The 57,671-nt window shown below is 56.2% G+C and carries 48 protein-coding genes and 6 pseudogenes (1 of these 54 running past the window's edge); 38 read left to right on the top strand and 16 right to left on the bottom strand.

What is annotated here, in order from left to right:
- Window positions 1-75 precede the first annotated feature (75 nt).
- From VQ065_RS09955 to VQ065_RS09925, 7 genes are all read right to left on the bottom strand, one after another.
- On the bottom strand, window positions 76-966 hold the full coding sequence (locus VQ065_RS09955) for a LysR family transcriptional regulator (RefSeq protein ID WP_003086197.1): 891 nt from the start codon (window positions 964-966) through the stop codon (window positions 76-78).
- Between the two features lie 397 nt (window positions 967-1,363).
- The gene (locus VQ065_RS09950) at window positions 1,364-2,884 is read right to left on the bottom strand and encodes an MFS transporter (protein WP_003086195.1); all 1,521 of its coding nucleotides are present in this window, start codon (window positions 2,882-2,884) and stop codon (window positions 1,364-1,366) included.
- Window positions 2,885-2,899: 15 nt separating this feature from the next.
- Complete coding sequence (locus VQ065_RS09945) at window positions 2,900-4,108, bottom strand: HlyD family efflux transporter periplasmic adaptor subunit (RefSeq protein ID WP_023094862.1); 1,209 nt, start codon at window positions 4,106-4,108, stop codon at window positions 2,900-2,902.
- Window positions 4,098-5,555 (bottom strand): efflux transporter outer membrane subunit, encoded by a 1,458-nt coding sequence (locus tag VQ065_RS09940; RefSeq protein ID WP_223865676.1) that lies wholly within the window; start codon window positions 5,553-5,555, stop codon window positions 4,098-4,100. Before VQ065_RS09940 ends, VQ065_RS09945 begins: the two co-directional genes overlap by 11 nt.
- Window positions 5,556-5,769: 214 nt before the next feature.
- Window positions 5,770-6,354 (bottom strand): isochorismatase family protein, encoded by a 585-nt coding sequence (locus VQ065_RS09935; protein ID WP_031632454.1) that lies wholly within the window; start codon window positions 6,352-6,354, stop codon window positions 5,770-5,772.
- Between the two features lie 101 nt (window positions 6,355-6,455).
- Entirely contained in the window at window positions 6,456-7,190 is a 735-nt protein-coding gene (locus VQ065_RS09930) for a pirin family protein (protein ID WP_071535248.1), read from the bottom strand.
- A gap of 373 nt (window positions 7,191-7,563) precedes the next feature.
- Window positions 7,564-8,175 carry a glutathione S-transferase family protein gene (locus tag VQ065_RS09925; RefSeq protein WP_023094864.1) on the bottom strand — a complete coding sequence of 204 codons (612 nt, stop codon included), beginning with the start codon at window positions 8,173-8,175 and terminating at the stop codon, window positions 7,564-7,566.
- A 30-nt stretch (window positions 8,176-8,205) separates the two neighbouring features.
- On the opposite strand from VQ065_RS09925, the gene VQ065_RS09920 reads away from it, so the two are divergent.
- Window positions 8,206-9,063, top strand: coding sequence for an alpha/beta fold hydrolase (locus tag VQ065_RS09920; RefSeq protein ID WP_003086189.1), 858 nt, complete (start codon window positions 8,206-8,208; stop codon window positions 9,061-9,063).
- A gap of 382 nt (window positions 9,064-9,445) precedes the next feature.
- On the opposite strand, the gene katA is transcribed toward VQ065_RS09920, so the two are convergent.
- Entirely contained in the window at window positions 9,446-10,894 is a 1,449-nt protein-coding gene (gene katA / locus VQ065_RS09915; RefSeq protein ID WP_003134163.1) for a catalase KatA, read from the bottom strand.
- A 505-nt stretch (window positions 10,895-11,399) separates the two neighbouring features.
- Between katA and VQ065_RS09910 the strand changes: the two are divergent.
- From VQ065_RS09910 to VQ065_RS09860, 11 genes and pseudogenes are all read left to right on the top strand, one after another.
- Window positions 11,400-11,969, top strand: a pseudogene (locus VQ065_RS09910) (IS5 family transposase); the annotation flags it as partial.
- Window positions 11,970-11,984: 15 nt separating this feature from the next.
- Window positions 11,985-12,347 (top strand): annotated as a pseudogene (locus tag VQ065_RS09905) (integrase core domain-containing protein); the annotation flags it as partial.
- Between the two features lie 128 nt (window positions 12,348-12,475).
- Complete coding sequence (locus VQ065_RS09900) at window positions 12,476-13,156, top strand: hypothetical protein (protein WP_003086182.1); 681 nt, start codon at window positions 12,476-12,478, stop codon at window positions 13,154-13,156.
- 10 nt (window positions 13,157-13,166) lie between these two features.
- Window positions 13,167-13,922, top strand: a complete 756-nt coding sequence (locus tag VQ065_RS09895) for a TIGR03759 family integrating conjugative element protein (protein WP_003086180.1) — start codon at window positions 13,167-13,169, stop codon at window positions 13,920-13,922.
- Window positions 13,907-14,488 carry a hypothetical protein gene (locus VQ065_RS09890; RefSeq protein ID WP_003086178.1) on the top strand — a complete coding sequence of 194 codons (582 nt, stop codon included), beginning with the start codon at window positions 13,907-13,909 and terminating at the stop codon, window positions 14,486-14,488. The genes VQ065_RS09895 and VQ065_RS09890 overlap by 16 nt, the downstream gene beginning before the upstream one ends.
- Window positions 14,485-14,985 (top strand): integrating conjugative element protein, encoded by a 501-nt coding sequence (locus VQ065_RS09885; RefSeq protein WP_003086176.1) that lies wholly within the window; start codon window positions 14,485-14,487, stop codon window positions 14,983-14,985. Before VQ065_RS09890 ends, VQ065_RS09885 begins: the two co-directional genes overlap by 4 nt.
- A gap of 8 nt (window positions 14,986-14,993) precedes the next feature.
- Window positions 14,994-15,263 carry a hypothetical protein gene (locus VQ065_RS09880; protein ID WP_003086175.1) on the top strand — a complete coding sequence of 90 codons (270 nt, stop codon included), beginning with the start codon at window positions 14,994-14,996 and terminating at the stop codon, window positions 15,261-15,263.
- Window positions 15,264-15,266: 3 nt separating this feature from the next.
- Window positions 15,267-17,498, top strand: a complete 2,232-nt coding sequence (traD, locus tag VQ065_RS09875; RefSeq protein WP_003086174.1) for a type IV conjugative transfer system coupling protein TraD — start codon at window positions 15,267-15,269, stop codon at window positions 17,496-17,498.
- Entirely contained in the window at window positions 17,498-18,244 is a 747-nt protein-coding gene (locus VQ065_RS09870) for a TIGR03747 family integrating conjugative element membrane protein (protein WP_226302390.1), read from the top strand. The genes traD and VQ065_RS09870 overlap by 1 nt, the downstream gene beginning before the upstream one ends.
- A 10-nt stretch (window positions 18,245-18,254) precedes the next feature.
- A complete protein-coding gene (locus VQ065_RS09865) occupies window positions 18,255-19,736 on the top strand; it encodes a UvrD-helicase domain-containing protein (RefSeq protein WP_003086172.1) in 1,482 nt (493 codons plus the stop codon).
- 130 nt (window positions 19,737-19,866) lie between these two features.
- Window positions 19,867-20,976, top strand: a complete 1,110-nt coding sequence (locus tag VQ065_RS09860; protein ID WP_003086171.1) for a hypothetical protein — start codon at window positions 19,867-19,869, stop codon at window positions 20,974-20,976.
- Between the two features lie 43 nt (window positions 20,977-21,019).
- On the opposite strand, the gene VQ065_RS09855 is transcribed toward VQ065_RS09860, so the two are convergent.
- Window positions 21,020-21,286 carry a DUF2845 domain-containing protein gene (locus tag VQ065_RS09855; protein WP_223193886.1) on the bottom strand — a complete coding sequence of 89 codons (267 nt, stop codon included), beginning with the start codon at window positions 21,284-21,286 and terminating at the stop codon, window positions 21,020-21,022.
- A 217-nt stretch (window positions 21,287-21,503) separates the two neighbouring features.
- On the opposite strand from VQ065_RS09855, the gene VQ065_RS09850 reads away from it, so the two are divergent.
- From VQ065_RS09850 to VQ065_RS09795, 12 genes are all read left to right on the top strand, one after another.
- Window positions 21,504-21,803 carry a hypothetical protein gene (locus VQ065_RS09850; protein ID WP_003086170.1) on the top strand — a complete coding sequence of 100 codons (300 nt, stop codon included), beginning with the start codon at window positions 21,504-21,506 and terminating at the stop codon, window positions 21,801-21,803.
- A 93-nt stretch (window positions 21,804-21,896) separates the two neighbouring features.
- The gene (locus VQ065_RS09845; protein WP_023098791.1) at window positions 21,897-22,235 is read left to right on the top strand and encodes an integrative conjugative element protein, RAQPRD family; all 339 of its coding nucleotides are present in this window, start codon (window positions 21,897-21,899) and stop codon (window positions 22,233-22,235) included.
- Window positions 22,232-22,471, top strand: a complete 240-nt coding sequence (locus VQ065_RS09840; RefSeq protein WP_003125330.1) for a TIGR03758 family integrating conjugative element protein — start codon at window positions 22,232-22,234, stop codon at window positions 22,469-22,471. Before VQ065_RS09845 ends, VQ065_RS09840 begins: the two co-directional genes overlap by 4 nt.
- 17 nt (window positions 22,472-22,488) lie before the next feature.
- Window positions 22,489-22,845, top strand: coding sequence for a TIGR03745 family integrating conjugative element membrane protein (locus VQ065_RS09835; RefSeq protein WP_023098792.1), 357 nt, complete (start codon window positions 22,489-22,491; stop codon window positions 22,843-22,845).
- A 10-nt stretch (window positions 22,846-22,855) separates the two neighbouring features.
- Complete coding sequence (locus VQ065_RS09830; protein WP_003086165.1) at window positions 22,856-23,242, top strand: TIGR03750 family conjugal transfer protein; 387 nt, start codon at window positions 22,856-22,858, stop codon at window positions 23,240-23,242.
- Entirely contained in the window at window positions 23,239-23,898 is a 660-nt protein-coding gene (locus tag VQ065_RS09825) for a PFL_4703 family integrating conjugative element protein (RefSeq protein ID WP_003086164.1), read from the top strand. Before VQ065_RS09830 ends, VQ065_RS09825 begins: the two co-directional genes overlap by 4 nt.
- A complete protein-coding gene (locus tag VQ065_RS09820) occupies window positions 23,895-24,779 on the top strand; it encodes a TIGR03749 family integrating conjugative element protein (RefSeq protein WP_023098793.1) in 885 nt (294 codons plus the stop codon). The genes VQ065_RS09825 and VQ065_RS09820 overlap by 4 nt, the downstream gene beginning before the upstream one ends.
- Entirely contained in the window at window positions 24,763-26,268 is a 1,506-nt protein-coding gene (locus VQ065_RS09815) for a TIGR03752 family integrating conjugative element protein (RefSeq protein ID WP_003086162.1), read from the top strand. The genes VQ065_RS09820 and VQ065_RS09815 overlap by 17 nt, the downstream gene beginning before the upstream one ends.
- Window positions 26,246-26,689 (top strand): TIGR03751 family conjugal transfer lipoprotein, encoded by a 444-nt coding sequence (locus tag VQ065_RS09810; protein WP_003086161.1) that lies wholly within the window; start codon window positions 26,246-26,248, stop codon window positions 26,687-26,689. The genes VQ065_RS09815 and VQ065_RS09810 overlap by 23 nt, the downstream gene beginning before the upstream one ends.
- A complete protein-coding gene (locus VQ065_RS09805; protein ID WP_003086160.1) occupies window positions 26,689-29,631 on the top strand; it encodes a conjugative transfer ATPase in 2,943 nt (980 codons plus the stop codon). The genes VQ065_RS09810 and VQ065_RS09805 overlap by 1 nt, the downstream gene beginning before the upstream one ends.
- Window positions 29,628-29,912, top strand: coding sequence for a hypothetical protein (locus VQ065_RS09800; protein ID WP_003086159.1), 285 nt, complete (start codon window positions 29,628-29,630; stop codon window positions 29,910-29,912). Before VQ065_RS09805 ends, VQ065_RS09800 begins: the two co-directional genes overlap by 4 nt.
- Window positions 29,909-30,568: a DsbA family protein gene (locus VQ065_RS09795; protein WP_011666760.1), complete on the top strand. Its 660-nt coding sequence runs from the start codon at window positions 29,909-29,911 to the stop codon at window positions 30,566-30,568. The genes VQ065_RS09800 and VQ065_RS09795 overlap by 4 nt, the downstream gene beginning before the upstream one ends.
- Here the strand turns inward: VQ065_RS09795 and VQ065_RS09790 are convergent.
- A complete protein-coding gene (locus VQ065_RS09790; RefSeq protein WP_023098794.1) occupies window positions 30,565-30,783 on the bottom strand; it encodes a hypothetical protein in 219 nt (72 codons plus the stop codon). The two genes, VQ065_RS09795 and VQ065_RS09790, sit on opposite strands and share 4 nt — an antisense overlap.
- 399 nt (window positions 30,784-31,182) lie before the next feature.
- Between VQ065_RS09790 and VQ065_RS09785 the strand changes: the two are divergent.
- Window positions 31,183-31,741, top strand: a pseudogene (locus VQ065_RS09785) (recombinase family protein).
- A gap of 54 nt (window positions 31,742-31,795) precedes the next feature.
- Here the strand turns inward: VQ065_RS09785 and VQ065_RS09780 are convergent.
- The 3 genes from VQ065_RS09780 to VQ065_RS09770 form a co-directional block, all read right to left on the bottom strand.
- Window positions 31,796-32,470: a hypothetical protein gene (locus VQ065_RS09780; protein WP_044286351.1), complete on the bottom strand. Its 675-nt coding sequence runs from the start codon at window positions 32,468-32,470 to the stop codon at window positions 31,796-31,798.
- An 82-nt stretch (window positions 32,471-32,552) separates the two neighbouring features.
- Window positions 32,553-33,224 (bottom strand): DUF3218 family protein, encoded by a 672-nt coding sequence (locus tag VQ065_RS09775; protein ID WP_023094873.1) that lies wholly within the window; start codon window positions 33,222-33,224, stop codon window positions 32,553-32,555.
- Window positions 33,225-33,231: 7 nt separating this feature from the next.
- A complete protein-coding gene (locus tag VQ065_RS09770; protein WP_023094874.1) occupies window positions 33,232-34,230 on the bottom strand; it encodes a pesticin C-terminus-like muramidase in 999 nt (332 codons plus the stop codon).
- A 263-nt stretch (window positions 34,231-34,493) separates the two neighbouring features.
- Between VQ065_RS09770 and VQ065_RS09765 the strand changes: the two genes are divergently transcribed.
- From VQ065_RS09765 to VQ065_RS09730, 8 genes are all read left to right on the top strand, one after another.
- Window positions 34,494-37,457: a Tn3 family transposase gene (locus tag VQ065_RS09765; RefSeq protein ID WP_003086154.1), complete on the top strand. Its 2,964-nt coding sequence runs from the start codon at window positions 34,494-34,496 to the stop codon at window positions 37,455-37,457.
- A 1,908-nt stretch (window positions 37,458-39,365) separates the two neighbouring features.
- On the top strand, window positions 39,366-39,797 hold the full coding sequence (locus VQ065_RS09760; RefSeq protein ID WP_003134206.1) for a TIGR03757 family integrating conjugative element protein: 432 nt from the start codon (window positions 39,366-39,368) through the stop codon (window positions 39,795-39,797).
- Window positions 39,797-40,735 (top strand): TIGR03756 family integrating conjugative element protein, encoded by a 939-nt coding sequence (locus tag VQ065_RS09755; protein WP_003086152.1) that lies wholly within the window; start codon window positions 39,797-39,799, stop codon window positions 40,733-40,735. Before VQ065_RS09760 ends, VQ065_RS09755 begins: the two co-directional genes overlap by 1 nt.
- 17 nt (window positions 40,736-40,752) lie before the next feature.
- Window positions 40,753-42,135, top strand: coding sequence for an integrating conjugative element protein (locus tag VQ065_RS09750; protein WP_003086151.1), 1,383 nt, complete (start codon window positions 40,753-40,755; stop codon window positions 42,133-42,135).
- Entirely contained in the window at window positions 42,135-42,488 is a 354-nt protein-coding gene (locus VQ065_RS09745; RefSeq protein WP_023098796.1) for a hypothetical protein, read from the top strand. The genes VQ065_RS09750 and VQ065_RS09745 overlap by 1 nt, the downstream gene beginning before the upstream one ends.
- Window positions 42,485-43,999, top strand: a complete 1,515-nt coding sequence (locus VQ065_RS09740; RefSeq protein WP_003086149.1) for a conjugal transfer protein TraG N-terminal domain-containing protein — start codon at window positions 42,485-42,487, stop codon at window positions 43,997-43,999. Before VQ065_RS09745 ends, VQ065_RS09740 begins: the two co-directional genes overlap by 4 nt.
- 467 nt (window positions 44,000-44,466) lie before the next feature.
- Complete coding sequence (locus tag VQ065_RS09735) at window positions 44,467-44,739, top strand: type II toxin-antitoxin system ParD family antitoxin (protein WP_003086148.1); 273 nt, start codon at window positions 44,467-44,469, stop codon at window positions 44,737-44,739.
- A 3-nt stretch (window positions 44,740-44,742) separates the two neighbouring features.
- Window positions 44,743-45,117: a type II toxin-antitoxin system RelE/ParE family toxin gene (locus VQ065_RS09730; RefSeq protein ID WP_003086147.1), complete on the top strand. Its 375-nt coding sequence runs from the start codon at window positions 44,743-44,745 to the stop codon at window positions 45,115-45,117.
- 36 nt (window positions 45,118-45,153) lie between these two features.
- Here VQ065_RS09730 and VQ065_RS09725 read toward each other — a convergent pair whose 3' ends face one another.
- The 3 genes and pseudogenes from VQ065_RS09725 to VQ065_RS09715 form a co-directional block, all read right to left on the bottom strand.
- Entirely contained in the window at window positions 45,154-45,582 is a 429-nt protein-coding gene (locus VQ065_RS09725; RefSeq protein ID WP_123788623.1) for a hypothetical protein, read from the bottom strand.
- 55 nt (window positions 45,583-45,637) lie between these two features.
- Window positions 45,638-46,507, bottom strand: a complete 870-nt coding sequence (gene paeM / locus VQ065_RS09720) for a lipid II-degrading bacteriocin PaeM (RefSeq protein ID WP_023098797.1) — start codon at window positions 46,505-46,507, stop codon at window positions 45,638-45,640.
- Window positions 46,508-47,237: 730 nt separating this feature from the next.
- Window positions 47,238-48,375 (bottom strand): annotated as a pseudogene (locus tag VQ065_RS09715) (IS3 family transposase).
- A gap of 153 nt (window positions 48,376-48,528) precedes the next feature.
- Here VQ065_RS09715 and VQ065_RS09710 point away from each other — a divergent pair.
- The 5 genes and pseudogenes from VQ065_RS09710 to VQ065_RS09695 form a co-directional block, all read left to right on the top strand.
- Window positions 48,529-48,651 (top strand): annotated as a pseudogene (locus VQ065_RS09710) (transposase); the annotation flags it as partial.
- A 198-nt stretch (window positions 48,652-48,849) separates the two neighbouring features.
- The gene (locus tag VQ065_RS09705; RefSeq protein WP_003086141.1) at window positions 48,850-55,515 is read left to right on the top strand and encodes a DUF3320 domain-containing protein; all 6,666 of its coding nucleotides are present in this window, start codon (window positions 48,850-48,852) and stop codon (window positions 55,513-55,515) included.
- Between the two features lie 103 nt (window positions 55,516-55,618).
- A pseudogene (locus tag VQ065_RS31980) lies at window positions 55,619-55,765 on the top strand (DUF4236 domain-containing protein); the annotation flags it as partial.
- A 147-nt stretch (window positions 55,766-55,912) separates the two neighbouring features.
- Window positions 55,913-56,716, top strand: a complete 804-nt coding sequence (locus VQ065_RS09700; RefSeq protein ID WP_196714317.1) for a hypothetical protein — start codon at window positions 55,913-55,915, stop codon at window positions 56,714-56,716.
- 218 nt (window positions 56,717-56,934) lie between these two features.
- On the top strand, window positions 56,935-57,671 hold the 5' end (the start) of the coding sequence (locus VQ065_RS09695) for an ATP-dependent helicase (protein ID WP_169309823.1). The gene runs 1,516 nt beyond the window's last position; the window shows 737 of its 2,253 coding nt (coding positions 1-737); its start codon is at window positions 56,935-56,937; the stop codon falls past the right edge of the window.

Raw genomic sequence — 57,671 nt, 5'->3', positions numbered from 1 at the left:
TCTAAAAACAAACAAAAGCCAGAAGAGAATTACGACAAGATCAGTCAGACTAAAAATTCAGAGCAAAGTAAAGAATCAATCCTTCTCGTTTCTAAGACCATCATACAGAAAATCTATGAAACTTGATATTTTAACTGGACTCAATCTGTTTTCGGTTAATGCGTATACGGATAGTGGTTTACCACTCCATTCTGGCAAAACCCTAACCAGTTCACCATCGGATGCTTCTTTTCTGACCACTCCTGGAGCAATCATTGCAATTCCCTCCCCCATTATAGCTAAATTTTTTAACATGCCTATGCTATTCATAAGAAACCGTCCCTTTAGTTCAACTTCCGCTTCTTCATCTTTACCTAGTAAGCTCCAGTATTTTCTCTCCTGCGGCGTATTCATTATCAAACATTTATGAGAATGTAGTTCAGAAGGGGAGGATGGATAACCATTGACCTTCAAATATTCAGGAGATGCATATAAATAGCGAGGAATCGTAATCAAATGCCTAGCTATCAAACTAGAGCTTTGTTGCTCTCCTAGCCTTATCGCCACATCCAGAGGCTCTCTCGTCAAATCTACTTGACGAGGAGTGAGATCAAACTCAAAATCAATATCTGGATAAATTTCCGAGTACTTAATGACCAATGGCATTATATATGCTATGGAAAAATCTACCGGCATTGAAACTCGAAGCAGGCCAGACGGCGCCGAAGCCATATCACTCAAACTTTGATTTGCTACACGTGCCTCATCTACTATTGGTTTGCATCGTTGATAGTATGCGTTCCCAAGCTCTGTAACCTCTAAGGTTCTAGTAGTTCTCCGAATTAGTCGAACGCCTATCTCTTTCTCTAAAACTGACAATCTTCTTGACAATGTAGAAACTGGTATTTTTAGTTTTTCCGCCGCTTTTCGAAGACTATTCTGCCGAACAACCTCTACGAAAATTTCCATATCATCGAGTCTTAACATACAGTCCCTCAGCCTTGATTAAAAGGCATTAAGCACAAATAAAACTAGAAGAAAATCCTCAAAAACAAAATAAACCATCACTATTGCAGAAGGAAGATCATGAACCAATCAACTCGAACACCAACAGGCTGTTCTTTAATCCACGTGAAAGCAATAGAACACCTACTCCAATATCATACATACTAGGATATCACAACTACCAGCACACAACGGCGACAAGGCGACAGCTTTATAAGCTAAACATAGGCCCCCAATAGCTTTGGCCTAATTATAGAGAAGTACAGCAAAGGAAAATGAAAACTCAGAATATTAGACACAGGATATATATCTCCCAAAAACAACGGATCACAAACCATTAACCCCCACAAGTAGCTATTTCATAAGAACCATAAAGCTCTTACCTAAAAACTCGCTGAACCACTGAGACCAACAAAACAATCATGGAAACCCAAAAAATCAACCAGTAGTATTCAACTCCGGCCAAAAAAACAGCTTGTCGACTTAACTCTTGAGACTGTTGAAATATTGCCAGCGCGTCGGACTGCTTGCTGCCATACGTAAGGGAAATATACTTTGACATCTCCTCTATACTCCTGCTATACAAAGGATCACCGGTGACCATATTTATGTTCAAGTTCCCATACTGAACCGTCTGCCGCCACTGCATGAATATAGTTGCAGCAGCCGTCCCTATAGCCTGTACAATCTGCCCTAACATATTTTTCAACTGATAAGCATGCGCAAATAATTGTTCATTGCCACCAAATTCCCTAAAGGTTTGCATTGCCGTAGTCCCCATCCCCGCGCTAATAAAAAATCCACTCAACACTAGAGCCGGTACGATATGAGCCCACACATCAACCACTGGTGAAAAGGAACAAAAGATCCACGCATATACCGCAAGAGAGCCGAATGCAAACACCCAATACTTTACAGGGGAAGGATACTTGGGTAATAAAAAACGCATCACTGGCATCCAAATCACCAGTGTACATAACAAAGCTACAGCCTGAAACACACCTATAGACTCCCAGTAATATTTTAAGCCAGTCGACAGATACTGAGGTTGTACATAATTATTCATACCGATCAAGAGGTAACACACACAAAACAATCCAACACCAGCCACATAACGTTTAGTAAGAATATCCCTCAACCGAAATAGCGGCCTTTCACGCTGATGCTCAGTATAAAAAATAGATATCAAGCCCCCAAGGAACAAGAAAACAAAACATACCAATATCACTCCTTCATTATAAAAATCATAATAAGAGCGCTGCAGCAAATAGAGTATAAAGAATGAAAAAAGCCCTAACAAAAAAACAAAAGAAAAACTACTACTAGACCAGGTCTCTCTAGGAAGCTCCATTTTCGGAGCATAAATAATAGTCAACAAAGCAACGATACATGCCAATAGCAGCAGGGCCCAGAACATCGCTTGCCAATGGCCTTCACTAACAGTTAACGCAGCTAGCCAAGGCCCGCCCATGGTACCAAGCAGGACGCCTGTTGCAAAAAAACAAATTCCATTGAAACGTAAATGACCTGGGAGCGTATTTGCAAGGAGCCTCCCGATAGTCATAAATGTCCCTCCTCCCAAAGCCATAATGGCACGCCCGATCGAGAAGCTTATTTTTTCGTCACTGAGGCTACAGACCAGCGCACCAACTAAATACAAAATAATTGAAAAAAATACATAATATCTCCATCCGATACGCTCAATGAACCATCGAACCTTTGAAATGGACAGAACTGCAAAACAAGCATACAAGACGGCAATAAAACTATACTCTTCCGGACTAGCCTGTATCTCTCCACGAATAGGAGTCGAGGCAAAACCCAACATACTGGACTCTAAAAACTGTATTGTTGACAGCAGCAATACTGCTAGATAAAGAGAAGCATAACTAATAGCCAATTTAAGTTTCTCACATCAGAATTTTGGCGGCGACATCATAAAGCCTTCATTACTTCGAATAATTTCTTCCACCTCATCGTTAGCATTCTTAAGTTCATGATCAAAAACCTGTGTATCATAGGTGAACTTTGAAACAATACCTGTCCTAATAGCCTTCCCACTAACATTACTAGTATCGACTACTGCATGCATAGACAAACCTACACGTAAAGGATTCCTCACAACCTCATTTGAATCCAGGGATATCTTCACAGGAACACGCTGTGTAACCTTAATCCAGTTCCCTGTTGCATTTTGGGCAGGGAATAGTGAAAACGCACTACCAGTTCCTGCATCCAGGCCAACAACCTCTCCGTGATACACAACATCAGAACCATACATATCGGCTGTTAGCTCAACAGGCTGCCCGATGCGAATATCTTCCAGTTGAGACTCTTTAAAGTTAGCCGTAACCCATAAACTATCTAATGGAACCACCGACATAAGTGCAACTCCGGCGCCGATATGCTGACCGACTTGAACATTGCGTTTAGTTATCATCCCATCAACGGGTGCTGGAATAATAGTCCGCTTTCTCGCGATATAAGCCTCCCGCAAGCTAGCCGCAGCAGTGGCCACATCAGGGTGTGAGCGTATTACCGTATTATCCACCTGAGCCAAACGCTGAGAAAGAATCTGCTGAGTTGAGTCCTGAGCAGCAAGAGCGCTTTTAAGAGCGTCTTCGGCATGGCTGATCTCCTCACGAGAGACAGCCCCCACCGACGCAATTCGCATGCGCCTGGCTAAATCAGTTTTAGCTTTTTTGACATCCGCTTGCCTTTGAACTAGATCGGCTTTGGCTTCGGAGACCTGTAAGTACAGTGAACGCACAGATCTCGTAGCTTTAGCAAGCGCAGCACGAGCTCTTTCATAAATGATCTCCTGATCTACAGGATTTAGTCGTACAAGGGGCGTGCCGGCTTTAACATGATCGGTATCATCGGCATGAATCGCAATTACTGTACCATCAATTTGAGCTGTCACTTGCACGACATTCCCATTTACCTGTGCATCTTCAGTTCTTTCCACATTTAACTCATAGAAATACCAAAAAACAGATAATGTTATCAAAACAAAGACAATGACTATAGAAACCAGCAAAATACCTTTCCCACCATCTTGAATAGGGGCTACAATACCCCCTAACTTTGACGAAGCAGGTGACGCAGAACTCTTATCGTTCATTTCTAGGCTCTAAGAGATTAGAAGAAATATCTGAAACCAATGGCAGATTATCAGGAGAATAACCACCTCCCAGTGCTCTGTTTAATTGAGCATAAAGCGATAAACCGCGAGATGTCAGCTGAGACAATAGTAACTTCTGACTAAACACCACACTTTGTGTAGAGATAACTTGCAAATAGCTTACTAGTCCTGCACCGTACTGAGCCAATGCTAAATCAGCGCTTTCCTGGGAGGTTTTCAGTGCCTCTCCTTGCTCTTTCGGACGCTCTTTCAGACGCTCTTTCAGACGCTCTTTCAGCCACTTTAGAGAAGTCATCTGATCCGCTAGATCCTGCAGAGCTCCGGTCAAGCCTGCATTATAGTTTTCCACCGCCAGATCATAACTAGAAATAGCATCAGCCAAGTTAGAGTCGAGCCTTCCCGCATCAAAAATCGGTAAAGAAAGCGCTGGTCCAACTGAAAACTCATAACTATTTCTTTTATGCAGATTTGAAAAGCCAAGGGACTGCACTCCAATAAAAGATGATAAATTTATATTCGGATAATACTCGGCTTTTGAAACGCGCACATCATAACTTTTCGCCTCAACCATCCACCTGTTAGCGACTATATCCGGACGGTGCCCAAGCAACTCCGCCGGCAGGTTGTCAGGAACCATAGTAATATCAGCATAGTTTATACTTGGCTCTTCTATTTGCAGCCCTCTATCAGGCCCTTTTCCAACTAGCATTACAAACTGGTTACGAGTCAACTCCAGAGACTCTCTCAAAGACGCTATTTCTGCACGGGTAGCAGGAATAGCCGCCAGAGCTTGCTTAACACTTACTAATGAATCCAAGTCGGCAAAATAGCGCTGACGAGTCAATTCTAGCAAGCTCTTATAGGTTTCAAGCATTTCCTGTTGAATAGCAAGCTCGCTGTATAGCTGATCTAGGTTTATATAAGCCTGCACGATTGAATGAGCCAAGGATAATTGCGTAGCGTATCGTTCAATCTCTTTCGATTTTAATCGACCAATTGCAGCTTTAAGAGCGGCGCGGTTCTTCCCCCAGATATCCAGCTCAAAATAAGAACTAATTTTCGCATCGTACAATTTGCTCCAAGCCCCATTACCTCTACCGTACAATGAGGTGCGACTACGCGAAAACTCTGCCGTACCATTTAAACTCGGCCATAGCTCTGACTCTACTGACCCAGCAATTGCATTAGCCTGACGAATACGCGCTTCTGCAGCCCGTAAGTCACTACTATTGGCTATTCCTTCCTGAACTAATAGGTTTAACTGTTTATCGCCAAAAACTTTCCACCAATCTAGCGTTGGCCATATAGTTCTCGAGAATTTGCCATTAGTCTTTTTCAATCCGAAGTCTTCTGCCCGTAAAACCTCAGACTGCGGCCTTATGTGCTTTGGAACACAACCAGACGACAAAAAAGAGCTTAGTATCACTACCACGCACACACGCAAGCGCACGAAACACCCCCTGGAAATTTATTTTTATTTAAAATTTAAAAGGATGTCTTACTAAACACTTTCTTTGCAAGGGGCCGCTGTACCCAACCCAAAGATAAAGCAGCAACAAATTTCATTGAGAGAGCACTTATATTCTAAATATAAAAAAGCAAGGCTCAGAAGCACTGCTTACTGAGCCTTGCTTATAAAGTTAAGCCATCAAGGCGTCTTGAAGAATCTGCGCAAGCTGCCCGCCCTCTGCAGTAGCCCAATTCCCTGCAAGCTCTGCAATTAGTTGGTTAGTGCTGGTAAGAGTTACGCCATTTTTCTCCATACGCCGGAGCGCCATATCATCGGCAAATCTAGTTGGAGAGGCACCGGCATCGGCAACAACTTGTACGGAATAGCCCTCAAGCACAAGGCTTAGTGCTGGATACACTGTACAGACATCATTGGTAACACCAGCAATTATTATATTTTGACGACCGGAGGCTCGTACCGCTGCGGCAAAGTTTTCGTCATCCATCGAATTCACGATGCCAACGCGTTTTATACGGGCGGCAAACTCCTTCGGTAAAATATCCTGCAACTCCGAGAGCAATGGCCCTTGAGCATGCTCCTCCATGCTGGAAGTCAGAACAGTAGGCATCTTGAGTATGGCGGCAGCCTTAGCCAACATCAACGCATTACGTTTTAGCTCTTCGAATGGCAGAGATTTGGCCCACCCCATAGTACCAACCTGATGATCGATCAGAAGCATAACAGCGTTATCCGCCGTAAATCTTTTAAAAGACATATTCTTTCTCCTCAATATAAGCTGAAGGCTAGGCTTCAGCGAAAGTTGGGCACTGTTCTACACCCAACAAAATCAAAATAGAATTCTAATAAAGTCAAACTTTACAACGCTGTATGAAGCGGACTCCCAACGAACATTGCAACTCCAGCGCGTCCATTACTCGATTTTATCTCAACAATATATGGCTCTGGGCTTACTGGAAACAAGGGAATCTTAAGATCCTCGCACTCATAAGAATCTCCACCTATTTCAATCTTTCCAAAAATTGGAATAGCAAATGCTATTTTCCCCGCTTCAACAGGCACAGAAAGTCCGTTATCCTTTTCAATTAAAATATCAAGCAACGTCACATCAGTAGGCGGCGTTAGAGGTGACTTCATATCGAAGAAACTGCCTATGGGCACACGCACTTCGACTCCCGGAAATCGAACTACAGGTACATTTTCTGGCTCAAGTATTAGTGGATATGGCTCGAGATTTTTTTTCTCAATGCTTAAATCTACAAAAATCTGCAATGAATGTACCGTTTTATCGGTCTCAGCAGGAACCTCTTCATGAATCACTCCTACCCCGGCAGTAGTCCAATGCACTCCGCCCGCTCTAATAGTATTATCCGTTCCAATCGAGTCTCTATTGTGAATGCTCGTCTCTGAGTCAAGAAACAGATACGAAACAGCAGAAAAACCGGAGTGAGAGTGAGGCGGGAAAGTAGGCGCACTCATCCAAGCGTGATCAACCCCAAGGAAAGGATCCAGCACTCCTTGCGCATTGCGTAGCATGTAAGCATTAAATCCATCACCATGTCGCATACGCTGAACAGAAAGAGTAATAGGCATAACCATCTCAATTAAACCTCACCAAAACTTCTGGATAGTAAACATCACCTAAATAACGTAGCCACATATATATTGACTAATACCACAAATATAAATCCCTTCACGATAAGGCTTTAGCAATCTTTAATCAGTTTTGAAGTCGAGATAAAGACCTAATCTTGAATAACAGTTTTCCATTTCTGGATCAATCCTGCCTAGCTACCGACTAAAAAAAGCAGAAAACCGCATGCCTTCTAGCCTCAGTGCAACACCTAGGTATTCCTACTGCCCACAGTTTATTAGCGTTCCGCACCGGCACACCTACCGAGTATCTGCTGAGGATGCCACCACTATTGACATCTACAGCAGAGATATGCAGAAAGTAATCAAGCGATCATGCGTTGGAGAGCTGGATGACCTTTTTGACTATAGGGTCTTTTTCCATTAGAGAATAGAACCTAGCAATATTGGGGTACTCTCGCCATTTTTTCGGCAGTCTTTCAGTCCATCGAATCATGACATATGCGTACGCATCTGCTACTGATCGTCGTCCTAGGTACAGGTATCCTTCTTCTCCAACAAGTTGGTCAAGGTGAGTCATTACTCGATTTATTCTTACGTGGGCGGCGCCAACGACGTCTTCAAGTGCTTCTGAGGATTCATTTACTGTAAAGCGCTGGGGTGAAAAAAATGGCCAGAAAGATGGATGAAAGTCACTTGACAAGAAAGACATTACCTCATTGAACTTCGATCTAGCTTCTACACTATCACCGCACCCTATTGATGCTAAAGGATATTGCTCGGATATGTAGGTCAATATAGCACTAGCCTGTGTCAAAACTTGCCCTCCCCCTGTATCCAAGGCCGGAACCAACATAAGAGGATTTACTTGCTGAAACTCTTTGGAGGTGTAATCGACATTTATCAGATCATATTGAGTTCCAACCCATTCAAGTGCAATCCAACATGCAACCGCGCAGGTTCCAGGTGCATAGAACAACTTCATCTAAATTCTCCTTATATTAAGGATACGTATATGAAAAACAATACTAAACCAACTCAGCATAGTGCCATAGTCAATGGAGTGCGTTTGCGTTACAGTATTTCAGGCTCGGGTGAACCTCTGGTATTGCTTCATGGTTGGCCACAAAGTAGAAGAGAATGGCGTCATGTCATCCCTTCTTTAGCTTCTCACTTCACCGTCATTGCTCCTGACATGCGAGGTTTCGGTGACTCAGACAAACCAAGCAGTGGATACGACAAAAGAACAGTTGCCAAAGATATTCATGAACTAATTCATCAACTGGGTTTTGAAAAAATATATCTCGTCGGGCACGATATCGGTTTAATGGTTGCGTATGAGTATGCAGCCTCGCATCCTAACGAGGTAAAAAAATTAGTCGTAATGGAGGCTGCGATCCCGGGCCTAGGTCTAGAGGCCTTACAAGATACAGCTCGCTTTCCACATCTTTGGCACTTTGGCTTCTTTATAGCTCCAGGTGTTGCAGAATCATTAGTAACAGGGCATGAAGAAGTTTTCTTGAGATATTTCATACAGCACCTTGCTTATGATGCATCAGCCATTACAGACGAGGATATAGCCCACTACTCTACTAACATGAAAACTCCCGGAGGATTGCGAGGTGGATTTGAACATTATCGAGCGTTCACTGTTGACGCAATCAATAACAAAGAAAACGCATCAACCAAACTGCCGATGCCAGTGCTGGGTATTGGGGGTTCACACGGAATGGGCAACCATGTGGGTGAACTCATGAAACCTTTGGCCCAGAATGTAAAAACCATTGTAATCGATCGTAGTGGCCACTGGATTCCGGAGGAGCAACCGGAGCAACTAGTAAATGTGCTTATAAATTTCTTAAATAGCAAATAGGCCAAAACTTTTCCTGTCAGTACAACACAAATAAAATTATAAAAATCCGTTGCTGCGAACGGGGGCAGGCTGCAGCAACGGTGCAAGACAGCTTGCAAAAAATTATTTCACCCTCCAAACATTATTTACAATAACCATTCAGCTTTCCTTCGTTCTTTCTTCCAAGGACTCCTTATACTTTATCGCTTCGTCTTCACTTTGGTATACTCCAACAAGTACCTCCCCCTGATACACCTCCCAAAGGTCCACTCCCGCCCCTTTAAACTCACGACTCATCCTTTCTTTATCATGCTGCTTTATGATAATTTTCATATGACTCTCTCAAATCAGATAGATAATTTTTCAAGAAATCAAATTAGACAAATTATTACTTTAAGCGCTACTACTTCCTTTTAACACTAAGCGCATCGGCAACACCTTTCCCGTACTCTGAATCGACCTTAAGGAACAGGCCGATCTGGCGCCGCTGGATCTGTTCCGGGACATCGCGAATGTCTTCGGCGATGTTGGCGAACAACCGCTGCTTCTGCTCGTCGGTGAACAGATGGAACAGCGCAGCCGGCTGGCTGTAGTAGTCGTCGTCCACCCGGTGGCTCCAGTGGTCCGCCACGCCCTCCAGGCTCAGCGGCGGCTCGGAGATATCCGGGTGCTCCTGCCACTGGTTGTAGCTGTTAGGCTCGTAGGTGACACGTAATAATGCATTATTACCGTCCACCCGCATGCCGCCGTCGCGGTGGTAGACCTGGTGCGGGCAACGCGCGGCGTTCACCGGGATCTGGTGGTGGTTGACGCCCAGGCGGTAGCGATGGGCATCGCCGTAGGAAAACAGACGGCCCTGGAGCATCTTGTCTGGAGAGAAACCGATACCGGGCACCACGTTGGCCGGCGTGAAAGCGGCCTGCTCGACCTCGGCGAAGTAGTTGTCCGGGTTACGGTTCAGCTCGAAGAAGCCCACTTCGATCAACGGGTAGTCACCGTGGGGCCAGACCTTGGTCAAGTCGAACGGGTTGTAACGATAGGTGGCCGCTTCCTTCTCGGGCATGATCTGCACGTACATCTTCCAGCGCGGGAAGTCGCCTTTCTCGATGCTCTCGTACAAGTCGCGCTGCGAACTCTCGCGGTCCTGGGCGATCACTTCGGCAGCCTCGGCGTTGGTCAGGTTCTCGATACCCTGTTGGGTCTTGAAGTGGAACTTGACCCAGAAGCGCTCGTTGTTCGCATTGATGAAGCTGAAGGTATGGCTGCCGAAACCATGGATGTGCCGATAGCTCTTCGGCAGACCGCGGTCGCTGAAGTCGATGGTCAACTGATGCAGCGACTCGGGGAGGTGAGAGAAAAAGTCCCACTTGAAGGTCGCATTGCGCAGGTTGGTGCGCGGGTCACGCTTCACCACGTGGTTGAGATCGGGGAACTTGAGCGGGTCGCGCAGATAGAACACCGGGGTGTTGTTGCCGACCAGGTCCCAGTTGCCCTGCTCGGTGTAGAAACGCATGGAGAAGCCGCGGATGTCGCGCTCGGCATCCGCCGCGCCGCGCTCACCGGCGACGGTGGAGAAGCGCAGGAACATATCGGTCTTCTTGCCGACCTGGGAGAAGATCTTCGCCCGGGTGTAGGGGGTGATGTCATGGGTGACGGTGAAGGTGCCGTAGGCCGCGGAGCCTTTCGCATGCATGCGGCGCTCGGGGATCACTTCGCGATCGAAGTGGGCGAGCTTCTCGAGGAACCACACGTCCTGCAGCAACATCGGGCCACGCGGACCGGCGGTCTGCACGTTCTGGTTATCGACCACCGGAGCCCCGGCGGCAGTGGTCAAACGTACTCCTGTTGACATTTTCCACCTATAGAATTGGAAGTCTCGCTGGTAACTATAGCCGGCACGAGGCCTAAGATTAATATTAAAAATGGAATTCTGAATTCCGATTAAAAAATCAAACAGAGCAACCTCGAAAAACAGGAAAAACAAAGTGCAATAAAACTAAATAATTGCTCGTTTACCAAGCACTCACGCAAGAAAAGTATCACCCCAGACATCTACACAGCGATATCACAACAATATAAATCAATACAAAGCCAGAATAGAGATCAAAAACATATAAACCATGTTAAATATTAACTTTCTCGTAGAATCCCTCTGTCAGAAATATCAAAGTTTGCAGTAATCCTCTCACGAAGGCCTTCCAGTACGCTCAGAATCTGGTGAAATACGCCGATCCCATTGCCCGCGTATTCCAATGAAGCAGATGACCTTCTCCGACGCCGAGTGCGCCGGCAAGTGCAAGCAGACCCGCAAGGAACTGTTCCCGATCGAGATAGATCAGGAGGTGCTGTAGAAGGGTTTGGTTGCCCTGATCCAGCCGCACTACCCGAAGGGTGAAGGCGGTCGCCCAGCTTACCCGTTGATGGCGATGCTGCACGTGCACCTGATACAGAACTGGTTCAGCTACAGCGATCCGACGATGGAGGAAGCCCTGTATGAGACAACCATCTTGCGCCAGTTCACCGGCTTGAGCCTGGAGCGCATTCCGAACGAAACCACCATCCTCAACTTCCGCCGGCTGCTGGAGCAGCACGAGTTGACGGCTGGAGTTCTGGCGATGATCAATGGCTATCTGGGGGATCGTGGCTTGTCGCTGCGGGAGGGCGCCATTGTCGATGCCACGCTGATCCATACGCCGAGTTCAGCCAAGAACAAGGATGGCAAGCTCGATCCAGAAATGCACCAGACCAAGAAGGGTAACCAGTACTACTTCGGCATGAAGGCGCATATCGGTGTGGATGACGCGTCTGGTGGTGCACAGCGTAGTGGGTACGGCGGGCAACGTTGTGGACGTTACTCCGGCCGACAAATTGCTGCACGGCGACGGAACGTAGTTTGTACGGATGCGGGCTACGGGGTTGAAAAGCGTCCAGAGCATGCAGTTCGCGGCTACCCACAGGCGACCCGCACGGACCAAGGCCCCGTATTCACCGGCAAGGCGCTTGATCAGTGTGCGTATCAGCGCGACATCAAGCTGAAGCTGATTCAGCCTGGCAAGCCCACGCAGAATGCCTTCATCGAGTCATTTAACGGCAAGTTCTGGGACGAATGCCTCAATGAGCACTGGTTCTACTCGCAGGCCGAAGCGAGAGTCCAGATCACGGCCTGCCGGTGGGATTACAACGAGCACCGACCGCACAGCACCATTGGCAATCTCACCCCGGCAGAATTTGCTGCAAGTTGGCGAACTCACCAGCAGCAACTGAAGCAGGAAAAATTGATCTCAACCCCAGAGCCTACTAACTAGGCAGAGGTACTAAAACTGGGGCAGGTCAGCAATCCGAAAGAAAATCCCTCCCCCTCCTACCGAGTATTTCCTACTGCATCAACGTTGTCCATTTGAGAGGTTGTCCCCAGCTTCGTGCGAGGACCCTCATGAAACGCCCATCCCCTGCATCAATGATTCTTGGCCTCTGCCTGGCGGCAATGGCCGGCCTGCTGGGCTACCAGCAGTACCAACTCATTCAGCTCCGATCAGGCGTGGACAGTGCCGCGGAAAAGACCTCGCTAAAGGCGATCCTGGCTCGCTTGAATCGAGTCGACGAGCGCCTCGACACCGTGGATGGACAGCACCTGGTCAGCAACGAGGACTTCCGCTCAGGCCAGAAGGCGTTGTCCAACCGCATTGACGCCGCGCAGGCGTTCGCCAAGGATGCCGTCGAGAACCTGGCTCAGACCACCGCCTCGGCCGGCGATCTCCTGGTGCTCAAGGCAACCGTGGAGACACTGGACGGTTCTGTCCGCACGCTTCAAGAAAAGCAGGCCAAGGCGCCGCCGCTGATCGTGCCAGCGCCAAAACGCCCCATACCCGCCAAGCCCAAGCCGAAACCCAAACCGATGGAGCCTCCTCCCTTCTCGATCCTTGGCGTGGAGTATCGCGGGGGCGAACGGTTTCTGTCGGTTGCACCTCCGGGATCCACCCAGCTCAGCCAGATCTACCTCATTCGCCAGGGAGATGCCGTCGCCGGCACGAACTGGCGACTGACCGACCTTGACGATGGTACCGCGCACTTCGACGTCGCCGGCGCCTCGCGCAGCGTTCGCATCCAACCATAGGACCCCGCCCATGATCAGAACCGTATCGCTCCTGTCCGGCCTGGTGCTGCTGCTGAGCTATCCCGCAGTCGGCCAAGAGGCTGCGGCAAGCCGAGAGACCAGCAGCCAGCTGTCCGGTAGCCAACTCGGCACGCTGAAACAACAGATATCTCAGAGCGACCTGGCCCAGGAGTGGGGACTGAACCAACAGGAATGGACCCGCTACCAGACGCTCATGCAAGGCCCCCGGGGCGTGTACTCGCCTGGCATTGACCCGCTGACCGCGCTGGGCATCGAGGCGCGATCGGCAGAGGAACGGCGGCGGTATGCCGATCTACAGGTCCAGGCCGAACGGCGCCGGGTCGAGAAGGAACTCGCCTACCAGCGCGCATATGACGAAGCCTTCGCCCGCGCCTATCCAGGCGAGGGGGTGATCCGCCTCACCGAAAACAGCGCGGCCAACCCGTCGAGCGCGCCGAACATGAGCCCAGCGTTGCAGAGCAGCGGGCGCCTGGCCCTGTTCGTCCAGGACAACTGCACCGCCTGCATCCAGCGGGTCCGAGACCTGCAACATGCAGAAAAGGAGTTCGACCTCTACTTCGTCGGTAGCCAGAACGACGCAGAGCGAGTGCGGCACTGGGCAATCCTCGCCGGCATCGACCCGAAGAAGGTTCGCAGCAAGCAGATCACGCTCAATCATGACGAGGGCCGCTGGATGGCCCTGGGACTGGGCGGGGCCCTTCCCGCCCTGGTACAGGAGGTGAACGGCCGATGGCAACGTCTGTAGTTCGAGCCCTCCAACTGGCCACCCTGCTGGCCCTAGTCAACATCGCTCAGGCCGCCGTGGATCCACCGCCGGCGTACAAGCAGATCGCCCTGGCCAAAGGGGTTCCGGCCGAGGTGCTCTACTCGGTCGCGCTGACCGAGAGCAAGGTCCTGCTGCGCGGCGAATACGTTCCCTGGCCCTGGACATTGAACCTCGCCGGGAAATCCTACTACTACGCAACCCGCACCACCGCCTGCACAGCGCTACTCGCGGCAATCAACCTCTACGGGGCCAAGAGCGTCGATTCCGGCCTCGGCCAGGTCAACATAGGCTGGAACGGACATCGTTTCTCCAGCCCCTGCGAGTCCCTAGATCCGTACAAGAACCTGGACGCCACCTCCGACATCCTGATCGAGCAGCGGGACGCCCTGTATGCATCCGCCCCGGGAAGACCGGTGGACTGGATCCAAGTTGCCGGCCGCTACCACCGCCCCGCCGGCGGCGCGCCTGCCGCCAAATACCGTAGGACGGTATCCCGCCACCTTAGCCAAGTCCTCGGCGTCAACCTACTGGTGACCAATCCATGAAGAAGATCCTTGCCACGCTGGCATTTTGCACAGTGCTCGCGACTCAAGCCTGGGCCGCCGGGCTGATCGTTGTCGAAGACCTCGGCGGCGCCTCGGCGCTCCCCTACTACCAGGGCCTGGATCCGCAGCCATCCGCTGCCGCACCAGGACCTGGCGACCTGGGCATCCGTGGCTCAGGTGCGTTTCCAGTTCGCTCCGCCCGCCTTTCGCCAGGACAGGTCCAGGGGCGCGCCATCAACGCTCCAGGCCTGCAACCGCTGTTCCTGGTCGGCGACGACACGCTGTCTCGAACCTGGCTGAAAGAACGAGTCGACGAGCTCCGAGGCCTCCAAGCCGTGGGCCTGGCAGTGAACGTGGCCAGCGAAGCGCGCCTGACGGAAATCCGGGCCTGGGGGAAAGGACTTCAGATATTGCCGGCGCCGGCGGACGACCTGGTCGACCGGCTAGGGCTGCGGCACTACCCCGCCCTCATCACATCCACCGCCATCCAGCAGTAGGAGTCCTCATGACTACTCACCTGATCACCCTAGTCATCAAGCAGCCGAGCGACGCTCAGGCACGCCAACTCATGTACCAGGGGTTGCTCGACCTGATCTCACGCTACGGCGGTGAGGTGGCGTCCAAGGCCTTAGAGGACGAGTCGACCCTCTGCGAGCTGCTGGAGCAGATGCTGCCTGATGATGAGGTAGAGCAAGCCAGGAAACAGGTGCTCGAACTTCATGCCAAGGGCCGCCGATCGGGCCGCCTGCAGGCGCCGGCAAGCCTGAAGGTGTAACCCATGGCTGGCCAGTACCCGCTGGAAGCGCTCTTGCGGCCTGCCGTGGAGCTCTACACCACCACCGTGTGCTTCACCGCGGCCGCGCTCTGCATCGTCGCGCCGTGGACGTTCGCCCTCACTCCGCTGTTCGGCATCGTGGCCGCGCTGTGCTTCGCCTGGCTGGGTATCGTGCGGCTGAAGCAGGCCGGCGTGGTGCTCCGCTACCGGCGGAACATTCGCCGACTGCCGAAGTACACGATGACCAGCGCCGAGATGCCGGTCAGCAACGAACACCTGTTCATCGGTAAAGGATTTCGCTGGACGCAGAAGCATACGCAGCGCCTGGCAGATACCTACCTGCCCCAGTTCGCCTCCTACGTCGAGCCCTCGCCGCTCTACCAGCGCGCGCGCCGGTTGGAGAAGCAGCTCGAGTTTGCCCCCTTCCCCCTGAAGCTGGTCGCCAAAGCCACTGCCTGGGACGTGGCCTGGAACCCCGCTCGGCCGTTGCCACCCGTGGGCGGTCTGCCTCGGCTCCACGGCATCGAACCGCGAGAGGAGGACGTGGGATTGCAACTGGGCGAGCGCGTCGGCCACACCCTGGTGCTTGGCACCACGCGGGTGGGTAAGACGCGACTCGCGGAACTGTTCATCACCCAGGATATTCGCCGCACCCACTACCGGGGCCGACGCCAGCGAGTGAAGATGGGCCGGCGGACCCAGACGGTTCACCACGGCTATCGGCGCCGGCGCGCAGAGGAGCAGCCGGACTACGAGGTGGTGATAGTCTTCGACCCGAAAGGCGACGCTGATCTGCTGAAGCGTATGTACGTGGAATGCGAACGTGCCGGCCGCCTGGACGAGTTCTACGTGTTCCACCTCGGTCATCCTGACCTGTCGGCACGCTACAACGCCGTCGGCCGGTTCGGTCGGATCTCTGAGGTCGCCACCCGCGTCGCCGGCCAGCTCTCCGGCGAGGGCAACAGCGCGGCGTTCCGCGAGTTCGCCTGGCGGTTCGTCAACATCATCGCCCGCGCGCTGCACGCGCTGGGTATCCGGCCTGACTACCAGCAGATCCTCCGGCACGTCGTGAACATCGATGCGTTGTTCGTCGAATATGCGCAGAAATACATCAGCGAGCACGATCCCAGGGCCTGGGACACCATCATCCAGATCGAGGGCAAGCTCAACGACAAGAACATCCCGTTCAACATGAAAGGACGGCCCCTGCGGGTCGTAGCCATCGACCAGTACCTGACACAGAAACGCATCGCCGACCCGGTCATGGAAGGCCTGAAGAGCGCCGTGCGCTACGACAAGACCTACTTCGACAAGATCGTGGCCTCGCTGCTGCCGCTGCTGGAGAAACTCACTACCGGGCGGATCTCGGAGCTTCTTTCGCCCAACTACGCGGACCTCAACGATCCGCGGCCGATCTTCGACTGGATGCAGGTCATCCGCAAACGCGCCGTGGTCTACGTCGGCCTCGACGCACTATCGGATACCGAGGTCGCCGCCGCGGTGGGCAACTCCATGTTCAGCGACCTGGTCTCGGTAGCGGGTCACATCTACAAGCATGGTGTCGATGACGGCCTGCCCGGCTCGCTCGCTGGCGGCAAGGTCCGCATCAACCTGCATGCCGACGAGTTCAACGAGCTGATTGGCGACGAGTTCATCCCCATGGTCAACAAAGCGGGCGGCGCCGGCGTGCAGGTGACGGCCTATACCCAGACCATGAGCGACATCGAGGCCAAGATCGGCTCCCGCGCGAAGGCCGGTCAGATCATCGGCAACTTCAACAACCTGTTCATGCTGCGGGTGCGCGAGACCGCCACGGCCGAACTCCTTACCAATCAGCTCCCCAAGGTCCAGATCTACACCAGCACGCCGGCGAGCGGCGCCAACGACGCGATCAACAACAAGAAGGCAGCCTTCACTTCCAGCTCGCACGACCAGGTGCAGATGACCAGCGTGCCAATGCTCGAGCCGGCCCACATCGTTGGTCTGCCCAAAGGACAAGCGTTCGCGCTACTCGAGGGCGGCAATCTCTGGAAGATCCGAATGCCGCTGCCAGCGGTCGATCCCGACGAGGTGATGCCGAAAAGCCTGCAGGAGCTGGCTGCCGGTATGCGCAAGGGCCAGGCCGCCAACAGCGAGTGGTGGGAGGCGCCGGGATACTCCGCCCTGCAGGATAGTCTGCCCCAGGACCTGGTCGACGATTTCCGTCACCTCGGCGCCGGTGAGGATGCCGCCTGATGGCTGAAGTCACTCAACGTGCAGAGCAGCAACAAGAGAGCCAGAAGACCCTTGTCGGCACCATCATCAGTACGCCCTTCCAATTTCTCGGCGTGATGTTCGGGTCGCTGATCGGCGCAATCATCGTGGAGTGGGTTTGCCTGTATTTCTTCTGGCCTGACGCGGGCTGGAAGCATGCCCAGGCCATGTTCGAGTACGAACTCAGTTGGCTGTCGCAGGGGCTGCTACACAGCGTCGTCGTGCAGGAGCCAGGTCGAACCGCCACCTGGCTGGCCCAGTTGGCTTATGACTGGTTGTTCGTGAAGACCGGGATGGTCGACTGGATGACCAACATGACTACCATCGCGCAGGCCGGGCCACGGAGCCCGCTGGACGTTCGCTATCTCACCGCCCAGGGTGTCTCCACGCTGCAGAACTACGGCCTGGCCGCGCTGTACACGGTGCTGACATTCGTCGTGCGCCTGGTGATCCTGGTCATGACGATCCCGTTGTTCCTGATGGCCGCGTTCACCGGCCTGGTGGACGGCCTGGTGCGCCGGGACCTGCGCAAGTTCGGCGCCGGCCGGGAGTCCAGCTACCTCTACCACAAGGCGCGCGGCAGCATCATTCCGCTAGCGGTCGTCCCTTGGACGCTCTACCTGGCAATCCCCATCAGCATCAATCCCCTGCTCATCCTGTTGCCCTGCGCCGCGCTGCTCGGCGTAGCGGTATGCATCACAGCATCCACCTTCAAAAAGTACCTGTAGGAGACCCGCCGTGCAGTGGACTCACGAACAGTCACCGATCATCCAGTCGAAGGCATCGAAGATCCTGGTGCGAGCCTTCGCCGGCACTGGCAAGACCACCACCCTGGTGGGCTTTGCCAAGGCGAACCCTACCCTGAGAATCCTCTACCTCTGCTACAACAGCTCGGTGGAAAAGGCCGCGAAGGGCAAATTCCCCCGCAACGTAGTATGCAAGACCGCCCACAGCCTGGCTCATGCGGTGTATGGCATCCAGTACGCCCACAAGAAGACGAAGAACCTGCGTCTGACCGATATCGCCCGCGGACTCGATACCCAAGACTGGGAGTTGGTACGTGACGTGCTGGCCACGCTGAACAACTACATGGCTAGCGCCGACGCAGAGCTCGGCCGACCGCACTTCCCGCGCTTCCGCGACAAGGCGTTCCTCACCAGTGCCCAGGAACGCTTCCTCAAGCAGGGCCTGGACATGGCGCGAGTAGTCTGGAGGCGCATGGTCGATCTCCAGGACACCGGCATGCTGATGCCCCATGACGGCTACCTGAAGCTGTATCAACTGAGCAAGCCCGATTTGAGCCAGCGCTTCGACTGCATGCTCCTGGACGAGGGGCAGGACATCAACCCAGTGATCGCGGACATTGCCCATTGGCAGCGCATCAGAATGGCTATCGTCGGCGATCCCCATCAGCAACTCTACCGGTTCAGGGGCGCAGAAGATGCCCTAAACAGCGACTGGATGGCCGGCGCCGAGGAGCACTACCTGACCCAGAGCTGGCGATTCGGCCCCGCGATCGCACACGTGGCCAACATCATCCTCTCCTACAAGGGCGAGACACGGAAACTTCAAGGACTGGGTCCGCAGACGCTGGTGAAAAAGTCCCTCCCGCCGGACCTTCCTCACCGCACTTTCATTCACCGCACCGTTATCGGCGTCATCGAGAATGCCCTGCAGCTGGTCCGCAATCATCCGGAGCCCAAATTCCACTGGGTAGGCGGTATCGACAGTTACTCGCTGCGCGACCTGGAGGATCTGTACGCATTCAGCCGAGGCCTACGCCAAAACGTCCAGAACAAGAAACTGCTTCGTGACTACCGCGACTACACCCAGTACGTGGAGATCGCCGAGATCAGCCAGGACGGTGAGATGCTTCGCTCGATCAAGATCATATCGACCTACCCTGATCTGCCTGCGCGGATCCTTGAGCTTCGCTCACTGACCCTTGACGATGAGCTGGACGCAACAATCACCCTGACCACCGCACACAAGGCCAAGGGGCTGGAATGGGATTTCGTTTGCCTGTACGACGACTTCAACGCGGACCCGCTGGCCCCCGACACCGACCCAGGCAAGCGCGACGATGAGTTGAACCTGATCTACGTCGCAGTGACCCGCGCGATGAAGATCCTCGCCATCAACAGTCTGGTGCTGTCGATCATGCAGCGGTACGTGGACGACAGAAAACTGAAGGAGCAGATAGCTAGCTGTAAAAAATGACTCAAAAAATGATATTGGTCACAGCGAATGCCTGATATTGACATAAGGCAAAGAGATTTGTAGCCAACTCATTCAGCCTAGGAAGTACTCACACCAAGACTTTAACGTTAGGTCACAGCGGAGCATTGAGATGAAACTTATCCTTGATTTCGACGGACGCCTTCTAAATCCAAGCAACATGCTAGAGGCCCTATCAAAAGCAGGAAAGAATACAAGCATCAGCATAAGCAACGCGCAAGCATTAAATATAGAAACTCTTCTCAAGGCAACAACCACTGCAGAAAACACAAAAAACCTCTCAACAACTTTCAACGGCGCAGAGCTGACTGCTAACAACCTTCAGCAAGTCATAAATTCAGCAGGATCACTAACCAGAGTATCCACAATAGCCGCACAAGCCATTAATATAAACACACTTCTTTCCGCAATATCTACAGCAGGCAACTCAAAGAATTTTAGCGCAGAATTCAATGGAGCCCAACTCAGCAGCGACAACCTACTTAGAGCAGTAAATGCGGCAGGAACAAACACCAGCATAAGCGTCAATACCGCACAAGCGGCAAATATAACCGCCCTTCTTCAAACTATTCATGCAGCAGGTGACACAAAAATATTCAGCGCAGAGTTCAATGGCGCTCAACTTACTTCAAACAACATTCAACAAGCTTTAGACGCCGCAGGAACCCGAACATCCATTAGCGTCAATACCGCACAGGCGGTTAATATAAGCACCCTACTAGCCCTCATCAACTCTGCCAAAGACACGAAAAAGTTTAGCGCCGACTTCAATGGTGCACAACTAACAGCAGACAATCTTCAGCAAGCGATCAGCGCTGCGGCCTCGGGTACCAATATCAGCGTCAACACCGCTCAGGCGGCGAATATATCCACCCTTTTACAGGCCATCAACATCGCGGGCAACACTAAAAAATTCAGCGCCAACTTTAATGGTGCCCAACTCACTTCAAACAACATCCAGCAGGCGCTCCGAGCGGCAGGATCGAACACATCAATCAGCATGAACTCCGCACAATCCGCCAACCAAAGCACCCTACTTGAACTTCTAGACATAGCAAGTTCCAGCAAGCAATTCCAAGCCAATTACAACGGCGGCATGTCTAATCCGAACAACCTACAACAGATAGTTTCTCGTGCAGGCGCCAGTACAACCGTGTTTATTTCCGACGCACAAGGCCTACCAATCGCAAATATCCTTACCCTTATATCATCTGCCGGATGAGACTTATAACCGTGGATGAAAACACACCATCCACGGCTATACCCTAGTCCATACTGCCTTTTATCTGAACTAGTCTTCCATCGACAAACCTAAGCTTCTGGTACCATCCATTCCTTGGTCCGTATACCCAGTTTTCGACAGTAGCAGCCCCCCGCACTATATAGCCACTACCATCCACTGCGGGCCCTTCAATTTTACGGCTATCAGGGTTGCCGCACTTTCTAAGCACATCATCAATCAAGTCGCCCTCACTAACAATTGCCGACCCGCATCGTAATGTAGCGGCAGCCACCCCATAACTGCCCAACATAGCAGCCATGGCTAGCAAAACTCCAATAGAGATGTTTCTAAGCATCAGCCGTCTCCCTTAGAAATATATATGAAATATACACCCAGACGTCCATACGTGTCTCTAAACCCGCCAACCACCAGAAATTCACTGGTGCTAAGCCTAGTATTTTCGGTTGAGGCCCTCCTCCTGCTCTTGAAACCGTGCGGTTCTACTCGAACCGCTCTAGGAGCACGTCATGAAGCAGACCTTCGAATACCACATTGAGAATATCGACATCCCCTACAAAACCCTCACCAAGGGCGTCGCGATGTTCAAACACAAAGAAGACACCTTGGAACCCGACGACCACGCCTTGCTCAACCCTCTGCGCTGGGCCGAGGTCGTGCGTCTGGGTCAGGAAGGCTGGGAGCTGGTGAGCGTTCAGCCACTCATGCGGGGCGTAACCGAGATCGGCAATCAAAACGCCCAAGGCTGGGCTTGGGGCGTCGCTCTGCCCGTCAGCTACCTACTGTTTTTCAAGCGCGCAACCTCATAAAAAAATACCCCGGACCCGCGTCGAGTATTTCTTGCGGAATGGAATCAGGACGATCGGCAAGCTGATCGCACCCTGATCTGCAAGAGATTCGCCGTGAACACTCCACATCCATCCCTTCGCCGAAGCTGCCTGACCGTCTTGGCCTGCAGTGCGCTGGTCGCACAGGGAGCTTTCGCAGCGAGCGCCTCCGAGCAGGCGAACCTGGAGGTGATGATCCGGCAGCTCAACGCCCTCGAGGACACTGCCCGCCGCAGTGCCCAGGGCGCCGATGAGCCCGGACAGCGCTTCTACTTCGACTACTCACGCCTGGCCGCTGACCTGCAGCGCATCCGCCAAGGCCTGCAGGACTACATGACGCCCAGCCGCGCCCAACCGCGTGACCCTTCCGACCTATCTGGGAGTTACACCCTGCGCGGAGGGCCGATGCCGTGAGCATGAGCGGAGCCCAGACATCAGCGTTCCAGGCCGCCGCTGGCTTTCCCCCATCGGCCGGCGAGGGGCTGTTCATTGGAGCAGCGATGACCTTCCTTCTGCTGTGGTCCGCCTGGGCGATGTACAGCACCTGGCGCGGCTGGGCCACCAACAACCTCGACAGCGCCACCGCCGGCGCTTCCGCGATCCGGATCTTGGTCCTCCTCGGCATCACCTCTTTCTTCCTCCTCAGCTAACCAATACGGAGACACTCATGCTGAAATTCACCATCCAGAAACTGTCCGCCCTCTACCGGAGCCTGGCTGCCATCACTTTGGCGCTCCCCGGTGTCGCTTTGGCTGCACTCCCCAAACCCGAGGCTCCTAGCCGTGGGGAGGGATCGGGCATCATGCAAACCATCCAGAACTTCGGCTATGACGGAGCGATGCTCCTCGCGCTGCTCATCTGCGCGGCTGTCTTTCTGGGGGTCGCTTGGCATACCTACGGCACCTATCACGCCATCCATGACGGGAAGAAGAAGTGGTCGGATCTCGGAGCGGGCGTGGCCGTAGGTGTCGGCCTGCTGATCTTGATCATTTATCTCGTCACCAAAGCCACCGCCATCATGTAAGGGCCTTCCCATGCCCGAAGAACATCTGTTTCAGGATGGCACCCTCAGCTTCCTACCGACCCGTTTGAACCGGCAACCGGTGGTCATCGGCGGCCTGACCGCAGACGAAATGTGGATCACGGTCTTCACCAGCGGAGCAGCCGGGTTCGTTCTTGGCATCCCGGCTGCCTTGGTCGCAGGTAACGCTGCCTGCATTCCACTGGGCGCGCTGCTGGTCGGCGCCCTCGGCCTGGGTATCGGCAGCCGCGTCCTGCGGCGGATGAAGCGGGGGCGGCCTGACACCTGGTTCTACCGCCAGGTGGAGCTGGCCCTCTCGCTGCGCCTTCCCGTCTTCGGCAATCGTCACCTGGTGACGCGCTCCGGCGCCTGGACCAGTCGACGCACGGAGTCCCCATGAGTTTCAGAAAACACACTGCACAACAGCAGGCACACATCAACACCTTCCGGTTCATCACCGGCTTCCTGTGCATGGTCATCGTTGTGCTGGCCTACTGCGTCTGGGAAGCCCGCAAGGACCTCTGGATCCACATTCCGCCCGACTTGCGCTCAGGAAGCACCCGGTTGTGGTGGGACATTCCGCCAGAGAGTGTCTATGCATTCGGTCTCTACATCTTCCAGCAGGTGCAACGTTGGCCCAAGGACGGCGAGGTGGACTACAAGGGAAACCTGTTCCGCTACGCCGCCTACCTCACTCCCTCCTGCAAAGTCTTCCTGGAGAAAGACTTCGAGTTTCGTCGTAACGCCGGCGAGCTCAGGGGACGCGAGCGCACCACCTCGGAAATCCCCGGTCGAGGCATTGGCGAGAGCAATGGCCGCGTGATCCAGCACTCGATCAATGACTGGACCGTCAACCTGGACATGGACAGCACGGAGTATTACGCCGGCGAGAAGATCAAGCGGGCGCTGGCCCGCTACCCGTTGCACGTTATCCGCGCCGACGTCGACCCGGAGACTAATCCCTTCGGCCTGCAGTGGGACTGCTACTCCGACACGCCTCAACGTATCGAGCTTGAGGAGCCGGCCGCCCCCACCAAGCGGGAGGGAGGTCTATGATCCGGAAGTCGACAGGCTCGCTCTTGCTAATGCTTGCCCTACCCACACTGGCCCACGCGGTGGAGATTCTGCGCTGGGAGCGCATTCCGTTGGCCATTCCATTGACGGTCGGCCAGGAACGCATTGTCTTTGTCGACAGAAACGTGCGAGTTGGCGTTCCTCGGGATCTGCAGGGCAAGCTGCGCGTCCAGAGTACCGGCGGCGCACTCTACCTGCTCGCCAACGAGCCGATTCCTCCAGCGCGCCTGCGCCTGCAGGACGCGACCAATGGCGAGCAGATGCTCATCGATATCGCCGCCACCGAGGCTGCGGCCGACCAACAGCCGCGCGAGCCGGTCAGGATCGTCGCCGGCGAGCCCGTGGCTCCGCACTATGGCCAGCCCCGGGAAGCCCAGCCATCGGCAGCAGCGAAACAGACCGAGCAGGCAGAAGCACCGAAGGCCGTGCCGCGCGAAACGCCCGTCCCCGTGGTTCTGACGCGCTATGCGGCGCAGATGCTCTATGCCCCGCTTCGCACGGTGGAACCGGTGGATGGCGTCGGTCAGGTGCGCGTCAAGCGACAGCTCGACCTGACCACCCTGCTCCCCAGCCTACCCATCACGGCTACCGCCTTGGGCGCCTGGCGGCTGGACGACTACTACATCACGGCGGTGAAGCTGCAGAACGCCAGCGCCCAGCACCTGGCCCTGGATCCCAGGGACCTGATGGGCAATTTCGTCGCCGCGACCTTCCAGCACCCGTACTTGGGCCCCCGGGGCGACGCTTCCGACACCACTACCGTGTATCTGGTGACGCGCGGCCGCGGCCTTGCTGACGCGCTCCTGCCCTCCTCCATCAGCCAGATCGATCCCAAAGGAGGCCGTCGTGGCGCTGACCGGTAATCCCCTCCTGAAATTGCTGGTCATCCCCGTCGTGATTGGCGCCATCCTGATCGGCGTGAGCATGATGGGCAAAAAGGAAAGCGCGCAGTCACAAGGTGCCGCAACCCCGACGGTAACGTCGGAAGAAGCGGCAACCCTGGGCATCGACGGCGACACGCCCGCCGACACACTACGCACCATCGTGGCGGAAAGCCGGCAGCTCAAGGACCAGATCAGCAAGGTGATCCAGGAGAATGACTCGCTCAAAGCCGCCAATGAGAACCTGCAGGGCCGCCTGCGCAACATCGATCAGAACATAGAGCAGAAGCTCAACAACACCGCCCAGGAACTGCAGCAACAGCAGGAAAACCGTAGCCAGACGATCCTGGACCAGGTACAGAAACGGCTCGAGAACCTAACCCACATTCCCGAGGCCGGTGACACCGACCTGCCCGTCGGGTTCGGCGTGCGACCAGAGGATGGCCAGCACTTTCAGGGAGCGGGCTCGTCTTCATCGGATATCGTCTGGATCGAGCCCCAGGACGCCCGCGCGGTCGATGCCAATGGCCAGCCGCTGGCCGCCGGCTCCACCACCCAACCGAGCGGATTCAGCTTCCCGACCTCCTTCGGCAATGCGGTCGATCGCGGACAGAACGCGCTGGAGCGGATCGATGACGGGCTGCACCCCGTCGGCCAACAGCGATCCGACCTGGAAAACCGCAAGCTCGTCCGCAAGACCTACACGCTGCCGCAGAACTCGACGCTCATGGGATCGGTGGCCATGTCCGCGCTGATCGGTCGTGTGCCGGTCGACGGGACGGTCAATGATCCTTACCCGTTCAAAATCCTCATCGGCCCGGACAATCTCACCGCCAACGGCATCGAGCTGCCGGACGTGGCTGGCGCGGTAGCCAGCGGGACCGCCTCGGGCGACTGGACACTCTCCTGCGTGCGTGGGCAGATCCGCAGCCTCACGTTCGTGTTCAACGACGGGACCGTGCGCACCTTCCCGGCGCCGGCCGAGGAGGTGAATGACAACCAGAGCAACAACAACCAGACCGCCAGCGCCGACCAGAAAACCATCCAGGGCGGTCTCGGCTGGATCAGCGACCCCTACGGCATCCCCTGCATCGCCGGTGATCGCCGATCCAATGCCAAGGAGTACCTGGGCAATCAGAGCCTACTCACGGCAGCCGGGGCCGGCATCGCCAAGCTCCTGGACGCCGACGAGAACAACACCAGTACCGTCTTCAGCGGCAACGGCACCAGCTTCGGGACGACCGGAACCAACAGCAACTCGGCCCTCAACAGCATCCTCTCCGGCGGCGTCAGCGACATCCGGCAGTGGATGAACAAGTTGTACGGGGAGGCCTTCGCCGCCGTCTACGTGCAACCGGGCGCGCGCGTCGCCGTGCATCTCGATCAGCAACTTGCGATCGACTACGAACTCAAGGGCCGCAAGGTCGATTACAGCTCTGGAGCCGCTCATGCAACAGCAGACCTGGACTAACCTCCTTCTTCGTCTTTGCGCCGGCCTGGCCTGCACGCTGGTTCTGGCAGCGTGCTCCACCAGCAAGGAGGAGATGCTGCCCCACGGCGAGGCCAACATGCTCGACGTCTGGGAGCGAGGTGCGACCAGCTCGATAGGCAACAGCCGTGGCCGGCTGCTCCTCGATGCCAGGCAAACGCTGCGGCGCCCAATCGATCCGCAGCAGGCTGCCTCCGCGAATGACCAGGCCGACTACACCCGCACGGCCAGCAACGAGATCCACAGCCAGTTCAAACGATTGCCCAATCCCGACCTGGTCTTGTATGTGTTCCCGCACCTGGCCGGCAGCGATCCCGCCCCGGTCCCGGGCTACACCACCGTGTTCCCCTTCTACCAGCGAGTCCAGTACGCCATGCCGGGCGAGCGCACGGAGGACTACTGATGGGCCTTTTTCAAACCCTTCTGCGCGGTCGCACACAGCCTCAGTCGGTACCGGCAGTCACTCCCGAAGATTCAGGAGCGCTGGACGTAGCGGCCGCGGAGGAAGCGACTGAGCGCTATCTGGCGCGACTGGCTGCCATGGGTATTCCTCTGCCCAACACCGGGAGCAAGAATGGCGCCACGCAGGCTCAAGCTTCACGCCTCTACGATCACGACCCATCGTTCGTCGACCTGCTGCCCTGGGCCGAGTACCTGCCCGACGAACAGGTGATGCTCCTGGAAGATGGGCGTTCGCGTGCCGTCTTCTTCGAGCTGGTACCTTTGGGCACCGAGGGCCGCGATCCCAATTGGATGCAGAACGCCCGGGACGCATTGAAAGATGCCCTGCAGAACTCCTTCGACGAGCACGAAACCTCGCCCTGGATCGTCCAGTTCTACGCCCAGGACGAGATCAGCTGGGACAATTTCCAGGAGCAGTTGAGGCAGTACGTCCATCCTCGAGCGCGAGGATCGGCCTTCAGCGAGATGTACCTGGCGCTCATGAAGCATCACCTGGAGGGCATTTCGAAGCCGGGCGGACTGTTCGTCGACACCGCCGTCAGCAAGCTGCCCTGGCGAGGACAACAGCGCCGCGTGCGGATGGTCGTCTACCGCCGGATCCGCAAGGAGGATGCGCAGATTCGCGGACAGGACCCGGCGGCGTACCTGAAATCCATCTGCGAGCGTATCCAAGGCGGCCTGGCGAACGCCGGCATCGTCGCTTCGCGCATGGGCGGACAGGAGATCAGGAACTGGTTGATCCGCTGGTTCAACCCGCACCCGGATCACCTCGGCCAGGCCGAGGCGGACCTACGTCGCTTCTACGAACTGGTATGCCGTCCGGACGAACCGATCCTGCAGGATGAATTGCCACTGGCCGACGGCACTGACTTCTCCCAGAACCTGTTCTATCGGCAGCCTGTTTCCGATGCCACCCAGGGCGTATGGCTCTTCGATGCCATGCCGCACCGAGTGATTGTGGTCGACCAGTTGAACAAAGCGCCGCTGACAGGCCACTTCACCGGCGAGACGCTCAAAGGCGATGGCCTCAACGCCCTGTTCGATCGAATGCCCGAGGACACGCTGCTGTGCATCACCATGGTCGTGACGCCGCAGGACATGCTGGAAGGGCATCTACAGCAGCTCTCGAAAAAGGCCGTTGGTGACACCCAGGCATCGATCCACACCCGCGAGGACGTGGCCACCGTTCGACGCCTGATCGGCCGGGAGCACAAGCTCTATCGCGGAGCGATCGCTCTGTTCGTGCGCGGCCGCGACCATACCCAGTTGGAGGAACGCTGCATCACCCTGAGCAACGTACTGCTCGGCGCCGGCCTGGTGCCGGTCGAACCGCAGAACGAAGTCGGACCGCTGAACAGCTACCTGCGCTGGCTCCCCTCAAACTTCGATCCAAACGAGAAGCGAGCCCTGGAGTGGTACACCCAGATGATGTTCGCTCAGCACATCGCCAACCTGTCGCCCATCTGGGGGCGCACCACCGGTACCGGACACCCTGGCTTCACGCTGTTCAACCGTGGCGGCGCGCCGTTGACCTTCGACCCGTTCAACAAGCTGGACCGGCAGATGAATGCCCACGGCTTCATCTTCGGGCCAACTGGCTCCGGCAAGTCGGCGTCCCTGACCAACCTCATCTGCCAGATGCTCGCCATGTACCTGCCGCGGATGTTCATCGCGGAAGCGGGCAACAGCTTCGGCCTGCTGGCCGACTTCGCCAAGCGGTTTGGCCTCTCTGTCCACCGGGTGCGCCTCGCCCCGGGCTCCGGCGTCAGCCTGGCGCCGTTCGCGGACGCCATCAAGCTGGTCGAGAGCCCCGACCAAGTGAAGGTCCTGGACGCCGAAGACATCGAGGCCTCGGACTCGGTCCAGGGCAGCAAGGCCGACCTCGAGGACGACCAGCGAGACATCCTGGGCGAGATGGAGATCGTCGCCCGCCTGATGATTACCGGTGGCGAAGAGAAGGAAGATGCGCGCCTGACCCGTGCCGATCGCAGCGCCGTCCGCCAGGCGATCCTGGCGGCGGCCAGGACCTGCGCCGCCGCGAACCGCACGGTACTGACCCAAGACGTGCGCGATGCGCTCTACGAGGCCTCCAGGAGCGATGGCACCGCGCCAGAACGGCGCGCACGGCTGGCCGAAATGGCGGAAGCCATGCAGATGTTCTGCATGGGCGCCGACGGCGAGATGTTCAATCGCGAAGGCACGCCCTGGCCTGAGGCCGACCTTACCGTGGTGGATTTCGCGACCTACGCGCGCGAAGGCTACGCCGCCCAGCTCGGGATCGCCTACATCTCGCTGCTGAACACCGTGAACAACATCGCCGAGCGCGACCAGTTCAAGGGCCGGCCAATCGTCAAGATCACCGATGAGGGGCACATCATCACCAAGCACCCGCTGCTGCTGCCCTACGCCATGAAGATCACCAAGATGTGGCGGAAATTGGGCGCCTGGTTCTGGCTCGCCACCCAGAACATCGACGACATCCCAGCCTCCGGGGCTCCGATGCTGAACATGATCGAGTGGTGGTTGTGCCTGAACATGCCCCCCGACGAAGTAGAGAAGATCTCCAGGTTCCGCGAGCTGTCGCCGGCGCAGAAGTCGATGATGCTCTCGGCCCGCAAGGAAAGCGGCAAGTTCACCGAGGGCGTGCTCCTGGCCAAGGGCAAGGAATACCTCGTCCGTGTGGTTCCCCCGAGTCTCTACCTGGCCCTGGCCATGACCGAAAACGAAGAAAAGAACCAGCGCTACAACATCATGCAAGCCACCGGCTGCGACGAGCTCGAGGCGGCCTTGCAGGTCGCAGCGGATCTCGACAAGGTGCGCGGCCTGCCACCCTTCCCCATTGTTTTCCCAGACCAACCGGCAGTGGAGTGCCAGGACGAATGAGAGCTCTGAATTCGCTGACCCAGAACCTGATCGACAACCTGACCCAGATCCTGCAGAACCCCGAAGAGGATGCCCTGCAGACGCTCAGGATATGCGCTCCTGTACTGATAGAGGAGCTGCAGCAGATTCAACTGAGGGCAGTCGATCGCCGGGATATCGTCCCGCAGATAAAGCAGCTCCTGGATGAATGGCTGCAACAACATCCACAGCCTGATACGGCCCAACAGGCGCTCATCGAGGCCGTGGACCGCGCGGAGATCCTACAGCGGAGGCAAGCGTGAGACTCTTGAAGGGCGGCTGGGCAGCGAAACGATTTCAAGGTCCCGCCCTGCCCTGGGCGGGGCTGCTGCTGGTCTTGCTGGCTGCATCCGCCGTAGGGGTAGAGCTTCTGGTGAAGGGCCTGCCAGCCAACCACAGCCTCTACGGCGATGCGAAAGCGCGCTGGACGATCAATGAATACGCCGACCTGGAGTGCCCCTTCTGCAAGGTCTACACCCCGCGGCTTAAGCGCTGGGTTGACAGCCATCCGGACGTGAACCTGGTTTGGCGCCATCTTCCCCTGCAGATGCATGGCGAGGCGGCCCGCCACCAGGCTCGCCTGGTGGAGTGCGCGGGGATCCAAGGCGGCGCCAAAGCCTTCTGGAGCGCTATCGATGCGATCTTCGCTCAGTCGGCCGGCAACGGGGGCGGGCTGCCTGGCGGCACATTGGACTTTCCTGAACTGGACCAGGCTCGACTGGAGAAATGTGCGAAAGACAACGAACTTATTGACTCAGATATCAAGTTGGACATCGACATTGCACGGTCGAAGGGCATTACAGCAACCCCTACCCTCGTCATCCGGGACAACCAGACGGGACGAAGCGTGAAGCTTGAAGGCATGGCCGACGAGACCACCTTGCTGTCGGCGATAGACTGGCTAGCCAAGGATCTCTAGCGTCGCGCCAAGAGACTCTTGGCTAAGAAATCGGCGAGGATTCCAACATCCCTCTTTTGGGCCTCCAGGATGCACTGCACTTCACCTGGCAGAACCTCGACCTCCCCCCCATCCACAATCTTTACCATTCTCTTGCGGCCGGAGCTGGTGAGGCTAAGCCTCAACTCCATTGCCGGCCGAGCATTGATGTAAATGCTCTCGAGCAAGCGCTCCATGACTTCGACCACTCCTTAATATCAATTAGCCAGCTACATACAGGAATTATGCTACCCAGGACATGCAGGCGTCACCCCTACTTATGTACGTGGCAGCGCTCAATCACGGCTCGAAAAAATACACCACTTACGAGTTGATGATTTCCTGCTGCCTCATCGGAAGCGTTCCTGTCTGCTGTCTATTCCTTCCTCGAACCGGTACAAGCCCGCACCTCTTCATCGCTTCCCCAAATGGGCCACCACGCCCCCTGGCTATCGGCTTACTCTTGGTAGGGGAGCCCGCGGAATTCGGAAAAAATCGTACGCTAAGCCTCAATGCCGGTACCGGCAGGCCTTTGCGTCTTGGTTCTGAGAATGAAGCCTCGGAACGGCTGAGATTGAACGTTCCCCAACTGCTTTTTGCAGGGACACCGTATCGGCTATGTCCGGGTTAGCAGCTTCGACCAGAACCCGGAACGCCAACTGGAACAGACCCAGGTGAGCAAGGTGTTCACCGACAAGGCCTCGGGCAAGGACACCCAGCGTCCCCAACTCGAAGCGCTGCTGAGCTTCGTCCGCGAGGGCGACACCGTGGTGGTGCACAACATGGATCGCCTGGCCCGCAACCTTGATGACTTGCGCCGCCTGGTGCAGAAGCTGACCCAGCGCGGTGTGCGTTCGAGTTCCTGAAAGAGGGCCGGTCTTCACGGGCGAGGACTCGCCCATGGCCAACCTGATGCTTTCGGTGATGGGGGCCTTCGCCGAGTTTGAGCGTGCACTGATCCGCGAGCGGCAGCGCGAGGGCATTACCCTAGCCAAGCAGCGCGGCGCGTACCGGGGCCGCAAAAAGGCCCTGTCCGACGAGCAGGCAGCTACCTTGTGGATGCGGGCAGCGGCCGGTGAGCCCAAGGCTCAGCTCGCCCGCGCGTTCAACATCAGCCGGCAGACCCTCTACCAGTACCTCCGCACGAACGAGTGATTCATGCCGCAGGCAGAGTCGGAAGAGTGAACTACGCGCCTACTACGTGCGCCATTACTTCTCGCCGCTGCACCGCTCAGACAGAGCATCAGCCTTGGCGCGTTGCTCCAGTGCGAAAGCATGCTCTGCCGGAAGCAAGTCTTCAGCCGGCTGACCGTCATCTCTTACGGGAATTTGTTTTTGCACCCAACGGGCATACTCCAGACAGCGAGCACTATCTCCCTTTTCAGCGCTGATCATGGCGAGCAAGTTCGTTTGATATATCTTGGTGCTATCGGGTAACTCAGTCCGACATTTTGATAAAAGGTCCTTGGATAGTGAGAAGGCAGCATCAAATTCCTTTTTTTCAACCAAGTCTGAAACGCGCCTAGTCTTTTTCCTTATTTGCATGTAGTAGCAACCCTTGGGTGGGACGTTGTAGGCTCCTTCAAACCAAACTCTAGGACCACACCAGCCAGAGCAACTTGGCGAGTTGGCCTCACGCTTGACACTTACTGACAACAGCCCTGTCTGGGTAATGCGCAGTAGGCATAAATTTGATTTTTCCGGCGACCCAACTTTTCCCTTATTATCTCTAAGTACCCCTTTGAGTCCGCATGTAGCCCCATTAGGGCCGTCGTTATGGATAAGAAATGCCTGAGAGCCATCCCGTACAGGCCAGATGTTGATATAGCCTCTTCCATCCCCCAGCGAATACTCATTTGCTGGAATTTTTGCAGCCAGGGCCATTGTGGGCGCGATTATGGACAAAAAAATGAACGAGCAGATTGATCTGGGCACCTGTTCTTTTCTCCCTAATGCTCAACTATCTCTAAACCGTTGCCCAATAGGCAAGCGTTATCGCCATTCCGGTTGTATAACGAATGCCAGCGGCTATATTGTTGTAAGCAGGCCAATACTCAGGCTGAGAAAGCTTCACACCGATTCCCTGAGTTAGCAGTTGTTTGAGGCTGGCAGGCAGGTTCATCGACTGAAGTTGTGATTGAGTTAGCCGGGCGAGATTGGCACCGTAAGAGACCTCGATTCCAGAATCCTGGTTTGGGCTACCACCTGACATAATCTCAACTCCGACGCTAGTCGGGTATCGGTTCGGTGATTGTTTCAGCAAGTTCAGATAGCTAGCACCATGACGACTCTTGACGGTATTGAGGTTGGAGGAGATAGAACTGATCAAGGCTGTAATTTCTCCGCACGCCTTAGCCCTGTCTTGAGCCATTTGGAGTTGAAGCAGAATAATCTGAGCAGACTCGGCAGCAAGGATCGTTCCGTATTCCTTATCGAGTTGAGAGGCGTCTCCATTAGGAACAAACTCCGGATGGAGCACGAGAGGGATATCCCAAGCCTCCACAAGCTCTGCCTCTGGAAATGGCTGGCCGGGAGAGCACTGGTTAGCCAACCCCTTGTAGAGACCAGAAATAGACTGCCCCGGATTCTGGTAAAGATTGATCTGTTCCGCTTGGTTCACTACGTCGTTTACGTCCATGTCCTCATTACTCATAGTTGAAGGATATTGCCAGGTATTTAGCGCGCTCTTCTAAACGTTTGGTAACAGATAAGTTCGGATCATTCGGCATGCCGTTCCAGTTACGGAGCTCATGGATGGCTTCTGGCCAATCATGACTGATGATTGCTTGTTGGAATTTTGGGAATTTTTGCCATTGACCATACTGATAATAGAGGTCAAGGACGACCGTCTTGACCGCTGCTGGTAAACCCTCCCATCTACCCGAGAACTGGTCGCCTGCCAGATGTTGAACAACCGCTCGCGCTTTGGCACTGAACAGTAATAGCCCATCATCATCCGTGAGACGTTGTCCCAGCGAAGCATAGACACTCCAGAAATTTGGGTCGGACGTTGATAGCTGCAATGCAGGTAACACCTTCTGTCGTGTAGAATCAACCAGATTCAAAGAGTTTAGCTCGGACTCTTCATGCACGAAGGTATCGAAGCCGTACCCGATAGTGATATGTCCCTGAACTATTGCTACGGTTTTCGCTCTCTGCCCAGCAGCGAGTTCGTTGCGAGCGACGAAATCAGTATTTATCTCCTGTCCATACAGGAACTGCATGTTGGCCTGAAGGGCCTCAACCTTCTCACCTTTGTCTCCATCTTGCATATCTTGAGCCATGCTGATGGCTTGCTGATTTATGGCGGTCTGATACTCTTCGAAGGTGATGCTATTAGGGCGAACACCCATCTCGACAGGTGTTCTCAGTGTGGTTTCATGAATTTTTTGGTAAATATCGCTTACTGCAACCGGGCGACCTGCCAGGTTGGATATGGCACTCGTTAAGCTCTGGGTGAATGCGGGATCGATACGTTGACCGATACTTAATGCACTTATGTACGAGGCATAGGCGTATACGGTTTCCGAAGGAAACTCTAATATTGGAACAGTTGTGGAGAGTGCCTGCGCAGATAGAGACTTCTGTATCGACGAATGAGCCTCAGCAGGTGAGCTCAGTAGATCAAAGTAGAGTTTAGTCATCATTGTATCCGTTCTGATAGGTTCGGCCATAATCTATGGCTCATAACCTCAGAAGGTAGCGCTGTGGTCAACCTAACCTTCGTCTGGGGTGATTAACATACTGATTCTCCTTGTTTTTATGTAAACCGAGATCGTCAAATCGGTAGTGGCATTGTTGGGCCAGTGTTTATTTCTGTTTACGTTGGTTTTGGCTCTATTGTTCTCCAATCCCTAATATCAGCCGGGAAACTCTCTGCCACCACCTACGCACGGACGTCTGATAAATGCCGCGTCGCTTGATCCTCTCGACCATGGAGCACACCCTGCTTGCGCTGCCGGAAAACCAGGATGATCTGATCCGCTACTACACCTTCAACGACTCCGACCTGTCGCTGATCCGCCAGCGGCGCGGCGACGCCAACCGTCTGGGTTTCGCGGTGCAGCTCTGCCTGCTGCGCTACCCCGGCTATGCGCTGGGCACCGACAGCGAGCTGCCCGAGCCGGTCATCGTGTGGGTGGCCAAGCAAGTCCAGGCCGACCCGGTGAGTTGGGCAAAGTACGGCGAGCGCGACGTGACCCGCCGCGAGCATGCCCAGGAACTGCGCTCCTACCTGCAACTGGTGCCGTTCGGCTTGTCCGACTTCCGCATCCTGGTGCGCGAGTTGACCGAGCTGGCCCAGCAGACCGACAAGGGCTTGCTGCTGGCTGGTCAAGCACTGGAGAGCCTACGGCAGAAGCGGCGCATTCTGCCGGCACTGGGAGTGATTGACCGGGCCTGCTCGGAGGCCATTGCGCGAGCCAATCGGCGAGTCTATCGCGCCCTGGTCGATCCACTCACGCACTCGCATCGAGCCAAACTGGACGAACTGCTGAAGCTCAAAGCCGGCAGCAACATCACCTGGTTGACCTGGCTGCGGCAGGCACCGCTGAAACCCAATTCCCGGTACATGCTCCAACACATCGAACGGCTGAAGACCTTTCAACTGGTGGACTTGCCCGAAGGCCTGGGCCGATACATCCACCAGAACCGCCTGCTCAAGCTGGCCCGCGAGGGTGGCCAGATGACGCCCAAAGACCTCGGCAAGTTCGAGCCGCAACGGCGCTACGCGACCCTAACTGCCGTGGTACTGGAGAGCACCGCGACTGTGATTGATGAGCTGGTCGATCTGCACGACCGCATCCTGGTCAAGCTGTTCGGCGGCGCGAAGCACAAGCATCAGCAGCAGTTCCAGAAGCAGGGCAAGGCGATCAACGACAAGGTGCGCCTGTACTCCAAGATCGGCCAGGCCCTGCTGGAGGCCAAGGAAAGCGGCAGCGATCCCTACGCCGCCATCGAGGCGGTGATTCCCTGGGACGAGTTCACCGAGAGCGTCAGCGAGGCCGAACTGCTGGCCCGGCCGGAGGGCTTCGACCACCTGTACCTGGTCGGTGAGAACTTCGCCACCCTGCGCCGCTACACGCCGGCCCTGCTGGAGGTGCTGGAATTGCGCGCCGCCCCGGCCGCGCAAGGCGTGCTGGCAGCCGTGCAGACCCTGCGCGAGATGAACGCCGACAACCTGCGCAAGGTGCCGGCCGATGCCCCCACCGCCTTCATCAAGCCGCGCTGGAAGCCGCTGGTGATCACCCCGGAAGGGCTTGACCGGCGTTTCTACGAAATCTGCGCGCTGTCCGAGCTGAAGAACGCCCTGCGTTCCGGTGACATCTGGGTCAAGGGCTCGCGGCAGTTCCGCGACTTCGACGACTATCTGCTGCCGGCAGAGAAGTTCGCCGCGCTCAAGCGCGCACAGACCCTGCCTCTGGCGATCAACCCGAACAGCGACCAGTACCTGGAAGAGCGTTTGCAGTTGCTGGACGAGCAGTTGGCCACCGTCACCCGCCTGGCCAAGGACAACGAACTGCCCGATGCCATCCTCACCGAGTCGGGGCTGAAGATCACCCCGCTGGATGCGGCGGTGCCGGATCGGGCGCAGGCGCTGATCGACCAGACCAGCCAGTTGCTGCCGCGCATCAAGATCACTGAACTGCTGATGGACGTGGACGACTGGACGGGCTTCAGTCGCCACTTCACCCACCTGAAGGACGGTGCCGAGGCCAAAGACCGGACGTTGCTGCTATCCGCGATCCTGGGCGATGCGATCAACCTCGGGCTGACCAAGATGGCCGAGTCCAGCCCCGGCTTGACCTATGCCAAGCTGTCCTGGCTGCAAGCCTGGCACATCCGCGACGAAACCTATTCGGCGGCCCTGGCCGAGTTGGTCAATCATCAGTACCGCCATGCTTTTGCCGCTCACTGGGGGGACGGCACTACCTCATCCTCCGATGGTCAGCGCTTCCGGGCTGGCGGCCGGGGCGAGAGCACCGGGCACGTCAACCCGAAGTACGGCAGCGAGCCGGGGCGGCTGTTTTACACCCATATCTCCGACCAGTACGCGCCGTTCAGCACCCGCGTGGTGAATGTCGGCGTGCGCGATTCCACCTATGTGCTCGACGGTCTGCTGTACCACGAGTCCGACCTGCGGATCGAGGAACACTACACCGACACGGCCGGCTTCACCGATCACGTCTTCGCCCTGATGCACCTGCTGGGCTTCCGCTTCGCACCGCGCATCCGTGACCTCGGCGAAACCAAGCTCTATGTGCCGCAGGGCGTACAGGCCTACCCGACGCTGCGCCCGCTTATCGGCGGCACCCTGAACATCAAGCACGTGCGCGCCCAATGGGACGACATCCTGCGCCTGGCCAGCTCGATCAAGCAGGGCACCGTCACCGCCTCGCTAATGCTGCGCAAGCTCGGCAGCTACCCGCGCCAGAACGGCCTGGCCGTGGCCCTGCGTGAGCTGGGCCGGATCGAGCGCACGCTGTTCATCCTCGACTGGCTGCAGAGCATTGAGCTGCGCCGCCGCGTGCATGCAGGACTGAACAAGGGGGAGGCGCGCAACTCCCTGGCCAGGGCGGTGTTCTTCAACCGCCTTGGCGAAATCAGGGATCGGAGCTTCGAGCAGCAGCGCTACCGGGCCAGCGGCCTCAATCTGGTGACTGCCGCCATCGTGTTGTGGAACACGGTGTACCTGGAGCGCGCCACCCAGGCGATGGGCGACACGGGCAAGCCGGTGGACGACGAGCTGTTGCAATACCTGTCGCCGCTGGGATGGGAGCACATCAACCTGACCGGCGATTACGTCTGGCGGCAGAGCCGCAGGCTGGAGGACGGAAAGTTTCGGCCGCTACGAATGCCCGGAAAACCTTAGCGTACGATTTTTTCCGTTTTCTGCGGCCTCCCCTGGTACTACTCACTAGCGCGTGCCTGACCTAACCAAGGCTACAAAACGATAGGCGGTTCATCTTTCCTAATAGCTTGAGGTTACTATTGAATCTCATCCAACCCTCAGGGTTAAGGAGATTGGAATGCTTATTAAAATTCTTCGAATTATATTCTTGTTGCCTATAGTTAGTTTGGCACAGCAGACTGCTGCCTCCCCGCCCGCGGAGTCACACTCGGATGAACAATCTGAATCTTCGTGTATCGATGTCCAAGTCAATGGAGCACGTAGCCTGTCTTATAACTGCATGGCTCAGCAAATGACTCCACCCAAAGAGGATCCTCGGCGTCGGAACCCTACCTTGAACTCCACATTAGCGTCTGAACGCGCCACTCGCCTGCCACCCACACAGACAGGACTTTTTACCAGCCTTCATCAACGTGCCATATCGAACTCGAAAGACTAGCCCTCAGCCAAACGACTTCCAGCCTATGCAGGGCACTCTATAGAGTGCCCTGCAGCACATTCACAAGCTGAACACCTTGAAATAAAAGCCTACTAAGGCGCACCCTTAGTTCAAAACCACATTTATTATTCCTGACACATTCTGGACCTCACCATACACTGCCCGCCCATCACGATAACTGTAGCTCATTATCACTGGAATCGTTGTTTTGAATGCAGTGCAACTGTAGTTTACAACAACAGATCCGCCATATGGCTCAACACCCAATTGAATGTCGGTCGGGCCGACCCATGACACATTACACCCTTGAGATGAATTCCCGGGTGTATTGTAACCAACACATCGTAGATCTGATGTTCCCCTGCTAACACCGTCTGGATAGAAATTGGCATAACGTGGAGCATAAAGATTTGCCCGGCAAGATGTTGTAAATTTCCTATCTCCGCTGGCAGAAACAGTGACCGTTCCTGGTGAAGGCATTGCCGAAATGATCATCCTTTGCAGAGGAGGGAGTGTAGGCGCTCTTTGACTCGACTTCATATTACTTGGAAGAATCGAACAAACTACAACATCTTCAACATCCACACCCTTTGAGACTTCCCCCAGACTTGTTATTTCAACTCCACCCTGCGCCCGACATATCTCACTTCCATCATTTGAGCCCTCATCAGCACACGCGAGATTGCTCGCCACCAAAAGCACAGTCGACATAACAAGTGATTTTTTCATTTTCAAGAAGACCTCTCCAGGCTAAAAATTATTCATTCAGTGAATACCCAGCTCATTGGGCGGCTTTCGTATCAGCTTCTCTGATTCAAGAACACGACCTTCAATTGGATCGCAGTTCAGCCGATTCAACCTCACACTCCCCTCTTCATTATCATTAACTCCGGAAAGCTTCTGCTCTCTCTCAAAGCAGTGCTGCCCAATCTCATCCGATCCACCTCCACCACCGACACACCCATAGATGAGAGCAATTAAAGAAAATAGAGAAAAGTACCTATATCCGACCCAACCACCCATCTTCATATCGCAAGAAAAATACAACATTTGCGTCACACCTTTGTAATTCTCTAGAGTTACCCTTCACCTAGAAAAACCCTACCCCCAATTTCGCTTCAATTCTGTTTCAGAAGACAACAACTATCTAATTTACTAGTAGGAATCTCCGCGCAGCCTTCCTGCCTCTTAGCAACAAAAATAACTGTTTCGGCAGCGACTGCTCAGTCCGCGCAAACACCTGAATACAAGATGGCTTGGAAGCTCACTTCTACCTTATGAGTTACTAGGCTCCCTCCTCTGCACCATGCGCCAACAACTCGCCCTTACAGCGGTAAAAAATACTCCGGCGACGTAGTGATGATTTCCTGCTGCTCTATCCCAAGCGATCCTGTCTCCTGTCTGTACCTTCCTCGAACCGGTACAGACCCATGCCTCTTCATTACTCTTCCCCTGGCTGGCGGCCACAAACGCTGGCCGTTGGCTTACTACTGGTACTGCTGAGCGGCGCGAGCCAGGCCGAAACCTGGGTCATCACCGACAAGGCTCATCCGGTCTCTGCCACCGGATCGTCGCGCGTTCTGTTTCTGGACGCCCAGGAACACCTCGAGGAGCAACTGACTGCGGCCTTGCCCCAGGATCCACAGCATGCTCAAGCGGCGTTTAAGCGATTGCTACAAAGCCCCGATGGGCGCCGCCTGCAGGCAGAGCTGGTCAAGGCACAACAAGACGTCGCCGATGCGTGGAGTCTCGGTGTCGAGAAGATCCCTGCCGTAGTAGTCGATAGGCAGTACGTGGTCTACGGCGAACCGGATGTTTCGCGCGCTCTTGAGCTGATCGCCAAGGCCAGGAGGTCGCGCTGATGACCAGCCTCAACCTCCGCCGCCTGGCAGCGGCGGTCGCCACCTTCAGCCTCTCGTTCACGGCCTCGGCCGCGATCAACAGCGCTGCCATCGTCTCCTCCACCCTTTCCCCTCAGTGCCTCGAATACAAGGTCGTCGGGATCTGCTACTGGCTGCTCTGCGGACCGCATGGCTGCAAAGTGAAGACGTCGGTCAAGGTCCGCCACTACGTGCCTGACGCAGTCGTCTCCAGCTACGCGAATACCGGGAGCAACCCCTGGACCGAGGTGTCGGCGCTGGGTACACCGAATCCACTCGCCCAGGCCGGCAATGACGCAACCACCAACTACAAGGCCGAGAACAGCATCGGCCGCTTCAAGGAAGCGGATGTGATCGGCCATCCTGGCGGGGCCACGTTCAGCCGGTTCGCTAGCGCCTCTGGGTACGTTTGCCCTGGCGCCACCTTCCCGCTGGTGCCCTATTTCCTCAGCACACTGGACGCCATTGGCTGGCGGCATGGAATTCCCGAGCAGGTGTACCCCGAAGCGTTGGTTCCAGGGCTGCGCGAGGTGGGTGGAATCTTCTCCGGAGACATGTGGGGGAACCTCTATCCGCGCAGCGGATTCCTGCACCAGACCGACGACTACAAGACGGCGGCCGTCATCGCCCAGCGCGCCGGCGACATCACCACACGAATCGGCCAGCTCCACGTCTACCTCCCCATGCGCGCAGCTCCAAAGGACGGTTACTGGCCGGCGGGCGAGCTGAGAGAGGGCGATGCCTCGACCGGGAAATGGCAGGAGCTGACCCCGTCCCTGAGCCTCAACTGCGCGGTGTTTCCCAACTCAGGGCCGAAGACGCAAGCCGTCGACGGCGATTACGCCTGGGCGCTCTGGCGACCCTACTCCTGCTGCCAGCGCAAGGGGCAGATCTTCCTCGGCAGTACCGACTTCCAATAAGGACACGGAGACGAATCATGCGAATGAACATCACCTCGGTCGCACTGACGTGGCTGCTCGCAGCGCAACTTGCCCAGGCCGACGACCCGATCAACGTGTCCAAGACCGGCACGGTGCTCAGCGACGAGGTCCTCTACAGCATTGGCGGCGGCAGTGCGGTGAGCATGGGCAGCGCCGGCCAGATGGACTCGATCGGCGTCGGCTTCGGCTGGAACAACGACATGATGTGCGGAAACATGAACCTGAGCACCACCCTGGAGAACCAGCTCAACGGTGCCACACAGGGTTTCCAGAACATCATGGGCTCAGTCATCCAGAACGCGACCGGCGCGGTCATGTCGCTGCCGGCGTTGATCATCCAGCGCGCGAACCCTCAGCTCTACAACCTGATCACCAATGGCATCCTGCAGGCGCGGATCGACTACGATCGCTCGAAAGGGACTTGCAGAGCGATCGCCGAGAAGATGGCCGACATCGCTGGCGAGCAGACCGGCTGGGGGAAAATCGCCGAAGGCCAGGCCCTGGGAGCCACGCTGGCCTCTAGCGGGAAAGACGCCGTATCCGCCCTCGAAGCAGTGGAGAAGAAGGGCGGCAACGATGGTGTAACCTGGGTCGGTGGAGACAAGGCCGGCGGCTCCGGCCAGAAGCCCATTCGCATCGTCAACGACGTGACCCGGGCGGGCTACAACCTGTTGACCAGCCGTTCGGTGAATGACTCGTCGAGCGTTCCTTCCGCCAGTTGCAACAACGGCCTGGTCTGCAACACCTGGTCCTCCCCCCAGGAAGCCGCCGCATTCGCCACCCGGGTACTGGGGGAGCAACAGCAACAGACCTGCGAAGGCTGCCAGAAGACGGTGACGGCGGCGGGCGTCGGCCTCACCCCGCTGATCCAGGAGACCTACGACAAGAAGCTCCAGTCGCTGCAGGAACTGCTGTCGAAGAGCAAACCACTAACCGCAGAGAACCTGGCTGCGGCCGGCACCGATGCCTTGCCGATCACCCGCGGCGTCATCGAGGCGCTGCGTGACGAGCGCGACCAGGACGTCCTGGCGCGCCGCCTGGCGTCCGATGTTTCCCTGATGGACGTACTCAGCAAGGCCCTGCTGCTACAGCGCCTGATGTTCGCCGGCGCAAAGGAACCGAACGTCGCCGCAAACGGCCTAGCCACCCAAGCCGTCGATCAGCAGACCAGCCTCCTGCAACAGGAGATCTCGAACCTCAAGACCGAACTGGAACTCCGTCGCGAGTTGGCCAGCAATTCACCCATGCGGGTCATCGAGCGCGGGCAACAGCGCGCCGCAGGCTCCAGTGGCGTATTCGAGTCGGCCCCCGATGCCGATCGCCTCGATCGCCTGCAGGCCCCCTCTGCCGCCGGCGGCAAGTCGGGAGGCAGGCTGTGATGACAGAGCCCCTCTCCACCCGAAAGCTTCTCGGTCAGCTACTGGTCGGAGTGCTGATCGTCATCGGACTGGCAGTGGTCGGTACGCTGCTCAGCCTCTTCGCCCTGAACCACTTCGGTGGCATCCAGGGCCTGGAGGCCTGGCGGCAAAGCAACTACTGGAGCTTGTTCGCCTGGCGGGCGCTGCTGTACTGCGCCCTGGCCATCGCCTGGTTCCGGCTCAAGCTCAAGCAGCGCAAGGAACTGAGCGCGCATGAGCGGCAGCGCATTCGGCGAATCGAGATCCTGGTGCTGTTGCTGGTCCTGCTCATCGAATTCAGCAAAGCGTACTTCCGTACTGGAGGCGCATCATGACCTTCATGACCAATGACTACCTGGAGTATTACCTCACCCTCCTCGGCTGGATCATCAACAACGGGATCTGGAACATGATCTCGGACACGGGCCTGTTTGCGGTGCCGTTCGCGGCCATCGTAATGCGCGAATGGCTGAAAGTTCGCGGGGAAGGCGCCGACGAGGGCAACAAGGGCGTGCTGTCTCTGGCCCGCATCGAGACGCACATCTACGTCGGCTACATCGTGGTCGCCCTGGCGGGGATCCCGGTCGTCAACGTGAGCTTCGACACCATCGAGTTCGATCAGACTCGCGCCCAGCAGTGCCAATACAATCTGCCGGCACCGGCGGACACCGGCTGGTCAAGCTCCTTCAGCAGCCTGGCCGGCAAGAGTGCGCAGATGCCGCTCTGGTGGGCGATGATGCACGCCCTCTCCAAGGGCTTCACCAGCGGCGCCATCGCGGCCATTCCGTGCGGCACGGATCTGCGGCAGATGCGAATGGAAGTGGACAACACGCGCGTGAACAATCCGCTGCTGGCACAAGAAATCGCTGATTTTTCCAGGGACTGCTACGGGCCTTCCCGTGCGCGGCTGTTCATGCGGCAACCCGACCTGGGCTCCGTCGCCGAGGACAACAAGGCGTTGCAAGACCTGAACTGGATCGGCTCCCGATTCCTGTTGAACACCCCGGGGTACTACGACACCGACTACTCGAAGAGTCCCCGTCAGTCGTGGCCCTACAACGCCACCCGCGATGCCGGCCTGCCTCAGGTGGGCGGTGGTGGCGGCTACCCAACCTGCAAGCAGTGGTGGGCTGACTCAGGGATTGGTTTGCGTGATCGGATCAAGGACCAGGTGGATCCGGACCTGATGTCCAGCTTCCTCAAGTGGGCGAAATGGTTGAACCAGGACGAGGTGACCGAGGCAGTCATTCGCCAGGTGATCTCACCCTCCAGCCAGGTCAAGGGCAACGTCTACACCGATTACGGCGGGCAGGTGGGCGGAACCGTCTGGAATGGACTGGCTCGTGCCGGAGGCACCCTCGGAGTGGCAATGGGCAGCCTGGCCTACTTCCCAGCGATGGATATGGTCCGCCAGGCGCTGCCGATGGTGATGTCGTTCCTGAAGATGGCAATGGTCATCTGCATTCCGATGGTCCTGGTCATCGGCACCTATCAACTGAAGGTTGCCATGACGATGACGGTCGTCTTCTTTGCGATGATGTTCGTCGACTTCTGGTTTCAGTTGGCCAGATATATCGACAGCACGATACTTGATGCCTTCTATGGTTCGGGATCACCACATCTTTCATTCAACCCAGTCATGGGGCTGAATACGGCGACTCAAGATGCAATTCTGAACTTCGTGATGGGAGCAATGTTTATTATCCTGCCACTTCTCTGGATCACAGCAATAGGCTGGTCTGGTGTACAGGCAGGACAAGTCCTCCAAGGCCTTTCCCAAGGCACCAAGGACGTCCAGACAGCGGGTGGAGAAGCGGCAAATAATGCCAAGCGGCATATATTCTAATAAATAAGGCCCTACTGGGCCTTATTTAATCATCAGTTCGCTGGCCGGCAACATAATGACCATACCCTTGCGGGCCATACTCATATCCGTAGCCAGACGTGTTTACTTTCCGGGGATCATTTGGGAGCCCCCCAAAGGCGAGAACAGCTCCACCCAGAACTATCAGTGTCAGGGCGCTACTTAAAAGCCAGCTGAAAGCTTGAGATGCCAGTACAAGAAGAGTGCCGAATACTAAAGCGCGCTTCACCCAACGACGGAGAGGCTTGGGATCGGCGATGAGAAAACGCACAAACGTACCCAGACCAAATCCGATCCGAGAGGCGAAACCTTTGTTAGCGTGTGCTTCCATCATCAATCTCCTGGCTCCCAGAGGGAGGCACCCTGCTATCACCTATACGCCGAAAAAGATGATTTGGCAAGCCTTATGGCATATTATGCCACTAGCTATCTGCCGACTGGAGTACCTCATGGCAACGCGAAACGTCGTCCTTCCCGATCCGCTGGAGCAGGATATCAACGAGCTGGTGGAGACCGGCCGCTATCAGAATCGCAGCGAAGTCATCCGGGCAGGCTTGCGCCTGCTGCTGCAACAGGAAGCCCAGAATAGCGCCAAGCTCGAAGCCCTCCGCAACGCAACATCCAGTGGACTGATGCAACTGGAACGCGGCGAGTACGACGAGATCACCAGCGACGACCTGGCCCAATACCTCGACGAGCTCGGCAACCAGGCGAGCCACTGAAGCATGGCCAAGTACCGCATATCCCATGATGCCCAAGCGGACATCGTCGATATCCTGCGCTTCACCCACAACCGCTTCGGCGATGCCGCACGCCGACGTTACCAGGCACTCATAGGCGCAGCGCTGGAAGCAGTTGCGACAGACCCACAACAGGTAGGCAGCATCAGCCGTGAAGAACTGGGAGCTGGCCTGCGCAGCATCCACCTCGTTTACTGCTGCTCGATGCCCAACGTCGGTAAGGTTGTTCGGCCCAGGCACTTCTTGTTCTACCGGGTTGCGGCAGACCAGGTCCTCGAGGTGGTTCGCGTGCTTCATGACTCCATGGATCTGGATCAACACCAGCCCCGACGACGAGCAGCACCTGCAGGAGCAGTCTAAGTACCAATTACTCCTGCTTGTATTGCAGCTTTACGTCTATTTCACTAGGTAGAAACTTGAGAACTTGGATCTATAAAAAACCATTAGCAATAGAAGATGGGCAGTACAAGAAGCAACCGAAAGCCAAGCGTAATAGCTTTCAGAGACCGCCAACACTGAAAAGAAGAAAGTTACCACCGTCAAGAAAAGCGCTGGCAGAGTAAGCACAACAGACAATCCGATCAAAATACATCTAGAAAAAACCGCATCCACCCTCAATACAAGTTTACCAACCAATACACCAACTACCAAAACAAGCACAGAAACACTACCAAACAAGGTTAAAAAACCAACAAACATCGACTCAACAGGAACACCCGTGGTGTCATCTGGATTAGCGTTGCCCTCCGTGAACCCAGAAAAGGATATTGCCGCACACAGAATAACCAGCAGAAATGTCAAAATCAGAAGAATGTCTTTTCTCATGAAACTATCCTCTTATGGTAAGAAGCGCCCACGAAGGGCGCCTCTCCTGTTAAGTTTAACCAGAAATATTTACAGGGATAGCTCCCGGAATCCCAATGGGATAGGGAGTCGTATCTTTAAACTTCTGACCCACTTCACGCCCTAAGCGAGTCATCCCTTCAGCAGTTTCGGTTCTGTGATTTGAAGGATTGAAGTCATACAGATCATCATATGCACGGATCTCCCCACGAAAGCTCCATTGGCCGGAGGTGGACTTAACAAGAATCCCTACAATTCGGAGCGTAATTTCTCCAACCGTGTTTCCCGCCACCCAACTATCCTTAGCAGTAGCATATGGGACATTAAAATCCACGGTGGTTTGCCCCATTGGACTGCTCGTCAGAACCCCAATAAACTGAGGCATAGCCTTTACATTAGGTTTAATATTCAAACGTTCAATAGGGAAATTCATTTTCTTACCTTTGCCCGTTAGGTAGTGAGCAAAAGCAGCCGCTGGCGTGTAGACCCCGCCATTGAACGTATCTATTTTAGGACGATCCCAGCTAGGGATACCTTCATTATTTGGGAAGGGATACTGGTGATTTTGCGCCCGATTCATCGCAGTAATTCTATCATCACCCAGAGAAAACTGATTGTAATCAGCCTGGGGCAAATCAAAAATATCCCAAATAAACTCATAATTTGGAAAAGGAAGGCTTGGATAGCCATAGAGAGTGGTTCCCCAGTTAGCCCACTGCGCCCAGAGTGCGAGTAGAGGTTTTTCCCAATCACCGTTCACATAGGCGACATCACGCTGCCCCTTAGAAATATACCCGACTTGGGCAGGACTAGGCGCAGGCCAGTTAGCCCCATTGTTCCCATAGTTGTAGGCCGAAAAATCGCCTTGCCCGGCGACTATAGTGGTAGTTCCAAGATCCATAACCATAAATCACCCCATGAACTAAGTTTAGATTTAGAGACCAATTGGCAGGAGAACATCCCGCAAGACCAAACTAGCCAATCCGGAATGGGTCAGGCTATATCGAAACGAAAATGAGCTGTAAAACACACCCAATGAACTGAAATATCCTGGACACGCACCAGGTAACCCAATGACATCAGCTTAGGGCTTGTTTCTCCTGAACGAAATGTGATTTCTATGGAGATTTCATGGAGAAGGAATAATTTCTTTATCCTTGTAGAATCACACGAGAGTTTGCCAGACGCCTCCCCTATCAACAGCAACCAGCGCCTTCCGCTGGGCTCCCGCACTTACGAGTCCATGGACCTTGAGAGCCCCAACGATGAGCAGCCTCTGCAGGAGCAAATGGCCCAAAGGGGAATGGGCTTGAAGGGCGAAGGGAATGGTTCACAAGGGTAAAAGCCCTACCCGAAAGGGCCTGCCAGAAGGCAGAAATGGCTACGTTCGCACCAGCGAACACGAAAAGGCTACGGCTTCACTCCCACATAGGAGTCCTTCGATAACTCGGAGCGATTCACAACGGGCCGTTAGCGCCCCTGGGGCGAGAAGACCACTACAGTTGGGGGCTACCCCGTTAGCACGGACACTTTCGAGTAAGCTCACACTGAGCTGAAGGAGTGTTCATGTCCAAGCGCAAGAGATACAGCCCCGAGTTCAAGCGGGAAGTGACCTGCCCCAGTTTTAGTACCGCTTCCTAGTTAGTACGTCCTGGGGTTGATATCAGTTTTTCATGTCGTGGTTGCTGCTGACTCGCCCGCCATTTCGCGGCAAACTTCGCTGGGGTGAGATTGCCGATAGCGCTATGCGGTCGGTGCTCGTTGTAATCCCTCCGCCAGGCTGCGATGCGAATTCTGGCCTCGGCCAGTGAGCAGAACCAGTGCTCATTCGGGCATTCGTCTCGAAACTTGCCGCTGAAGGACTCGATGAACGCATTCTGTGTGGGTTTGCCAAGCTGAGTCAGCTTCAGCTTGATATCGCGCTGATAGGCCATTGATCGAGTGCCTTGCCAGTGAATTCGGGGCCCTAGTCGGTGCGGATTGCTGTCGGGTAACCGCGGAACTGAGCCATTTCATCCAATGCGCGAGTAACGCGAAAGCCGCTGATGCCGTGATCCACAAGGATACCCACCGCCTCCTTGGTAAAGTCATCGACCACCGTCAGGCATTTAATCCTCCGCCCCGTACTGGGCGCATCGAAGACGAAGTCCATCGACCACACCTGATTCGGCGCGCTCGGTAGGCTTAGGCGTTCGCGCTCTATGGCGACACCGTGACGGCGCCTCCGCCGTTTCACCATCAAACCGGCAGACCGGTACAGGCGATAGATCCGCTTGTGGTTGACCTGCACGCCAGCGCGCCACAGCAGGATATGCAGGCGTCGATAGCCGAAACGCCGGCGCTCCTGTGCCAGTTCCACGAGTTGGGTTTGCAGCCTGGTGTTTTGCTCGCTGGCGCGGGGTTGATAGTGGAGCACCGAGCGAGATAGCCCGATCAGCTGACAGGCACGGCGCTGGGAGATGCCGGTTTGAGCCTGCATCTCCTGCACTGCTTCCCGTCGAGCTGTCGGGCTTACCCTTTTCCCCGAGCAACCACTTTCAGTGCCTCGATATCCAGATGGGCTTCGGCCAGCAGCTTTTTCAGCCGGCTGTTCTCCAGTTCGAGATCCTTGAGCCGCTTGGCATCTGGCACGGTCATACCACTGAACTTGGCGCGCCAAGTATAGAACGAGGCATCACTAAAGCCATGCCGCCGGCACAGTTCCTTCACCGGCACACCGGCCTCTGCCTGCTTCAGAAAGTCTAGAATCTGTTCTTCAGTAAAACGCTTTTTCACTGCCACCTCCTGCCCGGAAAACGGACTCTACTAAGTTCGGGGTGGTACTGAAATCGGGGAGCAGGACACCCTATCGAGTAACGGCTACCAAGTTTTCATCCTAGGTCCGAGTAATGAGATTAGGAAGCCATCTGAGGTCCGTTAGGAGGTGCCATGAGCAACCAGCGTTACCCCAAAGAACTCAAAATCGAAGCGGTCAGACAAATGACCGAGCGCGGCCTGCGCGTTGCGGAAGTAGCCGAGCGTTTGGGCGTGTCGGTGCATAGCCTTTACAGCTGAATCTCGCGAACGGGCGATAGCCGGTTCAAACTGCCACACAATACAGCTCGTCAACTCAACCCTTTGGCCACTCGCCATCATCCATCCAAGCCAGATAGGATGAAGCGATGTAGGGAAGCGCGCGCCGGGGGTAGGCCCGTCACGAGAGTTTTCCGCCGCCTGGCCACTTCGCTAGGTTTGGACAAGGAGATCGAAATGAGTGATGAGGTTATTCAGCAGCCAGGTAGCGAGCTGCCTCAGGATTCGCACGCCACCGTAGAGGCTATCGAGCCGGAGGCGATAAAGACCGTCCGCATTCAAGCGACGCTGGTCGCCAAGCTCAACCTGGCCGACTTCCAGAACTCGGTACCGGTGATTCGAGAGCTGCGCCTGATCAACGACAGTGATCAGAAGTACAGCAGACTGGAGCTTCAGCTCCTTTCCGACCCTCTCGTCTTCAAGCCCAAGACCTGGCATATCGACGCGCTGGGCCCTGGCACACTCCTTCCCATACCAGGGCTCGATCTGCAGATCGATGGTGCCCTGCTTGCCCGGCTTACTGAAGCAGAGAGCGTGGCCGTCACCTTTGTTCTGACGTCCCTGGGCAATGGTGACGAAGAGCGCCAAGAAGTCACCCGTCTTGAACTCACTCTGGAGCTACTCCCTCGCAATCAATGGGGCGGGTTATCCCATCTTCCCGACATGACCGCGGCCTTCGTCCAGCCTAACGACCTCGCGGTTGAGCGGCTGCTGAAGAAGGCCGCGGAGTTACTGCGCGACCAAGACAAGAACCCCGCGCTGAACGGTTACTCCAGCGGCTCAGCACACGCCTGGGAGATTGCATCGGCGATCTGGGCCGCAGTCGCGTCCCTAAAACTAGACTACGCCCTCCCCCCAGCTAGTTTCGAGCAGTTCGGCCAGAAAGTACGCAGTCCAAGCCACATTCTCGAGAGTGGCCTGGCGACGTGCTTCGACTTGTCATTGCTGTTCTGTGCAGCGCTAGAGCAAGCAGGCCTGAACCCGCTGCTGATCTTCACTCGAGGCCACGCATTCTCGGGCTTCTGGCTCAAAGCCGAGGAGTTCTCCAACAGTACCGTCGATGACATCACCGCGCTGCGCAAACGCATGAAGCTCAACGAGCTGAAGCTGTTTGAGACCACACTGATCACTCAACCCAACATCCCGTCACTGTCCTATGCCATAGAGCGCGGTGCCCAACATCTGGCTGAGGGCCAGGAGCAGGAATTTGAGCTCGCCCTGGACATCCGGCGTGCCCGGCTGCAGCGGATCAAACCACTGGCCACTACAGAGGCAGCTCCTGCTCTTGGTACCGCTAGTAGTGAGCAGAACCAGGCTGGCCAGGAACTACTCATCGACTTGCCACCCGAACTGCCTGACGAGGCCCCGGTTGAAGTTGACGTTGCGTCACTAGATCCCAAAGATCGCCTCGCCCGCTGGCAACGCAAGCTGCTCGATCTGTCCTTGCGTAACAACCTGTTGAACTTCAAGGCCGGCAAGAAAGCGGTTCGCTTGGAGGCACCAGATGCCGCGGCGCTTGAGGACATCCTCGCCAGCGGACAGCAGCTCAAGCTGCACACACGCCCTGACCTGATGGATGGTGCTGACCCGCGCGATCAAGCCTTGCACGAAGAAAGGGAACGCGAAGACCTTCGACGTCAGCATGCTTTGGATGCATTGAAGCGCAATGAAGTGTTCGTAGGCCTGCCGGTCACTGAGCTCGATGCCCGCCTCACCGAACTCTATCGGGGAGCCCGCACGAACCTGCAGGAAGGCGGCTCCAACACGCTGTTCCTCGCGCTAGGCTTCCTGACCTGGACACGTGAGGACAGAGAAAGCCAACGCTATCGAGCGCCGCTAATACTGGTACCGGTAACGCTTGAGCGAAAGAGCGCTCGTGCAGGCTTTACTCTGGTGATTCACGACGACGAGCCACGCTTCAACCCAACCCTGCAGGAAATGCTCCGTCAGGACTTTGAGCTAAGTCTGGGCATCGGAGATGGCGCGCTGCCGAAAGACGACTCAGGTCTGGATGTCGCGTTGATCTGGAGAACGGTTGCCCACGCGATCAAGGACATCAAGGGCTGGGAGGTCAGCGAAGATGTCGTCCTGTCGATGTTCTCGTTCGCCAAATACCTGATGTGGAAGGACCTCTCGGAGCGCTCTGATGCGCTGCGCCAAAGCCCCGTGGTCAAGCATCTGCTGGATACCCCACGCGATGCATTCAACGGCGGCGGTGGTGGGGCATTCCCGGAAGAGCGGAAGCTGGACACGCAATACAGCCCTCAGCAGGTCTTCTGCCCTCTTCCCTCTGACTCGTCACAACTCTCCGCGGTGCTGTCGGCAGCACAGGGACGCGACTTCGTTCTGATCGGGCCACCCGGCACCGGCAAAAGCCAGACGATCGTGAACATGATTGCTCAGTTCATTGCGCAGCAAAAACGCGTACTTTTCGTCTCAGAAAAGATCGCCGCGCTCGATGTTGTATACCGGCGCCTACGCGAGGTAGGCCTGGGTGAGTTTTGCCTCGAGGTTCACTCGAGCAAGTCGAAGAAAACCGAAGTCCTTGCCCAGCTGCACTCCGCCTGGGAGGCCCGTGGCACTGCTGACGCAGACACATGGCAGGCCGAGGCACAACGCCTGCAAGGGCATCGTGATGTGCTGAACCAGTATGCCGAGAGACTGCACGAGCGCTACCCCAATGGGTACACGATCTATGATGCCATCGGCATCGTCAGCACCAATCAGGATGTCGCTCCGATTAATCTCGCGTGGACATCGCACACGCAGCATCAGTCCGCGGATCTACTCGCTAAGCGGGAGATCGCCGATCGCCTGGAAGTCAATGCTCAGGCGGTCGGTTTCGGCACGCTGAACCAACACCCGCTGCATCTGATTGGTAACAACGATTGGTCTCCAACCTGGCAGCACCAGGTGATCGAGGCGGCACGTGAGCTCGGCCCTGCCATCCATGCGGTGCAAAAGGCCAGTGAGCGTTACATCCAAATGTCCGGCCTACCCTCGCTGCCAGCCAATATCAGGACGCTCAAAGGACTGGCCGCGTTGGCGAAGATCCTTCCCGCCGCCGCAGGACAGAACTGGAGCTTCGTGCTCCGTCCCGATGCCCGTGCAATCGGGCAACGTCTGGATGCAGGCCTGAAACTCATCGAGCAACACCGCACGCTCAACCAGACGCTCCCCGCATTCTGGACATCCAGTACGCTGGAGGAGTGCCAACGCGGACTGGGACTGCTGGCCCGGCATGCGGAGCTCAGATCTGGTCTGCCCCAACCCTGGCCAGTAGCGAGCATGATTCTGCTCAACCAGGGCCTGGAGACCCTTGCAGAGGTTGCACGAGTCACGCAGACGCTGTCCGTGGGTTACTCCGATGCCATTGAGGCACTGGATGTCCGTGCTCTGCTGCAGGAGTGGGATCAAGCCGGCAAATCGATGTGGCCGAAATCCTGGCTTGTCCAACGCAGAATCCGCGGGCACGTGGTGAGCACTCAATCGACGCCGGCGCCTACGACCATTGCGGAAGATCTTCAGCTCTGGACCACCATTCGTGAACTCCGCGCTCGCCTCGACGCCATTGATCCAGGGCCCTCTTCCAGCGCTGTATGGAAGGGTCACAACACTGACCCAGCCCTTCTGTCGGTGGTCATGCGCCTGCAGGCTTCGCTCGCTGCGTGCGTTGAAGGCCGTGCTTGGTCAGACGACGGCTTCGACCTCATCAGTCAGGGGCAGGCGGGCCTCGCACTGAAGGAAACGCTAGAGCGAATGCGAGACGTCCGGGCGCTCGAGGGTGAGATTTCCACACTCAACCCACTCACCCCCGCGACAGGATCGCTTTGGGCCGGACTGCAGACCCAAACCAAAGCGCTCAACGCTGCGCTGGCCTTCCAGCGCGCAAGACGGTCTATCCAGCAGGAAGGACGCCTGGAGGACGAGCATGAGCTCGTTGCTAGCGGCGCCTGTGGAGAGCGGCTCCAAGGTGAGCTGAAAATTCTCCGGCAGCGAGAAGCCATCGAGCGAGAACTAAGCGACCTGGCAGACCTGCGAGAACTGACATCCGGTCTGTGGCTGGGCCTGCATACGAAGGAAGACACGGTCTCCCGCGTACTCAAGTTCCACGCCCACCTCGCCAGCGCCATCTCTGCCCTTGTGCAAACACCAGAACATGTCGAGGGCGTCAAATCAGCGTTGGGGCGTTTGCTAGGTGACGCCAATGCCCTGCTCGAGCCCGAGGGTCAGTTGGCCCAGGCCGGCGGGCAGTTGCTGGAGTCGCTTGATAAGTACGTCGCGCATACGCAGAAGCTCGTCGACGCCGGGCATTTCTTGGCCGAGGACGCGGCCGACTTCACGGAGCAGGAGCTGAGTCAGCAGCATGTGCAGTGTGAGCAGATCGTGCAATCCGGCAATGGCCTGCACGCCTGGTGCGCCTGGAAGAAAGCATGCGATGAAGCATCCGCTCTCGGCCTGCTTCCGCTGGTCGATGCGCTGAAAGCAGGGCAGGTTCCACAAGGCTCTGTGCGCAAGGCATTCGAAACGAACTATGCCCGTTGGTGGTTGAACACGGCCGTTGATCACGAGCCTGTCATTCGCACATTCGTGAGCGTAGAACACGAGCAGCGCATTCGAGACTTCCGTGCCCTGGACGACCGCTTCACCGCGCTGACCCGTGATTTGCTGCGCGCACGCCTGTGTGCCGAGCTCCCCACACAGGACTCGGTGAGCAAGAACTCGGAATGGGGCGTCCTTCGGCACGAAATCACGAAGAAAACGCGCCACCTTCCGCTGCGCGAGCTGATGTCCAAAATCCCCGATGCCCTCACCAAGCTGACGCCGTGCTTGCTGATGAGTCCGCTCTCCATCGCCCAGTACCTGGCAGCGAACTCCAGCGTCTTCGATGTAGTGATCTTCGACGAAGCCTCACAGATTCCGGTATGGGATGCGATCGGCGCCATCGCTCGTGGCAAGCAGGTGGTGATGGTTGGCGACCCCAAACAGCTCCCCCCGACCTCCTTCTTCGATCGTGCTGAATCCACCCAGGATGACGTTGATGTCGAGGCCGACCTCGAAAGCATTTTGGATGAATGCATCAGTGCCAACCTGCCGATCCGCAACCTGAACTGGCACTACCGTAGTCGACACGAAAGCCTGATTGCGTTCTCGAACCAGCGCTACTACGAGTCCAAGCTGGTGACCTTCCCCTCCCCTGTTACAAATGATCGTGCCGTCAGCCTGCACGTCATCAACGGGGTGTACGAGAAAGGCTCTGCACGTACCAACCCTGCAGAGGCCAAGGCATTGGTCGCTGACCTGATCGGCCGGTTGCGTAGCCCTGGGTTCAAAGAGAGCAAGCTGACCATCGGCGTCGTGACATTTAACGGCGAACAGCAAAAGCTGATCGAGGATCTGCTCGACACCGAACGCCGAAAAGACCCGGCGCTGGAAAGCTACTTCTCGGAGAGCGAGCTTGAACCCGTCTTCGTGAAAAACCTGGAAAGTGTTCAGGGTGACGAGCGCGACATTATGTACTTCTCGATTACCTACGGCCCCGATGCTGCAGGCAACGTTGCCATGAACTTCGGCCCGCTCAATCGCACGGGAGGTGAGCGTCGGCTCAACGTCGCCGTCACCCGGGCTCGCCATGAACTTCGCGTCTTCAGCACCCTGCGAGCCGAAAAGATCGATCTAGCACGCACACAGGCCTTGGGCGTCCGCGATCTCAAGCACTTCCTCGAGTTTGCCGACCGCGGTGCTCGCGCACTTGCAGGAGCCGATACCGGGAGCCTAGGCGGATACGACAGCCCCTTTGAGGAAGCCGTTGCGAACGCGCTTCGTCGCAAGGGCTGGCAGGTCGTCACCCAAGTCGGCGTGTCGTCGTTCCGCATCGACCTCGCAGTTGTCGACCCCGATGCGCCTGGGCGCTACCTCGCCGGCGTCGAGTGCGACGGAGCAACCTACCACCGCAGCGCAACAGCCCGTGATCGGGACAAGCTGCGCGAGCAAGTGCTACGAGGTCTTGGTTGGGAGATTCTGCGCATCTGGTCGACCGACTGGTGGATCGACGCCTTGGGCACGGCACAGAAAACCCATGAGCACCTTGAGGCTCTGTTGGTCGAAAGCCGTCAGCAACGTGCGGCTCGTGAAGCCCAGGAGCAGTTGGCCGCGAATGCCGCTGAGTACCAAGCTCCGCTGGCCGACAACGTTGTAGCACTCCCTGTCGACCGTCCCCAGCTCAAAACCCCTGATGAGTCAGTGGAACCTGAAACCGAGAACGAGACGTTGGACATGCCGAGCGTGCGCTACGCCGATATGCAGGCAGACGCAGCACGCACTTCGATAACCTTCCCTTACTACCGAGGGAGCGACCCGCTGAGCGCCGTGGAAGGCGTGGATCCGGATGCATTCTTCGATCCGCGCTATGACACTGTCCTGGCGATGATGATCAAGCATGTGGTCGACGAGGAAGGCCCCGTCCTCGATACCTCGCTCGCCCGCCGAATCGCCCGGGCACATGGCTGGACTCGCACTGGCGCACGCATTCGTGATCGTGTCGTCAGCGTGGCCGATCGCGTACACCGCAAGGTTGAAGAGGACGCTGGGCACTTCTATTGGCCCAGCCGCTTACCAAACTGCGAAGCCGTAGCGTATCGCCGACCGACCGGCGCTGATCACACCCGTCCTGTCGACGAGATCTGCAGCTTGGAGCTCCTTGCCTTGGCACGTGCATTGGCAGACCAAAGCCTCGTCGGCGAAGACTTGCTCTACGCCATGGCACGAGAGCTCGGGCTGAGCAAAGTCTCGGCATCAACCCGGGCCAGAATCCAAGGCGTGATCGACCAGTTGTTCTCCTGACCAGCTTGTCGATCTCGTGGGCACAGCGTTGGCTGCGCTAGAAGACCGTACGATCGAGGGATTCCCCCGCTGCAAGGGGGCAGTTTCAAAGCCCGGAGGGAACATGGGATTGTCAGTGCGTAAGTCAGTGAGAGTGGGCCCGTTCAGGTTCAACCTCTCGAAGTCTGGAATTGGTGTTTCCGCCGGTATTAAGGGCCTCCGGGTTGGAACTGGGCCGAGGGGCAATTACATTCACATGGGGCGCGGAGGCTTTTACTACCGCCAAACCCTCCCATCCAATGGCTCGGCCCCTGCCATTGCATCACCCAAGCCGGCGAGAGCGCCTACCCCGGTAGTCGATATCCCATCGCATACACACGAGCCCCTCAAGGAAATCGATAGTGGCAAGATCGGCTTGATGGTGGATTCCTCATCGCAAGCGCTCGTCGACGAGCTGAATACCAAGCGAAAGCGCTTGCGCCTTTGGCCCTTCGTCGCCGCCCTCACCGTCGGCGCGTTTGTCCTCTCGGCGAAGCAGCTGCCACCCTGGGCACTGCTTACCCTACTCATCATTGGCGGCCTGCTAATAGCCGTAACGTACTACTGGGATCTGCTGAGAAAAACGACGGTCATGCTCTACGACATCGAGTCAGAATTCGCCGGTGTCGTCGAGCAATTGCACACCGCCTTCGACGGCGTTCGAAGCTGTCGCGCAACCTGGCATCTTCAGGCGCAAGGGAAGGTACATGATCGCAAGTACCACGCCGGCGCCAGTCACCTGGTGACCAGAAGCTCGATCGCACTCGGACTGCAAAACCCGCCCTTCGTCAAAACCAACGTTGCCACCCCCAGCATCCCCGTGGGCCGCCAGACCCTCTATTTCTTCCCGGACAAGGTGCTCGTGTTCGAAGCCAACGGGGTCGGCGCGGTGTCCTATGAAAACCTGCGAATCGACATCTCTACGACAAACTTCATCGAAGACGGCGCCGTCCCGAAAGATTCCGAGATCGTCAGCAGAACCTGGAAGTTTGTGAACAAAAAAGGTGGCCCAGACAGGCGCTTCAAGAACAACCGAGAACTGCCTGTCGTGCGCTATGAGGAGGTTCAGTTTTCGAGCAACACCGGCTTACTCGAGCGCATCCAGATATCCTGCGTAGGACGCACATCCAGCTTGGCCCAAGCTATCGGCAGAATCGGCAGAGCAAAAGGCGAGCGCCAGTAGCCATTGCGTAGTTGCTACCACGTCCGCAGCGACGAGGCTAAGGAGCGGGATGTAGCCACTCAGCGTGCTGATTGAGCGCCGCTGAGAGGGCTTGGCCACGACCGGCCAACGTTTTCTCGCAGACCAGGAGGCGCTCAGCTCTCTGGCAGATAGAATGGGCTTTCTCGTTTCAAATTGGAAAGTGGGCGATGTCAGAGCGGACGTACACGAAGGAACAATTGCAGGTCATCGAGCACGCAGGTGCCCATGCAATTGTGGCGGCAGTGGCAGGCTCGGGAAAAACCGAGACGCTGATTGGCCGCGTCCGGCATCTTCTGCGCGACATCAGCCCAGCCCATATCGCCGTCGTCATGTTCAACAGGGACGCCGCCCTATCGTTCCGGCGGCGTTTCGAGCAGGCAGTCCAAGGTACTGCGCCTGAAATCAGGACGTTCAACTCGATGGGCAACAAGATCGTCAATCGACTTGTCCAGAACGGGCTGCTTCCAGAAGCCAGGATAGAACCCAAGGATCATCTGCGGACGAAGATTGCCAAGGACGCTTTCACCCAGGTGTTTAAAGCGATCAACGGCAGCAACGTCACGCCGGACAAGGAGTTGATCGATGGATTTATCGCCTTCTTGCTGCTGGTCAAGTCGAGCACGCACAGCCCCGAGGAGGTGTTCGAAACACGCCAGTACGGGCCGATAACCCAAGGGTACGTCGAGGCATTTCGTCTCTATGAAGAGCACCGGGCGCAACTGAAGGTCAGGTTTTTTGAAGATCAGCTGTACGACCCCGTCAAGCTGATGCTGAGGCAACCCGCGACACAGCGATACGTTCAGAACCGGGTTGATCACCTCATCGTCGATGAAGCCCAGGACATGAACGGCATCCAGATCGCTCTGCTGAAAATCCTCGCCGGCGATCGGGCCAAGGTCATGCTCGTCGGGGATGAAGACCAGGCCATCTATGA

The organism is Pseudomonas sp. KBN10P06128 (genome assembly GCF_037574945.1).
Lineage (GTDB): Bacteria > Pseudomonadota > Gammaproteobacteria > Pseudomonadales > Pseudomonadaceae > Pseudomonas > Pseudomonas aeruginosa.
The sequence above is the reverse complement of the archived record's forward strand: the minus strand, read 5'-3'. Positions and strand labels throughout refer to the sequence as shown.

Excerpts from the sequence above, each read along its gene's own strand:
- VQ065_RS09860 (WP_003086171.1), top strand. The coding sequence starts at position 19,867 with ATGAAACTTATCCTTGATTTCGACGGACGCCTTCTAAATCCAAGCAAC.
- VQ065_RS09745 (WP_023098796.1), top strand. The coding sequence starts at position 42,135 with ATGACAGAGCCCCTCTCCACCCGAAAGCTTCTCGGTCAGCTACTGGTC.
- VQ065_RS09760 (WP_003134206.1), top strand. The coding sequence starts at position 39,366 with ATGCCTCTTCATTACTCTTCCCCTGGCTGGCGGCCACAAACGCTGGCC.
- VQ065_RS09870 (WP_226302390.1), top strand. The coding sequence starts at position 17,498 with ATGGCTGAAGTCACTCAACGTGCAGAGCAGCAACAAGAGAGCCAGAAG.
- VQ065_RS09740 (WP_003086149.1), top strand. The coding sequence starts at position 42,485 with ATGACCTTCATGACCAATGACTACCTGGAGTATTACCTCACCCTCCTC.
- VQ065_RS09790 (WP_023098794.1), bottom strand. The coding sequence starts at position 30,783 with ATGGAGCGCTTGCTCGAGAGCATTTACATCAATGCTCGGCCGGCAATG.
- VQ065_RS09780 (WP_044286351.1), bottom strand. The coding sequence starts at position 32,470 with ATGGCCCTGGCTGCAAAAATTCCAGCAAATGAGTATTCGCTGGGGGAT.
- VQ065_RS09920 (WP_003086189.1), top strand. The coding sequence starts at position 8,206 with ATGAAAAACAATACTAAACCAACTCAGCATAGTGCCATAGTCAATGGA.
- katA (WP_003134163.1), bottom strand. The coding sequence starts at position 10,894 with ATGTCAACAGGAGTACGTTTGACCACTGCCGCCGGGGCTCCGGTGGTC.
- VQ065_RS09945 (WP_023094862.1), bottom strand. The coding sequence starts at position 4,108 with ATGAACGATAAGAGTTCTGCGTCACCTGCTTCGTCAAAGTTAGGGGGT.
- VQ065_RS09765 (WP_003086154.1), top strand. The coding sequence starts at position 34,494 with ATGCCGCGTCGCTTGATCCTCTCGACCATGGAGCACACCCTGCTTGCG.
- traD (WP_003086174.1), top strand. The coding sequence starts at position 15,267 with ATGGCTGGCCAGTACCCGCTGGAAGCGCTCTTGCGGCCTGCCGTGGAG.
- VQ065_RS09730 (WP_003086147.1), top strand. The coding sequence starts at position 44,743 with ATGGCCAAGTACCGCATATCCCATGATGCCCAAGCGGACATCGTCGAT.
- VQ065_RS09855 (WP_223193886.1), bottom strand. The coding sequence starts at position 21,286 with ATGTTGGGCAGTTATGGGGTGGCTGCCGCTACATTACGATGCGGGTCG.
- VQ065_RS09850 (WP_003086170.1), top strand. The coding sequence starts at position 21,504 with ATGAAGCAGACCTTCGAATACCACATTGAGAATATCGACATCCCCTAC.
- VQ065_RS09705 (WP_003086141.1), top strand. The coding sequence starts at position 48,850 with ATGAGTGATGAGGTTATTCAGCAGCCAGGTAGCGAGCTGCCTCAGGAT.
- VQ065_RS09770 (WP_023094874.1), bottom strand. The coding sequence starts at position 34,230 with ATGACTAAACTCTACTTTGATCTACTGAGCTCACCTGCTGAGGCTCAT.
- paeM (WP_023098797.1), bottom strand. The coding sequence starts at position 46,507 with ATGGTTATGGATCTTGGAACTACCACTATAGTCGCCGGGCAAGGCGAT.
- VQ065_RS09820 (WP_023098793.1), top strand. The coding sequence starts at position 23,895 with ATGATCCGGAAGTCGACAGGCTCGCTCTTGCTAATGCTTGCCCTACCC.
- VQ065_RS09935 (WP_031632454.1), bottom strand. The coding sequence starts at position 6,354 with ATGTCTTTTAAAAGATTTACGGCGGATAACGCTGTTATGCTTCTGATC.
- VQ065_RS09900 (WP_003086182.1), top strand. The coding sequence starts at position 12,476 with ATGAAACGCCCATCCCCTGCATCAATGATTCTTGGCCTCTGCCTGGCG.
- VQ065_RS09885 (WP_003086176.1), top strand. The coding sequence starts at position 14,485 with ATGAAGAAGATCCTTGCCACGCTGGCATTTTGCACAGTGCTCGCGACT.
- VQ065_RS09955 (WP_003086197.1), bottom strand. The coding sequence starts at position 966 with ATGTTAAGACTCGATGATATGGAAATTTTCGTAGAGGTTGTTCGGCAG.
- VQ065_RS09700 (WP_196714317.1), top strand. The coding sequence starts at position 55,913 with ATGGTGGATTCCTCATCGCAAGCGCTCGTCGACGAGCTGAATACCAAG.
- VQ065_RS09890 (WP_003086178.1), top strand. The coding sequence starts at position 13,907 with ATGGCAACGTCTGTAGTTCGAGCCCTCCAACTGGCCACCCTGCTGGCC.
- VQ065_RS09735 (WP_003086148.1), top strand. The coding sequence starts at position 44,467 with ATGGCAACGCGAAACGTCGTCCTTCCCGATCCGCTGGAGCAGGATATC.
- VQ065_RS09835 (WP_023098792.1), top strand. The coding sequence starts at position 22,489 with ATGCTGAAATTCACCATCCAGAAACTGTCCGCCCTCTACCGGAGCCTG.
- VQ065_RS09805 (WP_003086160.1), top strand. The coding sequence starts at position 26,689 with ATGGGCCTTTTTCAAACCCTTCTGCGCGGTCGCACACAGCCTCAGTCG.
- VQ065_RS09810 (WP_003086161.1), top strand. The coding sequence starts at position 26,246 with ATGCAACAGCAGACCTGGACTAACCTCCTTCTTCGTCTTTGCGCCGGC.
- VQ065_RS09725 (WP_123788623.1), bottom strand. The coding sequence starts at position 45,582 with ATGAGAAAAGACATTCTTCTGATTTTGACATTTCTGCTGGTTATTCTG.
- VQ065_RS09800 (WP_003086159.1), top strand. The coding sequence starts at position 29,628 with ATGAGAGCTCTGAATTCGCTGACCCAGAACCTGATCGACAACCTGACC.
- VQ065_RS09930 (WP_071535248.1), bottom strand. The coding sequence starts at position 7,190 with ATGCCTATTACTCTTTCTGTTCAGCGTATGCGACATGGTGATGGATTT.
- VQ065_RS09925 (WP_023094864.1), bottom strand. The coding sequence starts at position 8,175 with ATGAAGTTGTTCTATGCACCTGGAACCTGCGCGGTTGCATGTTGGATT.
- VQ065_RS09755 (WP_003086152.1), top strand. The coding sequence starts at position 39,797 with ATGACCAGCCTCAACCTCCGCCGCCTGGCAGCGGCGGTCGCCACCTTC.
- VQ065_RS09775 (WP_023094873.1), bottom strand. The coding sequence starts at position 33,224 with ATGGACGTAAACGACGTAGTGAACCAAGCGGAACAGATCAATCTTTAC.
- VQ065_RS09825 (WP_003086164.1), top strand. The coding sequence starts at position 23,239 with ATGAGTTTCAGAAAACACACTGCACAACAGCAGGCACACATCAACACC.
- VQ065_RS09830 (WP_003086165.1), top strand. The coding sequence starts at position 22,856 with ATGCCCGAAGAACATCTGTTTCAGGATGGCACCCTCAGCTTCCTACCG.
- VQ065_RS09880 (WP_003086175.1), top strand. The coding sequence starts at position 14,994 with ATGACTACTCACCTGATCACCCTAGTCATCAAGCAGCCGAGCGACGCT.
- VQ065_RS09750 (WP_003086151.1), top strand. The coding sequence starts at position 40,753 with ATGCGAATGAACATCACCTCGGTCGCACTGACGTGGCTGCTCGCAGCG.
- VQ065_RS09895 (WP_003086180.1), top strand. The coding sequence starts at position 13,167 with ATGATCAGAACCGTATCGCTCCTGTCCGGCCTGGTGCTGCTGCTGAGC.